Raw genomic sequence first — 44,821 nt, forward strand, 5'->3', positions numbered from 1 at the left:
CTATTCAGAGCGAAGTCTGAAGCCGCATCCCGCTGCCCTGAACTCGTATATGCATAGACATAATCATCACTACTATCAACCACATAGAATCGGTTGTTCGCATACGTGATACCACGCGGAGTACTGTTTTGACTATTCAGAGCGAAGCCTGAATCTAAAACAACATAGGGACCAGAACTCGTGTACGCATAGACATAATCATCTGTACTATCAACCACATAGAATCGGTTGTCCGCATACACGATACCAGCCGGAGAACTGTTGTTGCCATCCAGAGCAAAGGGTCTATCGATAGGTGTACTTGCCGGTGGCGTCTCACCACCACTGTCACCACCGCCAGAGGGCGGCACCTAGCTGCCGTAGTTGTTGACAAAAATCAGAAAATCGGAAATTCCTATCGTATCATTGCTATCCAGATCGTACTTCGCGTCATAGCCCGCCTCGCCACTGCTTGTCCCGTAATGATTTACAAACAGCAAAAAATCGTCAAGGTCAACCGTTCCATTGCCATCAAAGTCCGGTGAAGGCGTAGAAACTTGCAAATCAACGCGAGCCGTCAGCGTCACGCTCTCAGATTGACCACCCCGACTGAGCTGACCCTGAACCAGCGAAATCGAAGTGCTCGAAAATGTGGCTGTCGTGCGAAAGCGTATTGTGCCCACCAGACCATTATCAACCGTGGCCGACTGCCCTAAAGACGCAAAGCCAATTTTGACAGAGGTCGGATTCGTACCGTGTTCTGGCGGCAAGACATTGGGTGTACCGGGCAACACACTGCCCGCATCAAACCCTTGATACGTCACCTGAGCGGCGTCGTATTCAAAGCGAAGACCAAAGGCAGTCGCATTCTGAATCGTACTGCCAAAGACTTGAATGGAAACATCTTGATCCGCAGACGTATTGACAGACGTCACCGCCTGGTCCCCTGCGGCACTGTCGGCGTCCAGCGACAAAGAAAACGTGTTCTGTGAGGATAGAGACAGCGGATATAGCAACAGCGCGAATGTTGCAGTAAAAACAAATGTAGCAATCTGTTTATGCATAGTTCACCTCCATAAATTTGATGAAAAAATCAGGATGCACATACCAGCGTATAGTCCATATCTGAGTGCATATATGCACAAGCAGGCGTAAGCAGGTAATATCTTGTTCATTGCTATCCCTCTCTTTCTAATGCGAATAATAGGAATAGCACTTGTCATTATGAATGTGGTATTTCTCAACCTGCGGTAGCAAGGTTTAAGTCTTCTCCTCAAAAAAATTTGATCACTGTATTTTGAAGCCGACTGTGACTACCAGATCCGCTCCCTCGAGGTTCCACCGAGCCTCAGCAAGTAGTGATTCGCTGATATCTATTCCGGCACCTATGTTAATTTCTAATTGAGTAGAAGATACCTGTCCAAACAGCCCCGCTGACACCCACAATCTTACCAATCCCATACCACCAAAAAAGTACCATGCTGAAGGCTTATATAACATCAGGGCACTGACGCCTATAGTCCCAACTGTTGGGTCAAAATTGAATATTCCCAACGAGCTTTCTGCCATTACTAAGAGGCTCTCATTATCAAACCTATGCACAGGGACTCCAACATTAACAGATGGCCCGATGGTGTCTCCGATTTGGTCCACATCGAGAATGCCAATCCCACCACCGATCTTCACTTTACTAATACCTATGTCAGCGGAAACTTGCGAAGGTACGACAAAAGCCATCAGGCAGGTGCATACGACCAGAATAAAGCGCAACATATTTTCTCCTTTCACCAATATGGTGTGAAATTTTGTGAAAAAATAATGAACTTCTAATTGCAGCAAAAACAACACCCTTCATTCTTCCTCATCAGGCAGAAATTTTATCCCTACTTTCAAAAGTAATTTTTCGACCTGCAAAAGCCTGTCTCCGCAGAGCACGGGCAGGCGTGATAAGTTTTAAGTCTCGTCCTTCCTTTCTCGTTACATCCCTCAAATGGAAATCCAACTTGATTTTTCAGTCGTGGCTTTTTACATTGTGAAACAGAGCGGGTTACGGCTGCCAAACCGTTCCCTTCTCTGTATGTATTTTGCGGCGGGAGGGCCACAGGTCTGCTAACCAATATAGGCCCTCCGCCGCTCACACAGACGCAATCAATAGACGCCTGCGTTTATTCTTGTTATTAAGTGAGATATAGCTTCGACAGACTCACTCACTGTCGAAGCGGTTTATTTCCCACCGCCTATCTCCCTTATCAGGCTGAATCTATTCAGGCTTACCCCAAATCTTTCGCGATGTCAAGAGATATTAAAACATCGTGCAATTTAATATTGATGTTACGCGATACTCAAGTGCTGATACATACGTTTGTGTCAACTTACAAAAAATTTCTCCTTGTAAAGTCATTTCTGCACGACCGCGTAACATCAGTTTAATCTTAAAAAACATGATAATTTCATTTTGGATAAAGTCAATAATTTTTTACCTATCGGTTAAATATGTCCATAGCTAAACGCATCGCATTATTACGTGGGCAAAAAACCCTTACGCAATTTGCAAGAGAACACCAGACACCCCCGCAAAATATCCATCGATATGAAAAAAGGCGAACTCCTTCTGCTAATTTTTTGACCTCTCTGGCATCTAAAGGAATCAATATCAACTGGGTATTGACCGGTGAAGGAGCCATTTACGTCAAAAAACAGAAGATCAGTAGTATCGCTCTCCTGGCGTCAGAATTGGAGCACTTGCCAGAAGAATTTAGAGAAGCACTGCGGGTAACCGTTCGGGAAGCAGGACAGCCGCCCCCTCCAGGCCGCAAACTACATCTGACTGTTTGGTGTCACAAGGTATTGCGAAAAGCCCAGGATGAAATTGACCGTTTGTTTGGTACGTGAAAGTTGTAATCAAGCAGGACAGCGGAGAGGGCTACAGGCTCGTCAACCGTGAAGGCCCTCGCCTTCCCACAGACAGAACAGATACCTGCGGGTATGAGAAGTATCCTGACTAAAAGAGTATATCGAGCATCAACCACACATTCAATTGGCTCTCTGTTTCTTTCTTTTTCACCTCATAGGGGATATTCAGGCGTGACAACAGGTATGGGATGTGGTCTTTCTTCGACCTCGTTTTTTTCAAAACCCCACTGGTGTCAGCATTGCCAAATGCAGGTGGCGTGGGCTGTGGCTCTCTAAACGCGATTGATTGCATCATCCACACGGGAACGGCTTTGCCCTTGTGCTTCGCTGGCTCGAACCGCCATTGGGATAGCGCGTCTATCGCGGGCTGGCGAAAGATATTCACGCCTCTCAAAACGCTCACATTACTCACCGAGCCATCCACATTGACCATGAATTTCAAAAAGACTCTGTTATTGAGACCCGCATTTTTGGCTATCTCGGGATATACAGGATCAACATCGTGCAGGACTTCGGGCATTGTCTCAACCATATAAAAATCGAGAACCTCACTCGCATCAGCAGATATAGACAGTGAATCTACCATAGCCGTCTGAAGCATCTCCGTGTCCTTCTCACGACTGTCATCAGGACCAGATGTGGGAGACGAAGGCTGTTGTTTCGGTATGCGTTCGAATATTTCTTTTTTCAAAAGGGGATCGGGCATTTTTTTCGCTTTTTGTTCCCCCTCGTCCGCTTTTGCCCATACATCCTGATCTCCGATATCCTCCTCTGGAAACACAGGTATAACATCATCTACAGGAATGGCCTCTCGCCAAATTGCGGGCTTTTCCCCAAACTCATCCAATTCCATAACCTCAACACTATCCACAGACGCAGGCGTCGGTTCCCCTTTTGAGACTATTGGGGGAGGGAGCGTATAGGCTTCTCGGATCGAAAAGGGCACAATCGCCAGACCTATGAAAATGGAAATTGCCAACTGCGATTTGGACCGTTTTACATTGCCCTCCTTGAAATTAAGGACATGCTCCAGGCGTTTCTTGAGCGCAGTTCCTCGCTCGTTGAAATACAGCGCACTCGGCGCAGGGCGTCTATCGACAAAACCGAACAACAGCCGCCCGTATTCAGCAGGCGTCAGATTCGTCTCGCGCAACACCGCCTCGTCACAGCGCAACTCTCGCAAAAAATTCAGCCTTCGGTTCAGCAGCCAGACCAGCGGATTTATGCAAAACAGCATCATTGCAATCGCCTGGAAAATCAGCACCCAGATATCGCGATTATCGCGATGCGCCAACTCGTGTGCAACAACGCCGCGTAACTCCTCGGGCGACCAGGACGACCAATGCGATGGCAAATACAATCTCGGTTTTACAATACCGACCAAAAGCGGAGAACGCAGACTGGCTTTGGCATAAACCTTCACATCCTGCGCCTCGTCCAGCGATTCCACCTCCCTCGCCAGATCAACCGGCACTGCCACACTGAGCGCGCGGTGAAACGCCGCATTCTTCCACAACGTCACACCCGCCCATACCGCAACCGAAACACCCCACAGGCAAAATAGATAAAACGCCAGTGGGAGCGGTGCAACCTGCACGGGTGCAACAACCTCATATCCAGAAACCACCTCAACATAAACCGGTCCAATCGGCACATCATTGGATACTGTCAAAAACTCGGGCAGCGGAATCGCGTAAAAAGGCGGTACAAACACCTTTGCTAATGCCAGCAAATAGAGGACATACCGCAACCGCGTATCCAGCGACATCCAGCGATCCACTGCCCATACCAGCAAAATGAATAGCGACACTTCGACAAAATGCACCGCATAGAGCGGCCACCACGCCTCGGCCAAACGGATCAACGCATCCATTACGCGCCTCCCTTCTCCTTCGCCTCAATCAGCGCACGCAACTCATCCAGTTCCTTTCGCGAAAGCTCCCCCGAATCCACGAGATATGTTGCCAGTGCCCCAAAAGAACCCTCGAACATGCGCGACACCAGCGTGCGCGTCTCGTCCTGCGCCACATCTTCCCGGGATAGAGCCGGCGTGTACACATTCACCGGACCGATCTTCTGCCGATTGAGCACACCTTTTTTAAATAGAATATTCATAATCGTCTGCACCGTCGTATAAGCCTTCTCACCATTGGAATAAAGGTAATCGACAACATCGCGCACCGTAACCTGACGGCCGAGATGCCACACGCCATCCATCACTTCCCACTCGGCCTCAGCCAGCCGTTTCTTCGCAGCCATAAAACCCTCCTTGAAAAATACACCTCAATACTAATTACTTAGTAATATACCTAATAGGTTAGTAACAGTCAAGCAAAAATCTCATTTTTATAAAAAAAAAGAGCGGCAGGTTGCAAAAACCCACCGCTCTTTCGAGTGTTCAACACCATCCCTATCTGTACGCTTCTGACTTCTCACCGCCTTTCAAAAGCTTCTGGATTGCGGCTCAAAATCATGCCGCAATGACGGGTGCTATCATTCCAATCTTCTCACTTCACACTTCAACCGGTAACCCGACAAATAACCGACTATACTCATCCGTCAACGGATCGCGCTCGCCCTTTTGCGCTGCGCGGGCAAATACCACACCCGGCTTTTCCGACCTGCGCGCCCGCGCCAAAACGCCATACCCACCGGGCGCACTTTGCGTTTCCAGATCGCTCTGAATCGCCAGCATCTCCGCCAGCGCATTGGCCAACCCCCAGCGCGCACCAATCGCCCGCGCAAAAAGCTCCTCTGGCGTCAGCCCCTCCCTGAAACCGTGCTTCAGGGGCGTAAACCCACCCTGATCATTCCGCGTCACGCCCTGGGGAGCCACATAAAGTCTAACCTGTTGCCAATTGGCACGCGCACCACATTCCACCAGAAGCGCGGGAATCCCGAGATCATCGTCGTCATATTCGCGAAGCTGTGCCAACACAGCCGACACCTCATCGGGATAATCGCGCCAGACATCTGGGTCATCGCCCTCTGGCGGATCGGGACAGTCGAGCGACGAACCGATAAACGCACTCATCGACGCACCTGTCTTACGCGCGGCATCAAACCCTCTATCCCACAATCGCGCTGCCAGATCCAATGCAGCCTTTGCGCCATCGCGCGCCATTGCATCTGCCATCCAGTCCATCACCTGATGCTTATCGACAAATAACCCCTTGCGCTCAACCTCATCACCGACAATCTCCGCAATCTCCTGCAACCCCTCGTCCGTCATACTCATATACGCCAGACCAAACAGCGCGTCGTGCATCGGGTGTACCTTCTCGCGTGCAATTAGTCCCGGATCCCGATTCAGATGCGCTACTGCCGACAGATGCTCTTCAGCCGACCGCTGTCCCTCTTCAGTCACCGGCACAAAAATCGCCACCTGATCGCCGTCAAAATCCATATTCATCATCTTGCAAATCGCCACACTCACGCGCACCGCATCATCTGCCACGCGCACCGGACGACACGCCACAAAAGCCATTGGCGAAAACGCGGGATTGCGAAGCACCACAGTCCATAACTTAGCCATAGCCGCATCCAGAGCTTTCTCTGCTTTTCTCGACCGCCTATCCACTTCTTCAGCCCCCACCTCTCGCGCGGCAAACGGCCCAAACAACGTCCACGCCATTTCTTCCGGCACACCGACCTGATCGTATCCCAATTCGGGTGCGGGCACAGTCACCGAACGCCCGCTGAACAACGCGCGCGCCTGAAATTGCAAACGCGACAACTCGCAAAATGCGCGAACCCGCTCAGACAGCGTCTCAACCGCGCGGTCCACCAGCACATCTGGCGCACCATTGGCAATCATCTCACTCAAGCGGTCATTAGCCTCTCGCAATGCGCGGGGCACATCTCTTCCGCTCACATGTGTCAATGAATGCCCCGGCAACCACGGATGCGGAACCGGACGCGCAAGCGCGACATCCCCCTCGCGTTTCAACGAAAACTCAACGCCGCGTTCATCCAACGCAACAGCCACCCCACCTTTCGACAAATGCCCAATTAGCGCATCAAACTGAGGGGACGGCGTAGTGGGAGCAACGGGTCCCGCCACGACGCGATCAGATAGAGTATCGGCATCATCTCGATCCACTGCGCACGTATTGAACAAATCGTCAATCACTCCAAAAGCACCCGCTTCTCGCAACGCCAAAAACTCAGTCTCACCCAACCCTTGATCGCGTTGACCCGGCTTTACACCCATGTGAATTTTATCTGCAGCCAGATGCAACGTGCGCCCCCAATACACCCACCCTACAGTGGTGCGGCGCGGCAGTGTTTCTCCATTCAGCGTCAGCTTCTCCATACCATCTTCTACCAACCCATTAGCACTCAAACGAGCGCGTATCTCATCGTCTTTAGGTGCATTGAGCGCGGGAATAATAACCGGCTCTCCTTCGGCCTTTGCAATGCGTCCGGCCACAGCTTCGCGCAACTGTCCAATATTCAACCGAGACGGCAAACCACACACACTCACAATAAGCTCCACAGACGTACCATCCGACAGTTTGGGCATCTGTTCATCTCGCAAAATGCGCGACACCACCCCCTTAAAACCGTGTCGATTGCTCAATTTATCGCCCGGCACAACGCGATTGGGTAGCATCATCCGGTTCGCGGCCGATTCGCTCATCACAACCGCATCTTCGTGTGTATCACCATTCCACGCCATAAAGGCGGTCAGCAAATTGTACCCCGTCCAAAAATGCGGATCGCGCGGTTCACACCCCGTTTGCACCAGCGCGGGTTCCGACTCCAGTGTTTTGCCGTCATATTGCGCGTGATACGCGTGCCACAAACCCTGCTCATCGCGCTGCATATCGGGGCTTGGCGCACCAATCCACTGCCGCATCATATTCACACCCATCAAAACGCGATTGGTATCATTGTGTTCCAAAAACGGAACCACCGAAGCACCTATGCCCAGCCGTTTTTCAGGCGCATCGTCTTCAATCACCAGCTTGCCATCGCGAATCGTCGCCCCCTGAGCCACCTCTAAAATCCGCGCGAGATTCGGTCCCTCGGGCGTGCAATAAGGACACACGCGCCCATCGTGTGACGGATGATAGCAATTCTCTATCCCCTCATCGGCCTCACCGATAATTGGGATCAACGTCACCCGCCGCAAATGAACGCACATATCCTGCAAATTGGTCGCTTGCAAAGACTGTGATGTGGGTTCTTCCATAAAAAATGTGTGAATCCAATCTCCCAACGGCAACCACGTTTCAACGGCATCTCCCAGCATCTCTGGCATATTTTCCAACCGCTCGGCAATATAATCGCGCAATTGCTCCCCTACACACCGAATCTCAGCCCGCGCCAAATCCACATCAGTCGGCGCGGGAACCACCGTTAGAAAAAAGCCATCTACCTTAAACCGTCCCCAATCGTCGGACTGAGGGATATCTTTGTACACAACCTCTTGTCCCCCCTGAATCGCGAGATGCAATTCACAGGTATATTCATCCACTGACACCACCCGATACCCCGCCAGCGACACCCGATTTGCCAACAATTCGGGCAACCCCTTTTGCACAAACGCATCCCACGAAATTTTATGCCACGGCGCCTTTACTGAAAGACTCATCAAATTCCTCCTATTTTATTGAAGGGAAGGATAAATACAATTCGACCTCTCCCGTATTTCAAAGAACCTCTCATCATACTGGGCTTTATACATTTCAGAGAACAGCCCACGTTGATCAATGAGTTGTGAAACCGTACCCTCCTCTACAAGCTCACCATTCTTTCCAACCACCAGGATTCGATCAGCATCGAGTATTGTTGATAAGCGGTGTGCGATAACCAGCGTGGTCTTCCCCTTTCTCAACTGCTCCAATGCTGTTTTTACACTTGCTTCTGTAAGGGCATCCAAAGATGCTGTCCCTTCATCTATCAACAGCACATTGGGCCTTCGGACAAATGCACGCGCAATCGCGATTCTTTGCCGCTCGCCGCCCGACAGAGATTGCCCATTTTCCCCAACAATTGTCTCGTATTGATCCGGGAATTCCAAAATATCACGATGTATTTGCGCCTGCCCTGAAGCCTTCGTCATTACATCATAAGTCGCACCATTGAGTTCCATTGGGTATAGAATATTTCTTCCAATAGTTGTATTCCAGAGAAACGGATCTTGCGGGATAAGACATAGATGGTCCCGCACGTACTCAAGAGGCAGCTTAGAAATCTCAAGTTCACCAAGCATGATCTTTCCTGAATCAGGTTCGTAGAACCGCAGAAGCAAATCAAAAATTGTGCTCTTTCCTCCCCCGCTGGGACCGACGATGCCAATGAATTCTCCCTCCTTTATTTCAAAAGTCATATTCTTGATTGCGAATCCGCGATTGTATCCAAATGAGACATTCCTGAAAGCAATATGCACCCCCCCACCGGCGTCAAGTACCGCACCAGAGCGATCAGCAATTGTCTCCTCCCTTCTCATCTTCAGCACATCATTGAGCTTGTCAAAAGAAATCTTGACTCTATGTAGATCTACATAGACAGAGAAAGCACCTTTCAGAGCGGCATACGCTCTGGGAACGTACGCCATAAATGCAACCAATGTCCCTATCGACATACTGCCATTCATGATTCCGAATGCCCCAAAACCGAAAAGAATCCCGATAACGACGCTATTTATAACCTCATTGGGAAAGGCAACAACAATGTGATGAAAAGCAATCGTTTTGAGCTTCAGGGTCTTGTGCTGTCGCAGCCAATCTTGCCAGAAGCGTCTTTCTCGAGATTCGCCGGAAAGAGATCGCACTGTCTTGATGCCAGCAAATGTCTCCTGGAGAAATCTGTTTCCCCTCTCTACGTGATCTGAAAAAGGTCTATCCAAAGATTCGGACTTTCTGGTAAGCTTCCGGGTGATTGCAAATGTAACCGGAACTGCAACCATTGCGACAGCGGTCAGCCTGTAATCCATCCAGAGCATCATTCCCAAAATACCTAGCAGATTTATCCCGCTATGTGCGAGTGGCAAGACACGTTGAGAAATAAACATCTCACCTATTTTCGCTGACTCAATATTTATCCGATAACTGAGGTCAGCGGTCGGTATCTCCTGCAGATCTTCAACTCTTGCACGGATAACGTGCTCAAAAGCAGACTTCCTTAATCCTCTTGATACCTGTTCCCCAATCCAGACACGGAGATACTCATGCCCATAAGTTATTGCCAAGCCCAAAAGTGGGATCAGCACGACCCCCAAAATGCAATAGACACTGAGTTGCATATCTCTATCTGGAATCGCTTGATCAATCAGGATCCTATAGATGACGGGAACAAACAGAGCGGGCACCACAGCGATTAGCATTGTTAAGAGGGTCAAAACTACGCGCCACTTTTTTTCTAAGAGCTTCGCCAGAACAATCTTCCCTGTGTCTGTAGCTAAGTAATATGAGAGTCCTGTTAGCATAATCTCCCCTTTTATCTCTGTTCCTCGGTGTGAAACGCTCAAATGAACTGCTACTGCTGTTTACCCCCTCCCATACCTCCGCCCCCATGCCTCTGCGAGTTGCTTGCGCGCGTGGAACAGCCGCGATTTCACCGTACCTTCTGGAATCGCCAGCCGTTCAGCAACCTCTCGAAGCGCCACATCTTCTTCGTACACCATCTGAAATATCTCGCGTTTTTCCTCTGGCAACGCATCGATCAAAGCCTGCAAAATGCGCCGTTGTTCAGTGCGTTCTAATTGCACATCGGGTCCCAGTGCAGCCCGATCGATCATCCACCCCGGAACGGGTTGCTCTTCATCCTCCTCATCGTAAAGCGAAGGCATTTCAAGAGGCTGTTCGCGGCGGCGACTTTGGCTTCGCAATTGATTCAGCGACAGATTTCTCGCAATCCGAAACAGCCACCCCCTAAAAGACCCTTGCCCCGACCATTGATCGGCCCGATTCCAAACTCTGAGAAAAACCTCCTGTGTCAAATCATCTGCTGCGATTGGATCGCGCGTCACCCAACGCAGATTCTCGGTCACCTGTGCCTGATAGCGCGCAAACAGAATTGCAAAAGCTTCTTGATCCCGCGCCACAATTCGCTGCATCAAAATCGCGTCCGATGGTGTCAAAAAATATCCTCCTGTGGGAATCGACACCGCCCAATGCCCGAAGGTTCAAAAAAAAGCGCAGCCCTTCAGGACTGCGCTTCTATTACAGATATGCCTTGTGCCTCTCACTCCTCGTCTTCAGGCTGATCTGGCAACAAAAAGACCCCTGTGAAAGGGCTGAAAGACACCTCCTCTAAAAATTCAATTTCCGCCTCAAAATCGCGTCGAATCGCCAGGCGATCTTCCGTATCTTCAACACTGGTCTCGAGCTGTCGATCCATCAACTCAAAAACCTTACTTCGCACCTCCTCCCTCATCTTCCCTTCTTCAAAACATCTCTGGCGAAATGCCTCAATCTGCACATCCGATGGCAAAAGCGATTCCATATCTAATGCCAGTGCCAGAATGAGATTGCGCAGCAATCCGTCATACGTGCGTGCTTCAACAGCCATTTCTACCTCGGTCAGCGCAGCTTTGGGAATAGACCGCAAAAACGCAAGCCGCCTGAGCGCATCCTGATAAGCCGCGTAATCGCGCTTTGGATCGACCAACTGGGATTCATCTTCCTCGTCATCCTGGGGACGCATCCACGTCTCTGGCACCGCGGTTGCCCAGCGGGCTATCGCGCGATATTCGGACTGCAAAAATTTCACTTCGGGCCGCAGCAACAGCGCCCGACACATCTGTGCCATTTCTTGCAAACGAAAAAATGCGATCTCATACCCGCGTTTTCGACACGCCTCAAACTCTCCTTGCGCGATAATATCCACAGCCTGGTTTAAATCACTCTCTGCACGCGCCTCCAAACCGAGATCCATAGAAATTAGCGCCTGCCGCACCCCGTGTTCCAAATTCTCACGCCTGATTGCAATCCCTGACCGGTAGCGCTTGCCATAGTGCAAACCCTGCAAGCGCAAAAAGCCCAAAAGCGCGTCCCCAATATTGGGTGGCAACTTTTCAAAGCGCGTCCCCAATTCAATGACCTGCCCCACAAAACTCTCGGAATCAATGCGAAACCGACTCAAATCCAGCGTGGCAAGCGGATTTTGCACAGAACGCTGTTCACTGTTCATCGTGCCTCCTCTCCCACGCCCCGCGAATGACGGACCGCATCAAATCGGCATCCGCATCGAAAAGTGCATCCAGAACACCTCCGACAACGGGATCCTCTATTATCGTACTCGGCATTTCACCCACAGCAGCGCCTTCGGAAAAGAGTTGGTGCCGGTAAACCTGCGCACCCGCAGCCCCCACGACCTCATTCATGCGCATATCCTTTACGTATGGAATCAGGGCTTCTTCGAGCAACCCGGGATCCACACTGTTCAGCAATTCAGCGCATTTATTGGCGTCCCCCAGCATAGATAGTGCCCGAAGCCATTCAAACGATACCTTTGACCGGACCTCGGCACTGTCCATAGGCTCTAACGTATCTTCCACAGCGCGCTGAAAAGTACCCGGTGTCATAGCGCGTATCAAATGCGTATTAAACCCCTGCCGCTCCGGGTCATAATCAATCAGCCCCGTCAACATCTCTGTAGGCAGATGCGCCACCACATCTGTCGAATAGCCCGGATTGCCATCTTCATCCATACCCGTTATCGACAGCATATTCTCTGGATCTTCATCCAGAACAACGAGCGCGGCCTGCGCTTCAACCGTCAAAGTCTGCACCAGTGCCCTGGCATCTTCTTTTTTTCCCTCGCGAAGCAGCTCGCGTATCCGGCCACTCTGCTCTGCCAATTCCATAAATCCAGTTGACCATTTACCGACGACCAATCGGTCTTCCTGAACCTCAATGGGTTTCACTTCGGGTTCTTCTTCATGAATCTCAGTACCCGTCAAATGAGATTTGAGACGAATCTTCCCCCTTTCTACTTTGTCCTTACACGTCACGCACAGGCGCGTGTAGGGAACGGCCTTGAGGCGTTCTTCTGAAATAACCGCCTCGCAAATGACACACCTCACCCCCGTCCCGCCATCGAGCGGCTGTTGTGTCATATTGCCCTCCATTGGCGTTTGAGAACCCTCCGCACACATTGCGGAGACGACAGAATCACAGCGGAGATAAATGTAATCGAATAAACTCGGAATGTCAATCTTTAACTTACTGTTTATCAAAGATTTACAAACTTGACAAACAAGGCTAAATTTGTTATATTAATACCGTTGCCGAAGAGATCACATCCGATCCCTTCGGCATTTTTATTGCGTCGCAATAAACAAAGGCCCGATTCAAAAATCCCGATCGAGTTTTGTTATTTTTTAACGAACACAGCATCCCGTTTCCTATCGGAACAACATACTGATATCCAGTGCCTTAACCGAATGTGTAAGCGCACCCACTGAAATAAGATCCACGCCTGTTTCTGCAATTGCCCGCACGCTATCTAAGGACACATTGCCCGAGGCTTCCAACTCAGGTCTTTTGCCTTTTAATTTTCGCACCTTTTCCACAGATTCACACATTTCATCCAGGCTCATATTGTCTAACATCACGCGATCTGCCCCTAAAACGAGAACCTCATCGAGTTCCGAAAGCGTTTCCACCTCCACCTCCACGGGCACTTCTCGGCCTTCAAAATCCATCCCCTTCCACACCGAAAGCAGTGCCGGTCCAATGCCATCCGCCGCCTCAATGTGATTCTCCTTCATCAGCACCATATCGAACAACCCCACCCGATGATTCACACCACCGCCTGTAGAGACAGCATATTTGTCTAATAATCGCAATCCCGGCGCGGTCTTGCGCGTATCCAGAATCCGCGTCTGTGTCCCTTTTATGGCATCTACAAATTGTGCCGTCATGGTAGCAATCCCCGACATGCGCTGCAAAAAATTCAACGCGACGCGCTCGCCTGTCAACAGCCCACGCGCAGGACCAGAAACCTCAGCCAAAATATCGCCATCCGCAACGCGCTCGCCATCTTCGACATATGCCTCAAATACAATCGCTTCTTCTACGGCTTCAAATACCCATCGCGCCACATCCAATCCCGCAATCACGCCATCTGCCCTCGCAATAATTTTCGCCTTCGCCTGCTTTGTCAATGGCACGGTCCATTTTGTCGTAATATCCCCATCCCCCACATCTTCTATCAGTGCCCGCTCGATCACTGGCATAATATCTTCGCGCTTTAACATGTCAAGATCCCCTACGCCACCTCTGCCTTTAACCTTGCAATCTCATCGCGATATTGTGCTGCCTTCTCAAACTCCAAATTCTCAGCCGCTTCGCCCATCTTGCGCGTCAATTCTTCAATTATATCCAGCCGATTGGCTCCGTCCATATACTCTGGCGATTCTTCGGCAACCAATGGCAACTCATCTGCCTTCTCATCTGCCACAGCCGTCGTCTGGAGAATCTCTTCTCTGGTCTTGTAAAGCGTCTCAGGCGTAATGCCGTGTATAAGATTATACTCCTCCTGCAATGCCCGGCGGCGATTCGTCTCATCGATGGCGCGCTGCATCGAATCCGTCACCTTATCCGCATACATAATAACCGTACCTCTGGCATTCCGCGCGGCTCGTCCAGCCGTCTGAATCAACGACCGCTCCGACCGCAAAAATCCTTCCTTATCCGCATCCAGAATAGCGACCAGCGACACCTCTGGCAGATCCAGCCCCTCGCGCAACAAATTCACCCCCACGAGCACATCGAACTCACCCAAACGCAAATCCCTGATAATTGCCACGCGCTCGAGCGAATCGACATCTGAGTGCATATAGCGTGCCTTGATACCCAACTCGCGCATATACTCCGACAAATCCTCTGCCATGCGCTTGGTCAGCGTCGTCACCAGCACGCGATCGCCGCGTTCTACCCGCACCCGCGATTCTTCAATAAGATCATCAACCTGTCCGCGCACAGGTCTCACCACCATCTCGGGATCGAGCAATCCCGTCGGACGAATCACCTGCTCCACCACCACGCCCTGACACTGTTCCAACTCGTAATCCGCAGGCGTGGCCGACATAAAAACAACCTGCGTTGCCTTCTGTTCAAACTCCTCAAAATACAACGGGCGATTATCCAATGCCGCGGGCAACCTGAACCCGTGCTCTATCAACACCTCTTTGCGAGACCGGTCCCCATTCCACATCCCGCGCAACTGCGGAATCGTCACATGGGATTCATCCAGCACAATCAGAAAATCATCCGAAAAATAATCCAGCAACACATAAGGTGCTTCCCCGGGTTTTCGCCCATCGATATACCGCGAATAATTTTCAATACCCTGACAAAAACCAATCTCGCGCATCATCTCGATATCGTAGCGCGTGCGCATCTCCAATCGCTGTGCCTCTAACAACTTGCCCTGATCATTAAACGCCTCCAGTTGTTTGGCGAGATCCACCTCAATCTGGACAATGGCTTTCTCAATGCGGTTGCCACTGGTCACAAAGTGTTTGGCCGGATAAATAACAATGCGGTCGCGTTCCGCAAGCACCTCGCCCGTCACGGGATGCACCTCACTCAACGCGTCGATCTCATCGCCAAAAAACTCCACGCGCACCGGATGCTCGCGCTCGGGCGGATAAATTTCGACCACATCGCCGCGCACCCGAAACGCGGCAGGCTCAAAAGCCACATCATTGCGCGTAAAATGGATATCCACCAGCTTGCGCAACATAGCATCGCGATCCATCTCTGCACCGCGATCCAGAATCACCAGATGATCTTCGTATTCATCCGGATTGCCAATACCGTAAATACACGACACACTCGCCACAATGATCACATCTCGCCGCTCCATCAAAGCACTTGTCGCGCGCAGGCGCAAGCGATTGATCTCATCGTTAATATCCGCTTCTTTTTCAATAAACGTATCCGTCACTGGCTTATAGGCTTCGGGCTGGTAATAATCGTAATAGGAAATAAAATACTCCACGGCATTATTCGGGAAAAAACTCCGAAACTCGCCGTAGAGTTGTGCCGCCAGAGTTTTGTTGTGGGAAATTACGAGCGTGGGCTTTTGAACAGATTCAATCACCTTGGACATTGAAAACGTCTTACCCGTACCCGTTGCCCCCATCAAAGTCTGGTATGACTCGCCATCTCGAATCCCCTGGGCGAGTTCTTCAATCGCCTGAGGCTGATCGCCCGCAGGCTCAAAAGGCGATATCACTTCAAATCGCGGCATAACGATTTCCCCTAAAAAAATCAGTTGTCGGTTCGCGCCTTGACTCACACCTCATAACTACTTTAATTTAGACAGAGAACTACTGAAACGCAAGGTCAACCCCTCTGTTTACCTGCGAGAGAACACACAGGAGCTACCCGTGAAAATTTTTCTCAAAAGCACAATTCTATTCGCGCTTTTTTGCCTGATGACCTGTGGAGGAAAGAGCAATGATACACTGGGACCAGGGGACTCGGGCAATCCTCCTGCTGCCTCTGGCGACACGACATCCGGCAATACGCAAACCTCTGGTTCGATCAATCGCGAACCGCAAGCAGGCGGCAATTTTCTAAGCGACTTCCCCAAAGACAGAATTCTATCGGGCGGCGTACCTCCCGACGGCATTCCAGCACTCACCGACCCCCAATTTGTCGAACTCACATCCAGCGAAGCCGCTTATCTCAGCGATGAAGATCTCGTACTCGGCGTGGTCCTCAATGGCGAAGCCAAAGCCTATCCCCACAACATGGGATGGTGGCACGAAATCATCAACGACGTGGTTGGAGAACACCCCATTGTCGTGAGCTTTTGCCCACTGACGGGAACGGGACTCATATTTAGCGGACAGAGCAATGACCAATCGCGCATCCATTGTGGGGTCTCCGGTTTGCTATTCAACAACAACCTGATTATGTACGACCGTCGTCAACAGGGAATCCTGTATCCCCAGATGATCCACATCCCGGTTGAAGGTGGAACCGACGAATTGCAACTCCTGCCCGTAATCGAAACCACCTGGCGCTACTGGAAACAACTCTATCCCGATTCCAAAGTCATCAGTGCCAATACAGGTATTTACTCGCCCAGCAGATATCAGAGCTATCCCTATGGCGACTATCGGGATCCGAATACCGCGCCGCTTTTCCCCTCCTTCCCCAGTTTGGAAGACAATCCGACCGCAAAGCTATTCCCGCCCAAAACCCTCACACTGGGTATCCGTTTTGGAGAAACAGCCAAAGCCTATCCCTTTCCCACCATGGGGACAGAAGCCGTCATCAACGACATAGTCGCGGATAATGCCATTCTCGTCGTCTATTACCACCAGGAACAATACGCAATACCCTTTAATCGGGTGGTCGATGGACAGACCCTCACATTTGAGAAAGCACTTCCCCGCGATACTGTCTATCCCTTTCTCCTGCGCGACCAAGAAACGGGCAGCACCTGGAACCTCAAAGGCGAAGCCATTGCCGGGCCACTCCAAAATAAGACCTTAGAACAACTACCTTCTCACAATGCCTTCTGGTTTGCATGGGCAACCTTCTGGCAGAATACTGGAATTTATTAGACGGACATGTCCTTCTATGCACTGCTTTTATTGGCTCGCCCTTTTTATTTTTTTACCCCATACCGCTTATGCAGGTGCCTGGACACTCGCAAAAGGCCATCTCTGGGGCAAAATCACAGGTATGGCGCAATCGACAAATGAAGAATACGTGGCCGTTGGGGGCGCAGGTCGCGAACCCGACCTCAACCGCCTCTATGAACCCGGAGACCGCGCGCACTATCGCGAAAATGGGCACTACAATTCACAGGCACTCTTTATCGACCTGTTTTACAGCTTGAGCGATCGCATCGACTTCGGCATACAAATCCCCTACTATCGTCGGGAATTTGAAAACGTCGGCTTCCGGCCAGCGAACATCGCATCGGGTTTTGGCGACATGCGAGGGATTGCCAAAATCAACATTGCACAAAATCCTGTTGTGGGCACAATAAAATTGGGAACCAAAGCCCCCACAGGCAAGTTTCAAAACCAGGATGGAATTATTTCCGCAGGTGAAGGCCAGTGGGATTTTGAATTCATTGCACAAATTGGCCGATCTTTTTGGCCCTTTCCAATGTACTCCAACATCGATATGGGGTATCGCGTCCGCCTGCAAAACAATACCACCAATTACGACCCTGGCGACGAGTGGTTTTTGAACTCAGAAATAGGTTATACTCCCATTAAAAAACTCCTCCTCATCCTCAAATTAGAGGGCATCAAAGGCAGGCCATCTCGCGTATTGGGCCTCAAACTATCCAGCGATGTAAGACGCATTACCTATTTCGCGCCCACGCTCCTCATAGGCCCCTTTCAAAACCTGAGCTTCGAAACCTCGGTGCGCATAACCGCTGGTGGACGCAATTTCCCCGCCGGTCATATATGGACCGCGGGGATTTCATACTCAGGTCTCATGGGCAAAATGTGACGCTACCCCGCGCTCGGATTTATGCATCTATCCACAATGTTCTCGTTTACTTCAACTCCAAACATTTGCAAAATAGCCATCTTTTATTTATTTTCGCACCTGAGTAGTTTGAACAGCGGACTACCGCTGGGCTACTTATGGTAAAACACTTCATTAGAAAGGAGCAACATGACCTCTTTCACGCCACATTCTACCTCGTATATAAAGTTCCTTCTCGCCATCGCCCTCTGTGTCCTTTTACCGCATACTGCTTATGCAGGTGCCTGGACACTGCAAAAGGGCCATTTTTGGGGCAAAATTACAACCTTAATTACATCGACCTCAGAAAGATATGACGCGGCAGGAAATACAGGTGGATTTGGACCAGCCGCTGCAGCAGCTGTATATAATTCACGGTCAGTATATCTCGACTTTTTTTACGGCATAAACGACCGCGTTGACATCGGCTTACAAATCCCCTTTATCAGCAATAAATATGATCACGACAATTTTAATTTTCCAGGTTTTATTGCTCTGGACGCATCGGGTATTGGAGACGTTCGCGGATTTGCCAAAATCAACCTCGTGCAACAAGATGTTGTGGCAACCCTCAAATTGGGCTTCAAAGCCCCAACAGGCGCTTATGACGATGGGCAAGACCCCGCAGGCGCGTATAAAAATGAGGGCATGTCCGTGGGATCGGGCCAATCAGATATTGACTTGATTCTGCAATTGGGCCGGTCTTTCTATCCCGCTCCCGTTTACGCCAATCTCGATCTGGGATATCGTTTCCGCATGGAAAACAGTACCAGCGGATTTAACCCTGGTGAAGAGATAATTTACAATGCCGAAGTCGGTGTCAATCCCACCGACATACTCCTCCTCGCGCTCAAATTAGAAGGCATCGCTGGCGCAGAAGGTAGCAGGGGGAATGACGATATAGGCATCACGTATCTTGCCCCCACAGTGTTCATTAATGTGCATCAAAATCTGAGTATTGAAGCCTCGGTGCGCATCCCTGTTGCCGGACGCAATTTCTTCGGTGGCCGCTTGTGGGGCATAGGGCTTTATTTTGAAAAGTAATCTGTAAATGCACAGCGAGTAAATTTGAGCGGACGGATATTTCGTCCGCTCTTCTTTGTTTATAAAATTACATGCTCGCCGCCCGTACTCAAACGCCCGTGATCCCAGGGCGTAATCCAATCTTCGGCAATATCCATTCCAAATCCCGGCGCATCCGAAGGCACCAGATAGCCATCTTTTGGTACGGGCACGCCCGGCATCCGCGCGACCTCTTCCAGAGGCACACCCACGGGTGTACTCAAATGAAACTCACACAGAGTACACTCGGGCATCGCATAGCAAAAATGCTGTCCATAAGCCGAATTACACCCCCCGTGCGGACTGCTCTTAATACCGGCGGCTTCGGCAATGTGATGAATCTTCACGGCTTCGGTCATCCCTCCGCACCAGTGCAAATCGGGTTGCACGACATCCACACAGCGATTTTCCACGAGCTGGCGAAACGGAATCCGCGTGTGGTGATCCTCACCCGTTGCAATGGGAATCCAGGTCATGGCTTTTTTCAATTGAATATGCCCTTCGAGGTCTTCTGGAAACAGCGGCTCTTCCATCCACTTCAATTCGTAGGGTCTGAGCCTTTCCCCAAGACGAATCGCAAATTCCACATCGTAAGCCATCACGGGATTGATCATCAACTCGGCATTTACGCCCACAGTTTCTCGCGCCAGAGCGACCTTTTCCTCCATAATATTTATACCCGTGATACCCTGCTCGTAATGCACGGGATTCGTAATTTTAAACGCCTCAAACCCAAGCTCAATCGACCAATCGAGATCATCGCCTGTACAATAACACCGAATTTTCTCGCGGGATGGTCCCCCAAGCAATCTGTAAACAGGCTGATCGAGCAACTTCCCCTTCAAATCCCACAGAGCCAGATCAATCGCACTCTGCGCACACGCAGACAACCCCAGCGACCCATGCCTCTTGGAAGCCCGCCACATCATATCGTTGAGATGCTCTGTCGCAAAACAATCTCGTCCCTCCAATAGTGGCGCGTAAAAAGCATCGATCAATGCGGCAACCGGTTCGCCAAATCCCGTTCTGCCCAGGCCCCATGTGCCATCCTCAGCAGTTATTTTAACCCATACGCCCCGCCCGCCAATACCCGGCGACTTGCTCGGCACATCTGGCGGAAACTCCGGATATTTATTCATCGGCAGGCCAATCGGTGACGAATGCCGCCAACTCGAACGGCGGGCGGGCGTTATCGGTTTCTGTTGTGGAATGGAAACATTCACAGCTTCAATGGACTTGATCTTCATAATTCCTCCAATTCATGTATTGAGCATATAGCCAAAAATGAGAAACGCAACCCCGGCCCCCACAACACTACCCACCAAAACCTGAGATACAGAATGAGCCTGTAATACGAACCGTGCCCACGAAACCAGTCCTGCGGGAACAACAGCCCACCAGCTACCATAGAGCGCGACTACCACACCACAGGCAGCCCAAAGTCCCATGGCGTGTAAGCTAATTTTCCACTGCACCGTTATCAAAAACGCGACAGTGCCCAGAACAGCGACACAGACCATCAGCGCATATATCACAGGCGGCGAGTGTATGAGATAAAGAATACCAACACCCACCCAGGAACTCGCGCAATAAAATAAAAGCGGTCGCAGTCGGTCGCGGCGTTCTGGAATAAACAACTCGCTAATCTCACCTCGACGACGCATGTACAATACCACACCCCAGGGCGCGAAAACACTAAAAAACAGCGCGACCAAAACACACAAAACAATCCAGGTACCCGAACCAGACGCCTCAAGGGACACCAGCACAATCACAACCCCCAGCACAAACACGGGATTTAAAACCCGAGAAACGCACATGGCAAATTTCTCTTTATCAATCATGAGTCTTCCCATCATTTTCAGACAAAATAACGAACCCCGTCCAGAAAATCAAAACTCAAGTTTTTGCTCTCGGATACGATACCTTGACAACACCTTTGCATTAAACTATTTTGCTGACATTATCCACTGATTTGGCAAAGGGTTAGAAAAGAGGAGCATAACATGATACCTGAAACAGCCCTGAAAACGCGGGAAAACATGCTCAGCGATGGGTACTGCGTCATAGACGATATTTTGACCGACGAGTTCCTCGAAGAACTGCGCGAAGAATCCGAGCGGTTAATTGCCAATCACATTGAGCATGAGGAATTTAGATATCAGGGTCAACACGTGAATGTGCGTGGTGAAGACAATCCGATCATCCAAAAACTGCTGGAATGGGAACCATCGCGGCGGGCACTCGAACAACTGGGCTTCGGAGATTTCCAAACCGGTGGCGGCATCATCATCCTCACCAAAGAGCCCAAAGGTCCACCGCTCTACTGGCACCAGGACTGGATGCAATGGAACGATCCCATCAGTTGCTCACCCTGGCCGCAGATCATATTTCTGAACTACTATCTAACCGATACCGCAGTAGAAAACGGCTGTTTGAAAGTCATCCCCGGCACCCATCTCAAGCGCATACCACTCCACGACCAACTGGTGCCAGCGCACGAACAGGGCGCCCGATTTATAGAAGAAACCCATCCCATCATGTTCAGCGACCACCCGGATGAGGTCAACGTACCCGTCTCTGCACGCTCGCTGGTTCTGGGCGATGCCCGCATCCTGCACTCTGCCGGAAGAAATTACACAGATGAGCGCAGAACCCTGATTCTCGCCTGGCACAGACGCCCCACGATTGACGTACCAGACTACTGGGAAGGGGATATCCCCGAAGTCATAGCCAACCGCGACCCCGATCAAAAGTACGAGGGATCTCGCCTCCCCGGCAAATACCTCAAACCGTAAAAGAAAAGGCTAAAACATGCAAGCCACAGCACTCATCACCCATGAGGGGCCCACCTTTGCCTGCGAAAACATCGTCCTTCCCGATCCACGCCCCGATCAAATCGCAGTACAAACCCGGTATTCCGGCGTCAGTATCGGCACTGAATTTGCCGCCATCACCCGCAAGCTCGACTACGGTCCCTATCCCCTGTGTACGGGGTATCAGGCCGTCGGCACCGTCGAACACGTCGGCAAAGACGCAACCAGTTTCGCTGTTGGCGACCGCGTCTATTACCGCTGGAACCGCGTCTTCTCCCTCGCTACATCAGGTCAGAAAGTCTCTGCCAGCCAGGGCGCGCATACCTCTGCCGCAGTCCTGGACACGCAGGGACCGCGAGCCTTTGTCGCCCACTTGCCCGCTGACGTTGATGAAGCCGCCGCCAGCTTATTTGTCATGCCCGCCGTAGGCCTCAACGGCGTGGATATGGCCAACCCCCGAATGGGCGACCGCGTTGTCGTGTACGGCTGTGGCCTCGTCGGACTGGGCGTCGTCGCTGCATGCAGCCACCGGGGCTGTGAAGTCATTGCCATAGACCTGGAGGCTAACCGCCTCGACATCGCGCAAAAACTCGGTGCCGATCACCTCATCCAGGACGCTGAAGCTATCCGCGACATCGCCCCCGACGGTGCCGACGTCGTCTTCGAATGCACGGGCATACCCGCCTGCATTGACCCGGCCATCGCCCTTTGCCGCACCCATGGAACCTTCATTCTTCAGGGCAACTACGGCCGCCACCCCATCTCTTACAACTTTTTACCGCCCCACGGAAAACGCCTCACCATGTACTATCCCTGCAACGATGGCGAAGCCCCCTGTCGCCGCGCCGTCATCAAAAACATGGGCACTGGCGTTCTCCCCTGGCATCATACCATCACCCATGAAGTCGCATCTTCAGACGCGCCGGGACTTTATCGCGATATCCTCAACGGCGAAGACAAAAACATTATCGGTGCTGTTATTCGGTGGTTCTAAAAAAGGAGCAATCACAATGGACAACTTAAAAGTCGGAATTATCGGCCTGGGCGGCATTGCCCGATCTCACTGCGATGCCATTGAAACCCTGAACAACGTCGAAATAGTCGCCGTTGCCGACCTCATTGAGGAAAAGCGCCGCGAATACATGGGCAAATACGATATTCCCAAAAGCTATCCCTCCCACACCGACCTCTTGAAAGACCCCGAAATCGACGCTGTCGCCATCACCCTGGGCCACCAACTCCACCAGCGCCTCACCGTTGACGCCTGCAATGCAGGCAAACACGTTCTGGTAGAAAAACCCATGGCCATCAGCCTGGAACAATGCGACAACATGGTCACAGCCGCAGCCGATAATGGAGTCAAACTAATGGTCGGCTTGACGCAACACTACTACGGCACCAGCATCAAAGCAAAAGAAATACTGGACTCTGGCGCACTGGGACCCATCATCACCGCCGTGTGTTACATGTCCAAAAACTGGAGCTACGCCGGTCGCCGCCCGCAGTACCGCAGCCGCTACCACGGCGGGGGCATGTGGTTGACCAATGGCGTACACGTAGTAGATCGGCTCACCTGGATGATCGGCTCACAGGCCGTATCCGTCTCCGCCGCCATTGGAACCCGCGCCCACTACCAGGCCGCAGATGACTCTGCCACGGCCTTCGTCCGCTATAAAAACGGCCTGGCAGGCATTGCCGTAGCCGTTGGATTTGCAGATGGTGCGCCCGACCACGAATGTCAGGTCATCTGTGCAAATGGCACACTGCGCTTTTCCGAACACGGTGGAAAATATGTCAAAGTCGGCAAAAACGATCAGTGGGAAAACGTCCCCTTCGATGAGCCGCCCTCGACCATGCACAACGAGTGGAAAGCCTTTGCCGAAGCCATCGCCCTGGACATTGAACCTCCCACCCACGGGGAATGGGCGCGTCACATTATGGAAATTTTATTCGCCGCCGAACAATCTGCCATCACCGGTCGAGAAGTCGCATTGGAAAGCGGACCGGGCTGGTTCAACCAGCGCTCTGGCTCGCCTGTGACAACGCAACACGGCTGGATATGAAAATTTTATTTGTCGCGCAGTATGGCCCCTTAGCAGCCAGCAGTCGCACGCGGGTTTTCGATTATCTGCCCCTGTTGCGTAGAGCGGGCATCACCTGTGATGTCAAAGTCGTAACCCCCGATGACCTGATCAAACGCAATACCAGAGGGATTTTTTCGCGTCTCCTGTACTATGTTCTATCCTATTTTCGCGCCTGGTGGACAGGATGGACTTGTGTTTTTATAGCCTCACAATACGACGCTATACTGATTCAAAAAACGCTGTTTTCTTTTCCCATACCACATCTGTTGCGCCGATACAGACACAAAATATTTTTCGATTTTGACGATGCTATCTTCACACTCGAAAACCCCAACGCGGGATGGATCAATCGGTTGCGAACCCGACGGCGCGCAATGGGCGTACCCGCAATGCTGCAAACAGCACACTGCGCGATTGTCGAAAATGCCTACACCGCTGAATTTGCAGCCCGTTATTGCCCTTATATTTCACAAATCACGGGACCCATTGATACCGCGCGTTATGTCCCCTCAAAAAAAATAACGGGCGAAAAGATCGTATTGGGATGGATTGGAAGCCAGTGGACAACGCGGTATCTGGACATGATTCGAGACCCACTGGCCGTTCTCTCGCGGCGATATCCCAATTTGGAATTGCGTTTGATTGGCGCAGATGAGTTTGACGTTCCCGATTTGCAAATTGTGCACATGGACTGGGCGTTAGAAACCGAAGTTGATCATTTACAGACATTTGACATTGGCTTGATGCCGCTACCCGACGATCCTTTTACGCGGGGCAAAGGGGGATACAAACTACTGCAATACATGGCCTGCGGATTGCCCGTGGTGGCGAGTCCAGTCGAAATCAACCGCGAAATCGTCACCCATGGAAAAACCGGATTTTGGGCTGAGACAGACATCGAGTGGATCGAATTTTTGGGTACATTAATCGAAAATAAAACCCTGCGCAATCGCCTGGGGATTGCCGGTCGCGCCCGTGTGATCGCGCATTATGCACTCGAAAAAAGTAGCGAACAATTGCTGGCTCTTCTGCAGCGGAGCACACACCAATGCGACACGCTTTCACAGTAGATGTCGAAGATTGGTACCAGGGCATACCGATCACCAATCAGATGTCCGCGCAAAGCGAGCCACGCCTTGAGAGAAGTTGCCATCACTTACTCGATATAATGGCAGAATACAATGTTCTCGGCACATTCTTTATCCTGGGACCAGTAGCACAGCACTATCCCGACTTAATACGCCGCATAGCCCGCGAAGGTCACGAACTGGGATGCCATGGATGGTCTCACGATCTGGTCTATGAAATGCCCCCCAAGCGATTTCGAGAAGAAACGCAACGGGCATCTGCTGCAATATCCGATGTAACCGCGCAACCCGTAACCGCCTATCGCGCAGCTTACTTCTCCATTACAGCGCGATCATTGTGGGCCCTGGATATTTTGGCAGAACTCGGTTTTCAGTGCGATTCGAGTATTTTTCCAGTGCATAACTGGCGATATGGGATTCCCGATTTTGAGTTGTCATCGCGTATTGTAAAAACTGCTTCTGGGCCAATTTGCGAAATTCCAATATCTGTTCGCGAAGTGGGAAAAATGCGATTGCCCGTAACCGGAGGCGCCTATTTCAGGCTATATCCCTATTTTGTGAGCCGCGCAAATATGCGGGCCGTGAGCAAACAACAGCGGGCTGTGGTCTTTTATCTGCACCCTTGGGAACTCGACCCCGATCATCCACGGGTCGCATTTTACTGGAAGGCGCGTCTGACGCACTACGCCAATTTGAAAGCAACAGAGCCTCGATTGAGACGATTATTGACCGACTTCTCTTTTTGTCCGCTACGCGAAATAGCAATGCAAATAAGAAAAGATAAATGAGGTCATCAGAACCCATCTGTGGAAGATGCGTTTCACCTAAGGTTTCTAATTGCCTTTAATCATTCGAGACCTTATATTTAGATGTTTTTGGGTGGGATACTGTGTCCTGGGATGTATAAAGAGCGGGGATTGTATTTGTCGGAAGATATGTCCTGCTCGGCAATGGGAAAGGAATAAATACATGAGGTTTTTGGTTACGGGCGGTGCGGGTTTTATTGGCTCACATCTGGCCGAACGGCTTTTGAAACAAGACCACGAAGTTTTTGTTTTAGACGATCTTTCAACTGGAGATCTGGACAATGTGCGGCACCTCGAAGGGAATCCGCGGTTTCAAATGAAAGTGGGCACAGTGCTCGATCCAGAGACACTCAGACCCTTAGTCGAGTGGAGTGATGTCATTTATCATCTCGCGGCAGCTGTGGGTGTTAATTATGTCATCAACCACCCATTGCAGTCTTTGACCACGAATATCCGGGGCACTGAACTCCTGTTGGAATTGGCGAACAAAACGAAGAAACGAGTACTTTTGGCTTCGACCTCAGAGGTTGCGGGAAAGAAAAACGGCAAAGCGACATTTAGTGAAGACGATGATCGCCTGTTGGGACCAACAACTGTTGCGCGATGGAATTATTCAACTTCTAAAGCCGTTGGTGAAATGCTGGGCTTGGCTTATTGGAGAGAAAAAAAATTGCCCGTGATCATGGTGCGCTTCTTCAATGTAATTGGTCCCCGGCAAAGTCCAGAATACGGCATGGTGGTGCCCCGATTCATCAAGCAGGCATTGTTGGGACATCCCATTACGGTATATAACGACGGCGAACAAAGGCGGTGTTTTACCGATATAGAAGATGCCTTAGATGGATTGACAGCACTGATGGAACACGACCAAACGCCGGGCGAAATTTTCAATTTGGGAGGCAATCACGAGACCAATGAGATTTGTATCAAGGGCCTCGCTGAAAAAATCAAAGTGCTGACTGAAAGCGACTCACCCATTGAATTTGTGCCTTATGATAAGGCATTTGCAAAGGGTTCTTACGAAGACCTCAATTATCGCGTTCCCGATTTGACCAAGATCAAAAAATTAACGGGTTATAATCCCAAAATCAGTTTGGATACCACATTGCGGCGCATTATTGAATACTACGAATCGTGATGCCCGCTTTACTCTTTTTTACAAACGGCGTTTGCATTGCCCATTGGGAAGTGTAAACGCCAATTTTTGTTATGCATCGACGTCCCAAAATACTCCATACCATGACCTGGCTTGCGCCCGGTGGTGGTGCAGACCGAAATGTGTATCTTTCGATGAAGGACATGCGAAAGGATTACGAGATACACCTCGCCGTTGGACGGCAAATAGAGCGGGACGATTTGTTAAAATTACACGGGGTTGCCGCACATATATGCCCATATTTAGACCGGAAAATCAGACCCTGGCGCGATTTTCGCGCGCTGCTGTGGTTCATGCGATTGATTCGCCGAGAGCGATTTGATCTGGTTCACACCCATGAAAGCAAAGCGAGTTTGCTCGGGCGCCTCGCAGCGCGATTGGTCGGCTGCAAGCATATCATCTACGGACTTCACGGTGTTGTTTTTAACGATCCTGTCAACCGCATCAAACGACAATTCTACATCGCGCTCGAAAAAATGACGATATGGGCTTGCGATTTGATCATAGCTGTTGGTCGGGACACAATTCGGCACTATCATCGAGAGAATATAGGCCGCAGCATTCCCCATCAGGTCGTTTATAGCGGCATCGATGTTACAGAATTTGAACGGCGTCTGAACAACGTAAAAAAAGACGCATTTCGGTGCGACACAGGCATACCTGACGACGCGCCCGTCCTGGTCAATATCGGCCGTTTTTCATCCGCCAAAGCACAACATTATACCATTGAGGCATTTGCCAGATTGCAATGTCCCGGAGCCAGATTATTATTGGTAGGGGAAGGCCCCGAGCGCGTAGCTTGCGAGCGGCTTTGCGCCGAGTTAGGCATCGTGGATCGGGTTATTTTCGCGGGATTTCTCCAGGATATTACACCTGCGTATGCGATTGCCTCTGTGCATGTCCTATCCTCTTTACGCGAGGGCTTGTCCGGCGTTGCTGTAGAAGCATCCCTCGCGCGGGTGCCCACAGTATCGTTCGAAGTCGAAGGCATACGAGAGATTGTAACACATGGACACTCAGGCTTTGTCGTGCCACAAGGCGATATCGAGGCGATGGTGAGATATTTGGAAAAACTGATCGGAGATTCTCAAATGTGTCACACATTTGGAGAACGCGCATCCCAGCACGCGATTGCGCGATGGGATCACCGCGTTATGGTGCAAAAATTGGATACGATTTATCGACAAAGGCTCAAAATATGAAACCGCGCAAAATGGGATACGGCTGTACCAGCAGTACATCAACGCGGGCTGTCGGGCAGTTTTTTGATATTTATGCCAAAAATTTTGATGCGATCTACGGACATACAGGACGTCGAAGCGCGCTCGGCAGATGGGTAGATCGCACATTTCGGCAGGTGATGATGCGGCGTTTTGAGGAAACGCTTCGGCAAACAAAAAAACAAGAGATTCATTCTGTCTTAGACATCGGGTGTGGCCCGGGGCGATACACAGCTGCGTTTGCACTTCAGGGAAAAGAAGTCGTGGGAGTAGATATTGCCGAAGAAATGCTAAAAATTGCACAGGACAATATCGACGCGCTCAATGTAAGTGCAGACCTCGTTCTGGACGATTATCTGTCTGTTCATTTTGACCGGATATTTGACGCGGCGTGTTTGATGGGATTTTTTGATTATATTGAAGATCCCGTACCGATTTTAAAAAAATTAGCAATAGAAGTAATGGGCGAATTTTATGCGAGCTTTCCAAAATCGGGCGGTTTTTTGGCGTGGCAGCGCCACATCCGATACCGCCTGCGAAGGTGTCCGCTGTGGTTATACAGCAAACGAGATGTTGAAGACGCACTGATTGCAAGCGGCTTTGTCGGATGCTACGAAATTCGAGATTTTGGACGCGATTGGTATGTGGTCGTCCAAATGCAGGACACAAGGTGAACCACCATCTCCGAAAAACCAGAGCTATTTTTTTAGCACCTATGTCAAAAGGTCTCACATTTTTAAAATTATGCACCGCCGCGGCCTTTGCAATACTGGCGTGGATCGCTTCGGGCATATCATTATTAGACGATGATTGGGGCCATCTCAAATTGGCATCCAAAGGCTTTGCCTTCGCTTTGACAACCGGATGGGAGGGCCTGATTGGTCAAGGGGGATATTATCGTCCGGTAGTTGTTTCATCGTTTTATCTCGACTATTTAATCGGTGGGTACGCGCCCGCTATTTATCACATCCACAATATTTTGATTCACGCGGGATGCGCGTATCTCGTTTTTTTATTTGCGCGATGCCTCTCCACAGACCGCGCGGTAGCCTGGGGCGCCGCGCTTTTGTTTTTTCTACTCCCCATTCACACCGATTCTATCTTCTGGATTGTTGGACGCACAGATCTTTTGTGTACTCTGTTCTATCTAAGCGCGCTGATTTTATTTTTTAAATACATGCAGCGCGGTTCTAACGGCGCGTTATTGGGACTTGCCGTTTGTAGTGCGCTCGCTTTTTTGTCCAAAGAAATGGCAGTGTCCCTACCCATCGCACTCGCGGCACTGGTCGCGTATCGCAAAGCGTGGAACACAGCACCAGCGCGGTGCGGATTGGCTGTTGTCTGTATCGTATTACTCGCGTATTTTGGCGTTCGGTGGCTCGTACTGGGCAGCGTATTGGGAGGGACACCCCGCGTATCAATTATAGATTGGGCGCGCGACAGCGTGAAAGCAGTGGCAAAATTTGGGATGAGTGACATCTGGTGGCTGGGCATTGCATTGGTGATCGGAAGTGCTGGAATTTTTATTTATCAACACGGTCGCAACATCTTGAACAAAAACGCGGGGTTCTGTCGCCCATTTGCCCTGCTCTTGATCTTCCTCCTCGGCGCGAGCCTCGCCCCGGCATTGGGGCATTTACACAACTGGTATTTGTATTTGCCCTCCGCCTTCTTTTGTCTGGGTATCTCTATGATTTGGCTAAATAAAAAGCAGCCAATTCTCTGCTCTCTCTTTGCCGTTCTAATCCTTTACTACGGAGTGGTGATCGGACGCGAGGGCTTTCTCTGGCGCGAAGCTTCGCAAATGAGCGAAAATGCGATTGCCAATTTGATGCCCCATGCGCAGGCAACCACCGGCACGTTATTCGTCTGCAACGTGCCCTCGGCCTGGACACCTTCCGGTGCATTCAGTGGCAAACCGCTATTTGCTTATGCACTCAAAAATGCACTTGCCATGCGGTCGTCTCAACCGTTACAAGCTAAAATTGCAATGGTGAACCACGTCTGGTTGACTGATGATTTTGCGTATCGCATTCACAGAACAAATACGGGTTTTGATCTGGCGATTGCAAAAGGCGGCTTCTTTTCGTTTCACAGCAAGGGACAGGGACAAACACCGCCATTTGAAATTGTCCAAATGTGGGGGCGTGTGGCGGTACACGCAACCGATTCTCTCTCAATCGCGCTGAATATGCAACCTGAGGATCGCGTGATAATCTACAACAAAGGTGAATTTGAGAAATTGTGGCCATAAAAAGATACGATCATGAAAACTTTCTCGCATTTGATTCCCGCAATCACTTTACTAATCGCGACGAGCATCGCACACGCGGGAAACGTGCGCGTGGTGGCAACGGGTGAAAACTGGGTAGAAGTTGTGGTGGATGCGTCCGATTTAGTCATCACCTCAGAATCATCTTATGATCGCATAGACGTGCCGGGATGGATGTGGTTACACCAGCCGGGAGCACCTGCTGTACCTGTGCGCGGTGCAACACTGGGCATGCCTTATGGCTCTCGTGCGGTCGTTCAAGTGCTCAATGCAAACTATGAGGAAATCGACGGACTGAATCTAATGCCAGTGCCCCAAACGCAGTTGTTGGGATCTGAACAACATCCGTTTTCGAGATCAATTTACCTGAAAGACGAGACAATTTACGACACGCCGGGGTTTTATCCTGGTGCAGAAGCCGTTGTGGCACACACGGGCGTCTTGCGCGATCAACAAGTCGCGATTCTGTCATTGCGTCCCGTGCAGTACGACCCCGTTCAGCGCAGACTTCGGATTGCGCGACAATTGCGGGTGCGCATATTATTTATCGCGGATGAAACGCGGCCCCCTATTCGGATTTTGAGAGCTACAGACGGTTTTGAGCCCATCTATCAAAAGGGATTGCTCAACCCCGAACAGGCGCGCTTTTGGCGTGGGCGACGCATTCGCGCGACAAAGCGCATACAGGATTGGTACGACCCCCTGGCCACGTATTACAAAATCAGAATTTTTGAAGATGGTCTCTACCGATTGGATGCGAACTGGTTTTCCGAATCCGGCATTGTGTTGGCACCGGGAGATTTGGATCGGTTGCAGGTATTTTTAGACGGAAAAGAAATCCCGCTACTCATTGACGATGGCGGAGACGGCGTATTAGATACGGGCGATGGGGTGCTGTTTTGGGGCGCATATCGACGCGCGCCAGACCGAGACTTCGAAAATGAATACGGCGCAGAGCGCGTCTATTTCCTGCGTATTGGTCGAGAATCTGGCCTGCGATATAAACCAGCAGAAGACGCGTCTGCCGCCGACGCAGTCTCCACGCATTTTTTGTCGCGCAAACACGTTGAAATCGATTCTACTTATGAAGCGATGGGACATGCCCGAAATGCCGACCGCGATCACTGGTTCTGGCGGCGCACTGCATCTCCGTCGCGCCCAGGCGATATGCCCACAGACGTCGTAATGCCCGTACCTTTGCCGGGGCTGGCGCGCGAAGCAGGTAGCAACGCGCAAATTCGCCTGGGCATGCATTCCTTGACCTTGAACCAGAATATAAACCCCGATCACTACGCTGTCGTACAAATTCAGGATGGTCCGCTCATCGCAGAAGCGCGCTGGGATGGACAGGATGCTCATATAGCGACGGGCATAGTACCTGTATCGGCATTGTCGGATACGACGTACGTGGTATTGCGAACACCCGGCGATCCCTCGTTTCCAATCGAGCCGATTCCCTATGTCGATCACGTGTATTTCAACTGGGTAGAGATCACCTATCCGCGGCACTTTGAGGCCATAGATGGTATGCTGCATTTTAATCCGGGTATTGTGCTTTCGCCGCGCGCGGTCTCAATTCCCAATCTTGAACACGAACGGGTTAGAGTCTTGAATTTGGACAAGAACAAGATCATTAGCACGGTGCGAGATGGCGAGGGAATTCGGTTTGAGATTGCTGAAGGCGGCAATTTTGTCGCGGCGGATGAAACAGCGATAAAAACACCCGAACTTGCAGAACGCGATACACCTCATGATTTGCGCGGCTTCTCCGGCGCGGATTATGTGATTATCGCAGGTGCGGATTTTATGGATGCAGCCGAGCGTTTGGCCGCACATCGGCAAGGGCAGGGGTTATCCACGCTGGTGGTCAATGTAGCCGATGTATATGACGAGTTTTCCTTTGGACAAGTCGATGCCGAGGCCATTCGCCGTTTTGTACAATACGGATTTCACACCTGGGCACAACGCCCCGTGTATGTATTGTTATTCGGGGAATTCAGCTTTGATTATCGCAATTTATTTGGGCAAACCCGGATTGCGCGTCACAATCTCGTACCAGGTATGCCCTTTCAATCTCCCAACCGAGGTCTGGCATTTACCGATGAATTTTTTGGGCGGGTGGATGATGGTTTATTTATGGATGTATTTGTGGGGCGGTTTTCCGTGCGACGCGCATCGCAGGCCAATACAGTTGTGCAAAAAGTAATCGCTTATGACGAAACACCGTCGGCGCAATGGCGCAATCGCATTTTGCTAATGGCAAATTGGGATCCACAGGGAGGGACGTACAAATTTATTGCGCCGAGTGATACGCTGGCAACAATTACGCACGCTATCGGGCTGGAGAATTTCAAGGTATATCACGACGCAGATACACCGCCCGAACCCAATGCCTCATCCCGCGAAGTTATTCGGCAGATCAATGAGGGGCGTCTGATTGTAAATTTTATGGGACATGGCAGTGCCTCATCGATGTCCAAATTTATTGCCGGAACATTTCAGCGAGGGGCGTTCGATTACATGAGCCAGATACGAAACCGCGAACGCCTACCCCTATTTATCGGAATGTCGTGTCTAAATGGTTTGTACTGGGACCCGCGCATCATAAGTTTAGCCGAAGAAATGACCAACAAACCCAATGGCGGCGCAATAGCGTATATCTCCGCGTCTTCCCTCTCTTTTATTCGCATTAACAACCAGCTCAACACCGCGCTATTCCGACATATATTTGAAAATGGCGTACGGGCTTTCGGGCACAGTCTCGCTCTGGGCAAAATGACCGAACTCGCCGCTCTCCCTTCGAGTGAACTGGGATTGGTGGGGATGAACCTGATCGGCGATCCCGCACAACAAATCGCAGTACCACAAAGCCCGGATTTTGTACTTGGCGATGCTGCGTTGCAGTTAGACCAGCAAGGCGAACTGACTACGGCGGACTCGGTTCGGGTGACACTCCGCGTAGATAATTGGGGTATTCTGCCCAAACGCAGCGTGGATATCGTCCTGATTGATCGCAACCTGGATTCCGCCGTGGTCGATACCCTATTCAGGGCGGCTTTATCGCCTTTTGGAATACGCGATAGTGTGACGGTGTTCTGGCGTCTCAAAAATCGTGCCGGACGCCATGTCTTAGAAGCGATAGCCGACCCCGACAATGCAATTGTAGAAGGCGATGAAACAAATAATCGGACAGCAGTAGAAATTGATGTCTTAGGCGCATTATCGACTATACAGCTCTTGCCATTGCCCAGTCAGACTGTAGCAAATGCCCAGACAGTATTGGGTGTGCGGTCTGGGGAAAACCAGTTCCATCTAACAGGCGAATTTGAGCTGAATGCATCTGGCGATTTTCAAGATACCGCGACAATGCGCTCGGGCAGCGTAGCCGCCGCCGAGGGCATCATTTTATGGCGTCCAACGGGTTTGCGCGCGGGGGCTTATTTTTGGCGCGCCCGATTATCCGATGGACAGACAACGGGACCCTGGTCCGATGTGCGACATTTTGTGGTGACATCCTCTGTACCTGAACGACAGGTAGTATGGCAGCAAGACGGTGCTATTGCACTATCGCGCGGCACAGGCGAAGATGTCGTGCTATCTGATGACGGTACCGTGGGACGCACCATGTCTCCACCTCCAATCCGATTCAATGCTGCCGAAGCTTCTTTTTTGAGCGAAGGTGTGGCGGGCACAGCCGTTTTGTGTACAGATGGAACATATCTGTATGTAAAGCGATTCTATACACCGCAAGGCCAGAAACAGTATCCCGGCAGCGATCTATTCGCGCGTATTGGCACGGGATTCAATGGCACAATAGCAGGTCAGAATTACGGAGTCGTGACCGAAACACCTATCCAGGGCATTTCTGCGACATTTCACAGTGATGGGTTTATCTATGCCGAACACCAAACAGCGCGCTCTGTGCTGCGTATTTCTCCCGTCACTGGACAAATCGATACCGTTGAAGTACCCGGCCGCTTGCTGGATTTGTACCGCGGATTGCCCTTTGATGCCCATGCATTGATTACCTCTGACGGCGAGTTTATTTATAACGTATCTGCAGGCGTCAATGGTGTGCGGCGCAGCGGATGGAGCGTGCGGATATTTGACCCGGCCAATGCCTGGCGCATCGTGCGACAATTTGCCGTACCGCCAACCGATACGGGATTTGGCTATCGGCACACAAATAGCGCGATTTCCGATGGACAGTTTATCTACTTAATCGAATATAGTACGGGATTGACGCACCGCGTGCGCGTGGTAGATGCACATACCGGGGCATTCGTCGAAGAATTTGAAAGCGATCAGGCGCAGACAGATATTCTGGGCGGGCAATTTGATTGGGTGAACAATGCGGTGTGGTTGGGACAATTGGAGGGAGGCATGGTATATCGATACCTGGGTCAGCGTTTGCCCGAATTTGGCACCTTAACATCTGAACCGATTGGACCAGCAGGTGCGTGGCATACAGTAACAACAGCTTTATCGGGCACGGGCAAAGCCGAAGTGAATTTACTCGGCGAGATCGATAACAATACGTTTGCACCATTGGCACAATGGCAAAATTTATCACCCGGAGCGATTGATTTGCGCGGCATAGCCGTTCCGCGACTCAAAATTCAGATCAAATTGTACGGAGAGGGATTAAATCCATCCCCCGGTCTGCAAACCTGGACCACGACATATCAGCCACTTTCAGATATTGGTCTGAGCAACTTGCGGGCAGAACCCTTTGAAGTAACGGAATTGCAACCCGTTTATCTCCATCTCGACGTACAAAATTGGGGTCCATTAGACCTTGCTCTGGGCGCATCTGTTGCCTTTTATAGCGGCTCTCCCGCGCTGGGGCGTCTGATAGGGCGCATGGCTGTGCCCGAAAATAGTCCGCTCGGACAAATCGTTCCCCTGCGTCTGGCGTGGCAAACCGCGCAATGGGCCGGACAACACATGGTAACGGCTCGTTTGGAAAATCTTCAAGGACAGTCGATTTTTCCCGGCCGCGAGGTAGTACTTACTGAGCCAGTGCATATTGCCCCGAGTTCTGACCGCGACGTGCCAACAATTGAAATCGCGGCGCTGGATGCTCTTGGAGAAGTTCGACCAGAAGATTATCTGCCCTCCCAACCGACATTTCGAATTTCCATGCGCGATACAGCGGGTATTGATTTGTCCAGCATTCGCCTATCGCTTTTGGGAACAGACGAGGCACAAGAGAGCGATTATGAGTCGGGAAAAATAAAAGACCGCGCAGTTACCCCCATGACACTGTCATTTGTCTATACCCCAAACGCGCTTGTCGATGGGCGTTATACACTCAATGTCGAAGCCTCTGACAGGCTGGGAAATGGTCCTGCAAAAATTGCAATATCGTTCCAGGTCTCTTCAATATTGGCGATAGAGAACGCACTGGTCGCGCCCAATCCCGTATCTGATACGGGACATTTTACATTCATCTTATCGCGTCCTTCAGAAATCACCGTGCAAATTTACACCCTTGCCGGACGGCTCGTTCAGAGAATTGAAGAGCCATTTGCACGCGCGGGATACAACCAGATTTTTTGGGATGGGCGAGACGCCGACGGCCATGTGCTGAGCAACAATACGTACTTATATATTTTGACCGCAGACAATGGCGAATCGCAGGCGCGGGTTAAAGACAAATTGATTGTATATCGATAAAGTGAAAAGAATCATGAAAGTACTCGTCATAGGTCTGGATTGCGCGTCGCCCGAACTGATCTTTCAGCGATTTCGAGATGACCTGTCCACCATCAACAACCTGATCCAGACCGGAATTTACGGCAACCTCAAAAGCACCATCCCGCCCATAACCATTCCCGCCTGGATGAGCATGGTAACGGGCAAAGACCCCGGCACGCTGGGATTTTACGGACTGCGCAACCGCGCCGATTACTCCTACAACCGTCTATCTATCGCCAACTCAACGCTCGTGCACGACGATACGGTTTGGGACATCATTTCTGCTGTGGGCAAAAAAGTAATTCTCGTAGGCGTGCCCCAAACCTATCCCCCCCAGCCAGTCAACGGCTGTCTGATCGCCTCTTTTCTCACGCCGAGCAACGACAGTTCCTATACCTATCCCGACAGTCTGAAAGCCGAAATCGAGCGCGTATCCGATGGCTATATCATCGATGTGCGCGATTTTCGCACAGATGACAAAGCGCGCTTGCTCCGCGAAATCTACACCATGACCGAAAAGCGATTTCGCGTGACGCGGCATCTCCTGCAAACCCGCGAATGGGATTTTTGCATGCATGTGGAAATGGGCACAGATCGCATCCACCACGGATTCTGGCGCTTTCTCGATCAAACCCACCGAAAACACGATCCCAATTCTGAATATGTGAACGCCATCCGCGACTATTACCGGTATCTCGATGGTGAAATCGCATCCCTGATTGATTTGGCGGGTAAAGACACTGCCATTCTCCTCGTCTCAGACCACGGCGCCAAGCGCATAGATGGCGGTATCTGCATCAACGAATGGTTGATCCGCGAAGGGTATTTGACACTAAAAAAATATCCCCAGGAGCCTATGGCTTATGAGGATCTCGAAATCGACTGGGCAAAAACCACAGCCTGGGGTGAGGGTGGCTATTACGCGCGCATCTTTCTCAACATTGCTGGACGCGAACCAAAAGGCATTGTGCCCCCCGAACAATACAATGTCTTACGCGACGAACTTTCAAAAAAAATCGTGAACATCCCCGACGACAAGGGCAATCCCCTGCCGACGAGGGTCTTCAAACCAGAAGATATTTACAGCACCATTAACAATATCCCACCCGATCTGATCGCCTATTTCGGAGACCTGCACTGGCGTTCTGTCGGCACAATAGGCCATCGCGCCATCCACACCCTTGAAAACGACACCGGACCAGACGATGCCAACCACGCCCAACACGGTATCTTTATTCTCAAAGACGGCACGCACACAGGCGAGAGATACAATCTGGAAATACGCGACATCGCACCAACTATCCTGGGCCTCATGGATATCCCCGCTCCCACCGACATGCAAGGCCAGACAATAGTCAACACGCCCTCAACGCCTGCATCACCAGATGCACAACCTTCACACACAGACGACGAAGTCTATACAGAAGACGAAAAAAAAGCACTCGAAGATCGACTCAGAGCGCTGGGATATTTGTGATTGACCGCTAAAAAACCCGAAAATGCGCGGGCAAAGTCGGCATTCCACTATCCTGTGTCGTAACAAAACCGCCAACGGCATTGGCTTGTTCGGCGCATATCTGCATCGGTGCGCCAGCGAGTAAATGCATGACAAATGCCGCCGTAAAAGCATCGCCAGCACCCACCGTATTCACGACCTGCTGTCTTTTCCCCACCGCCTGACAAATCCCACCTTCACTCACAACCCAGCACCCCTGTTCTCCCAGCGTCAAAATCACACATTGCAGGTCAAACCGCGCGCGAATACCTGTCAAAAAAGCATCCACATCTTCTTCCCCACCTACATAATCGCGCAGCAGGACGACTTCCTCGTCATTTAACTTCAGCACATCAGCACGTGTCAGAGATTCCCGCACAATCTCATCAGTGTGATAGTGCTGTCGAAAATTAATATCGAACACGCGCAGGCAATCCGGCGACGCCGCATCCAAAAAATTTATAATTGCCCGACGGCTCTGCGCCTCGCGTTGATCTATCGTCCCAAAACACAAGGCGTGAGCAGATTGCGCTATCGGTGCCAATTCTGAGCACCATGTAATCGCATCCCACGCCACGCCTTCGACAATTTCATAAGTAGGCTGCCCATCTACAAGGGTCACGTTCACGCTACCCGTTGGTCGATAGGCATGCACTTGCATGGCATCTGTAGCCACGCCTCTTCCGCTCAAAATCTCAAGTGCTGTCTTGCCCCGCGCATCGTCTCCCACGCAACTCACCATGGCAGAACGCGCGCCCAAAGCAGCCGCGTGCACGGCAAAATTTGCCGGCGCACCCCCCAATCGCTCGCCATCGGGAAACACATCCCACAACACGGCACCGATAGCGACCACAGAAGGCGGACCACGGCGCATTACCGCGACACCTTCACTGCCTTTTTTGCAGAAGCCGAGCGATAAGCGGCCTCGGACAAGCGAGCGACCTGCAAAGCGAAATCCGGCGGCGAATACCCCACGCCATCGTTGCGGATCAGATCAAAAAATGCCTGATCGGGCGTCATCTCCTGAATATGCGGTGGAATATCGAGTGGTTTGTCATTCAGCAAAACCGACTGTACTCGCCACTGGTGCAAATGGAATACCAGACAGCCCTTGCTTCCGTGAATGGCGATTCGCTCATCGTGATGCGCCGCATTGCCAAAGGTATTCAGCGTTCCCGCCCCGCCACCTTTGAAACGCACATTGACCACCATATTGGTATCCACAGCTTTTCCCGCATTCTCCGCAAAAGCCGAGACCTCCACAGGCTCCAATCCCGTAATCCACAACACAGAGGCGACGAGATGGCTACCCGTATCCATAAACATGCCACCCCCCGACAGCTCGGGATCCAAACGCCAGCCGCGGATACGTCCCCAATTTTGCGTCACATAGGCCACCACGCCGCGCAACTCTCCGAGTTCACCCTGCCGAATCAATTCACGCGCATAAACGTGGGGAGCCATATAATTGCGTTGATAGGCCACCACCAGATACAATTTCAATTTATCCGACAAATTGATCAGCGACTTGGTCTGCCGAGACGCAACAGTAAGGGGCTTCTCAACCAGAACGTGCAAGCCCTTTTGCAAAGACAGGCGGGCGTGCTCATAATGCAGCGCGTGGGGTGAACTGATCAGCATAGCATCGAGAGCCTCATTCCGCACGAGTTGGCGATAATCTTCATAAAACGACGCCTCACTGCCCCACGCCTCCATTAATGCTTCCGCCTGGCTCTCATCGGGATCGGCCACGCCGATAATCTCCACGCCGCCATCTGCTTTCAAACGGGGCAAATGCGCTCGTTGCATGTTGCCGCCACATCCGATCAAACCGAGGCGAATTTTCTCTTTTGACATCGCGCAGAACCTCCCGGTTTATAGTAAGTAATATTTTTTTAAGCCGCCGATTCAGCCACCATCGTTACTTCTTTCCTGCCTTCTAATCCGGAGATTACCGGAAATGTGCGCGATGAATCCCTTCCCCGCGCCATATAACGCACAGTAGGTGGAAAATAGGCGTAGAGTGCCGTATGCCTCGGGCGAGGTGAATTATTGGGACCAGAACCGTGTACACACAAACTGTGAAACAAGAGGGCTGTTCCCGCCTTGAGAGGCACCTCAATAGCCTGTGAGATATCCAAATTTTTTCGATCTGTCAACTTTGCATCTTGAGGCCGCGCAATATCGCCCCATTTCTGCATGCCCCACTTGTGACTCTCGGGAATCACTCGAATGCACCCATTCTCCGAACTGGCATCTGTCAATGCAATACTCACCGTGACAAGCGCGGGCGGCTCCATCGGCCAGTACGCCGAATCTTGATGAAAACCATGCGAAGACCCGTGAAACGCGGGCTTGAGCATAAGCGTACTGCGAAACAACAACAAATCGAGACCAATCAGATTCTGAACCACGGGCACGAGTTTGGAATGTGCAGCCAAATTCTTGAACACATTGGAAAAATCGCGCGTCTGTTCGATCTTTCGCAACACGGGCAAGCCATCTTGCTCTTTGTCCCTTGCATAAGGCTCGCGCTGAAAACTGCCCGAACGCTTATCGCCATTGGCTGCCAAATCTGCTGCCAGCACGTGTAATTTGTGAATTTCTTCTTCACACTCGGCCAACTCTTGGGACGACACCACATCTTCAACCACGAGATAGCCCTGGTCGAAAAAAAATGCTTTCTGTTCTTCGGGTGTCATTTTTATCCTCCTCAAAATTGCTAGATAGATAAATCATAATACTATAAATACTTGTGTCAAGCAAAGAAAAAGGGCGTCAGTCTGTAACCGACGCCCCTGGGGTTATATTTTCTATAAAAACCCGTAAAAATCCGCCTTTATTGCGAAGGGCGGGGCAGCACCTCAAAACCCACCGAATCCACGGACGCCGAGCCAAAAATCCCTATGCCCCCATCAACGTTAAACAGCGGACGCTCGAAATTGTCACCCGCCAGGCCGCCAGGCTGAAACGCATTCCCATCATCATCTTGAAAAAACTCGGGCACAGAGCGAATCAAATCAAACCAGTTCTTGTCAACCGCATAAATGCGAATGACATGAGGCCCGGCATATGCCACCGCAAACCAGGGGAAGCGCACGATGCCATCTGTGGCCTCAAATGCCGGCGAACTGCCATATCGTTCAAAATCCGCCCTCTCATCTTCATCGACCAAATCGGAATAAACCACAAAATCCGATTCTGGATCCAGGCTCTCAATTGCAATATGGTAGCCACTGGCAGGAAGCGGATCAAATCGCATTTCCAGAAGGCCTTCTTGATAGACAACACGATTCTCCTGCACATTGCCATCTTCATATCTATTCAAAGGACGGATGACCTCGAGTGTCTGATCATCTATTAATGCCGCCTCCCGAATATCGAATCTACCCGGTGTGATCGTCTGCGCTGTGGCTTCCCTACCCTGTGATCGCACGCGCAGATTATAAGTTGTATTTGGCAAAACGAGCGGGGCATTGAGCGGGGGACGATAAGACCCAGAGGAAAAACCCGAACTCGGGCGGTACACAAACGTCTGTTCCCCCTGAGTGATCACGACCTCGGCATCGCCTACACCTGCCCAGCGTTCAGAATAACCCACATTTGCTTTTACTGTCTCACTAACCAGCACCTGAGGCAGGGGTTTATCGACAATCAACAGCGCATCCACAACCAGAACACGCGAAGCATCGGGGCCAAAAAGACTCGATGGATCGCGCTCGGCCTCACATCCCACCAGCACGGCCAGGCAGCCCACCATCAAAACGAAATATTTCATCATACTCCTCTTAAAAATTAAAATTGATCCCCAGAGTCGGCACGATCGGCAACATCTTGACCACATCTGGATCGAACTCATCAAAAATGACAAACCACTCATTGCGCCGATTAAATACGTTAAACACCTGAACGTAAAACTCCCCATTCACCTCAAACGCTCGAAACCGCATCTTCACATTTAAATCCAATCTCTGATAGGGCAACAAGCGAGCACTATTGCGGTCTGAGGGAAGCACCAGATTTTCTATTTGACGGTGGGGCACTGCGGGCGAGCGCAATGAATAACGCGCAGATGCAGGTGTAAATGCCTGCCCAGTGCCATAGATATAATTCGCCCCAAGCGACCACCTGCCCAGGCGATAATTGGTCACAAAAGACACATCGTGGCGTCGGTCGTATTTGGGGGGAAACGCCTTACCCTGATTGAGTTCGGAAAAGGTACGCCTCGTCCATCCCAGCGTGTACCCAATCCATCCCGTCAATCGCCCGGTGCGGCGCTGTAAAAAGACTTCGACACCAGTTGCATACCCGGTCCCCCCACTCACAAACGTATCCTCTACGTTTGTCGCATCGATATCTGCGGCGATGCGATTGTCCAGTACAATCAAATTCGCCATATCCGTATAATAGGCTTCCACAGTAGCCTGATAACGCTCGGAAGGTTCCCACTCCACACCCACCACACTCTGCCAGGACCGTCCGGGTTCCACCGACTCATCCAGCGGCACCCAGTAATCACCGCCACTAAACAACTCGGTAGTCACCAATTGCAAATACTGATGAAATGAACCGCCAGCCGCCTTCCAGCGCCAATTGCCCCTGCGGTAGCTCATTGAAAAACGCGGCTCGACATGAAAGCGATCACCAGCGCTAAAATAACTGCTCCGCATGCCCAGGCGAATATCTGTTGCAGAGCCTGGCTGCCAATGATCTTGCACATACGCCGATAACAAATTGGGGGTCAGACGCAGATCGAATTGGCTTGAGCGATTAAATTCCTGATAAAATTCAAAATCGTAGTGCGTCGCCAAAAAGCCCCCGCTGATAGCGTGATCGCGTGCGGCAAACCAATCCACATCGCCTTTGATGGTAAAATCGCTAATACCGTTGGAAAGCAAGATGGGCGTATCGAGAATATTCAGCTCTATCTTACTGGCATAATTACTGCCCGCCACCACAAAATTGCCAAATAGCGCGGGCGAAAACACATGCGTCCACTTGCCCAAAAAAGCCGTATTCCCCCACCGAATGCCGAAATACGAATCCTCATCAACATCAAAAGTCAAATTGTCTCGACCAAAATATCCACTGATCTGCACCTTGTCATTATCCGAAAAATCCTGATTGAGCTTGGCATTTAAGTCGTAAAAATAATACGTGGGAACATCTGTTTCTTCATCCCGGATGAAAGACAATAACGGATCGATATAAGTGCGCCGTCCCGACATCATCCACGAGCCTTTTGGCGTTGGGCCTTCAAGTGTCAAACGCGCGGCAATAAGGCTTATCCCTCCGCTGGCGTCAAATCCCTTGCGATTGCCGTCCTTATTGTGTACGTCGAGCACCGACCCCAAACGACCGCCGTATTTCGCGGGATAAGCCCCTTTGTGTAAACTCATATCCCGAATGGCATCGGGGTTAAAAGTAGAAAAAAAGCCAAACGCGTGCGATGGATTGTAAAGCGGCATCTGGTCCAATAAAATCAAGGTTTGATCCGGGCCGCCACCGCGAATATAAAGCCCCGAACTGATATCTGACGCGGCCTGAATACCCGGCAACAGATGTAGCGAGCGCAAAATATCCGCCTCGCCAATAGCTGGCATCTCGCGGATTTTTGACGTTTCTATCTCCACAAAACCCGGCTGAATGCGCTGCTCTTCCTCTTCCTGCTTGGCCTGCACCACGATCTCCTCCACGACTATTGGCTCGGGTTTGAGTTGCACATCGAGCCGCCTTGTTTCCCCCGCTCGAAAAGTCAGCGTATCCTGAAAACTGATATACCCGATATAAGAAATGGTCAACACATAGGGGATATCCTCAGGAACCCCTTGAATGGCGTAATATCCATTCACATTGCTCAACACACTAATGGGCCTGTCTTGCCCTTTTAGCACCACCGTCGCATAGGGCAGCGACTCGCCATTACTCTGATCCACAATAAACCCACTCAGCGTTGCCGCCTGCACAGACAACGGCAACAACAGCAACAACAGCAACAAATATTTCACCAAATTTATCCCTCCTTGCAGAATGCACGATAACAAAAAGCGCGAATAGACGAATAGACGAACGGCAATACACACTGATACTGACTTACATCATGTCAGCACATGCTTTGGGAGGATGGGCGGGGTTCGTTGATTCGTTGATTCGCTAGCGTGTCACCAGATACCCCTTTTTGTGGCAACAACCCCTTCTTCGCGCTCGGCAATTAACCGGATGCGCTCTTGAATACGCGCGAGAATTAACCGCAACCGATCTCTATCGGCATCTGACAGCCCATCATTGCGCCAGGGATCCTCGCTACTTCTTTTTTGCTTGGTCATCTGCACATTGATCTCTTGAGTAAAAAAATCCATCACAACCGAAATGCGCGTGCGCCTCGAAACATCGAAAAAAGTCTGACTCGCATAACTCGACTCATGTCGCCAGCCCGTCGTTACCACACCGGCCACGGGATCAACCGTTTCTACCGTATAGCCTTCTTCGTGCAAAATAGTCACGGCGGCATTGGCAAATGCCTCGGGTGAAATTTTTTCCACCGACCCTGAGATCGACACGGGATCGACTACATTGCAACCCAGCGAAAACCCCAACAAAAAAAGAATCGTAACGTATTTCATACTGTCCCCCCAGCTAAAAGTTCCAGATTATCCGGAAAACCTGCTCGTGTTGAAGGCAGACACCGCACTGCCCCCTAACTGCAACTTCTGTGCCAGATGGACTCAAACCAAAAGAAAAATTATAACATCATTATTTTTAATAC

Annotated in this window: 35 protein-coding genes; 15 read left to right on the forward strand and 20 right to left on the reverse strand. The window is 50.9% G+C overall.

Annotated elements, in window-relative coordinates:
• From F4Y39_05785 to F4Y39_05795, 3 genes are all read right to left on the reverse strand, one after another.
• Positions 1–350 (reverse strand): hypothetical protein (locus F4Y39_05785; protein MYC13219.1); only part of this gene is annotated, 350 nt, incomplete at its 3' end.
• The gene (locus tag F4Y39_05790; GenBank protein ID MYC13220.1) at positions 351–1,043 is read right to left on the reverse strand and encodes a hypothetical protein; all 693 of its coding nucleotides are present in this window, start codon (positions 1,041–1,043) and stop codon (positions 351–353) included. It abuts the gene before it with no gap.
• A 223-nt stretch (positions 1,044–1,266) separates the two neighbouring features.
• Positions 1,267–1,827, reverse strand: a complete 561-nt coding sequence (locus F4Y39_05795; protein ID MYC13221.1) for a hypothetical protein — start codon at positions 1,825–1,827, stop codon at positions 1,267–1,269.
• 645 nt (positions 1,828–2,472) lie between these two features.
• Here F4Y39_05795 and F4Y39_05800 point away from each other — a divergent pair.
• On the forward strand, positions 2,473–2,871 hold the full coding sequence (locus F4Y39_05800) for a helix-turn-helix transcriptional regulator (protein ID MYC13222.1): 399 nt from the start codon (positions 2,473–2,475) through the stop codon (positions 2,869–2,871).
• A 109-nt stretch (positions 2,872–2,980) separates the two neighbouring features.
• Here F4Y39_05800 and F4Y39_05805 read toward each other — a convergent pair whose 3' ends face one another.
• From F4Y39_05805 to uvrB, 9 genes are all read right to left on the reverse strand, one after another.
• The gene (locus tag F4Y39_05805; protein ID MYC13223.1) at positions 2,981–4,765 is read right to left on the reverse strand and encodes a TonB family protein; all 1,785 of its coding nucleotides are present in this window, start codon (positions 4,763–4,765) and stop codon (positions 2,981–2,983) included.
• A complete protein-coding gene (locus tag F4Y39_05810; GenBank protein ID MYC13224.1) occupies positions 4,765–5,151 on the reverse strand; it encodes a BlaI/MecI/CopY family transcriptional regulator in 387 nt (128 codons plus the stop codon). Before F4Y39_05810 ends, F4Y39_05805 begins: the two co-directional genes overlap by 1 nt.
• 253 nt (positions 5,152–5,404) lie before the next feature.
• On the reverse strand, positions 5,405–8,491 hold the full coding sequence (locus tag F4Y39_05815; GenBank protein ID MYC13225.1) for a hypothetical protein: 3,087 nt from the start codon (positions 8,489–8,491) through the stop codon (positions 5,405–5,407).
• Between the two features lie 15 nt (positions 8,492–8,506).
• Positions 8,507–10,327, reverse strand: coding sequence for an ABC transporter ATP-binding protein (locus F4Y39_05820; protein MYC13226.1), 1,821 nt, complete (start codon positions 10,325–10,327; stop codon positions 8,507–8,509).
• A gap of 60 nt (positions 10,328–10,387) precedes the next feature.
• A complete protein-coding gene (locus F4Y39_05825) occupies positions 10,388–10,981 on the reverse strand; it encodes a sigma-70 family RNA polymerase sigma factor (GenBank protein ID MYC13227.1) in 594 nt (197 codons plus the stop codon).
• A gap of 104 nt (positions 10,982–11,085) precedes the next feature.
• A complete protein-coding gene (locus F4Y39_05830; GenBank protein ID MYC13228.1) occupies positions 11,086–12,033 on the reverse strand; it encodes a hypothetical protein in 948 nt (315 codons plus the stop codon).
• Positions 12,023–13,000 carry a hypothetical protein gene (locus F4Y39_05835; GenBank protein MYC13229.1) on the reverse strand — a complete coding sequence of 326 codons (978 nt, stop codon included), beginning with the start codon at positions 12,998–13,000 and terminating at the stop codon, positions 12,023–12,025. Before F4Y39_05835 ends, F4Y39_05830 begins: the two co-directional genes overlap by 11 nt.
• Before the next feature lie 249 nt (positions 13,001–13,249).
• Positions 13,250–14,083, reverse strand: coding sequence for a carboxylating nicotinate-nucleotide diphosphorylase (gene nadC / locus F4Y39_05840; GenBank protein MYC13230.1), 834 nt, complete (start codon positions 14,081–14,083; stop codon positions 13,250–13,252).
• A gap of 32 nt (positions 14,084–14,115) precedes the next feature.
• Positions 14,116–16,104: an excinuclease ABC subunit UvrB gene (gene uvrB / locus F4Y39_05845; protein MYC13231.1), complete on the reverse strand. Its 1,989-nt coding sequence runs from the start codon at positions 16,102–16,104 to the stop codon at positions 14,116–14,118.
• A 139-nt stretch (positions 16,105–16,243) separates the two neighbouring features.
• Between uvrB and F4Y39_05850 the strand changes: the two genes are divergently transcribed.
• The 3 genes from F4Y39_05850 (at position 16,244) to F4Y39_05860 (ending at position 19,400) form a co-directional block, all read left to right on the forward strand.
• Entirely contained in the window at positions 16,244–17,431 is a 1,188-nt protein-coding gene (locus F4Y39_05850) for a DUF3179 domain-containing protein (protein ID MYC13232.1), read from the forward strand.
• Positions 17,379–18,338 (forward strand): transporter, encoded by a 960-nt coding sequence (locus F4Y39_05855; protein MYC13233.1) that lies wholly within the window; start codon positions 17,379–17,381, stop codon positions 18,336–18,338. Before F4Y39_05850 ends, F4Y39_05855 begins: the two co-directional genes overlap by 53 nt.
• A 168-nt stretch (positions 18,339–18,506) precedes the next feature.
• Positions 18,507–19,400: a hypothetical protein gene (locus F4Y39_05860; protein MYC13234.1), complete on the forward strand. Its 894-nt coding sequence runs from the start codon at positions 18,507–18,509 to the stop codon at positions 19,398–19,400.
• A gap of 59 nt (positions 19,401–19,459) precedes the next feature.
• Here the strand turns inward: F4Y39_05860 and F4Y39_05865 are convergent, their stop codons facing one another.
• Positions 19,460–20,665, reverse strand: a complete 1,206-nt coding sequence (locus F4Y39_05865) for a mandelate racemase/muconate lactonizing enzyme family protein (protein MYC13235.1) — start codon at positions 20,663–20,665, stop codon at positions 19,460–19,462.
• A gap of 12 nt (positions 20,666–20,677) precedes the next feature.
• Positions 20,678–21,262, reverse strand: coding sequence for a hypothetical protein (locus F4Y39_05870; protein MYC13236.1), 585 nt, complete (start codon positions 21,260–21,262; stop codon positions 20,678–20,680).
• A gap of 162 nt (positions 21,263–21,424) precedes the next feature.
• Between F4Y39_05870 and F4Y39_05875 the strand changes: the two genes are divergently transcribed.
• The 11 genes from F4Y39_05875 (at position 21,425) to F4Y39_05925 (ending at position 38,037) form a co-directional block, all read left to right on the forward strand.
• A complete protein-coding gene (locus tag F4Y39_05875; GenBank protein MYC13237.1) occupies positions 21,425–22,216 on the forward strand; it encodes a phytanoyl-CoA dioxygenase family protein in 792 nt (263 codons plus the stop codon).
• A 16-nt stretch (positions 22,217–22,232) separates the two neighbouring features.
• Positions 22,233–23,228, forward strand: a complete 996-nt coding sequence (locus tag F4Y39_05880) for a zinc-binding alcohol dehydrogenase (protein ID MYC13238.1) — start codon at positions 22,233–22,235, stop codon at positions 23,226–23,228.
• Positions 22,954–24,297, forward strand: coding sequence for a Gfo/Idh/MocA family oxidoreductase (locus F4Y39_05885; protein MYC13239.1), 1,344 nt, complete (start codon positions 22,954–22,956; stop codon positions 24,295–24,297). Before F4Y39_05880 ends, F4Y39_05885 begins: the two co-directional genes overlap by 275 nt.
• On the forward strand, positions 24,156–25,388 hold the full coding sequence (locus F4Y39_05890) for a glycosyltransferase family 4 protein (GenBank protein MYC13240.1): 1,233 nt from the start codon (positions 24,156–24,158) through the stop codon (positions 25,386–25,388). The genes F4Y39_05885 and F4Y39_05890 overlap by 142 nt, the downstream gene beginning before the upstream one ends.
• A complete protein-coding gene (locus F4Y39_05895; GenBank protein MYC13241.1) occupies positions 25,367–26,194 on the forward strand; it encodes a DUF3473 domain-containing protein in 828 nt (275 codons plus the stop codon). Before F4Y39_05890 ends, F4Y39_05895 begins: the two co-directional genes overlap by 22 nt.
• Before the next feature lie 181 nt (positions 26,195–26,375).
• A complete protein-coding gene (locus F4Y39_05900; protein MYC13242.1) occupies positions 26,376–27,350 on the forward strand; it encodes an NAD-dependent epimerase/dehydratase family protein in 975 nt (324 codons plus the stop codon).
• Between the two features lie 71 nt (positions 27,351–27,421).
• The gene (locus tag F4Y39_05905) at positions 27,422–28,570 is read left to right on the forward strand and encodes a glycosyltransferase family 4 protein (GenBank protein MYC13243.1); all 1,149 of its coding nucleotides are present in this window, start codon (positions 27,422–27,424) and stop codon (positions 28,568–28,570) included.
• Complete coding sequence (locus tag F4Y39_05910; protein MYC13244.1) at positions 28,507–29,262, forward strand: methyltransferase domain-containing protein; 756 nt, start codon at positions 28,507–28,509, stop codon at positions 29,260–29,262. Before F4Y39_05905 ends, F4Y39_05910 begins: the two co-directional genes overlap by 64 nt.
• On the forward strand, positions 29,196–30,842 hold the full coding sequence (locus F4Y39_05915) for a hypothetical protein (protein ID MYC13245.1): 1,647 nt from the start codon (positions 29,196–29,198) through the stop codon (positions 30,840–30,842). The genes F4Y39_05910 and F4Y39_05915 overlap by 67 nt, the downstream gene beginning before the upstream one ends.
• A gap of 12 nt (positions 30,843–30,854) precedes the next feature.
• Positions 30,855–36,539, forward strand: coding sequence for a hypothetical protein (locus F4Y39_05920; GenBank protein MYC13246.1), 5,685 nt, complete (start codon positions 30,855–30,857; stop codon positions 36,537–36,539).
• Positions 36,540–36,552: 13 nt separating this feature from the next.
• Positions 36,553–38,037: a phosphodiesterase gene (locus F4Y39_05925; protein MYC13247.1), complete on the forward strand. Its 1,485-nt coding sequence runs from the start codon at positions 36,553–36,555 to the stop codon at positions 38,035–38,037.
• Positions 38,038–38,044: 7 nt separating this feature from the next.
• Here F4Y39_05925 and F4Y39_05930 read toward each other — a convergent pair whose 3' ends face one another.
• The 6 genes from F4Y39_05930 to F4Y39_05955 all read right to left on the reverse strand — a co-directional run bounded on the left by F4Y39_05930 (position 38,045) and on the right by F4Y39_05955 (position 44,678).
• Complete coding sequence (locus F4Y39_05930) at positions 38,045–38,929, reverse strand: carbohydrate kinase (GenBank protein ID MYC13248.1); 885 nt, start codon at positions 38,927–38,929, stop codon at positions 38,045–38,047.
• Positions 38,929–39,912, reverse strand: a complete 984-nt coding sequence (locus F4Y39_05935; GenBank protein MYC13249.1) for a Gfo/Idh/MocA family oxidoreductase — start codon at positions 39,910–39,912, stop codon at positions 38,929–38,931. Before F4Y39_05935 ends, F4Y39_05930 begins: the two co-directional genes overlap by 1 nt.
• A 38-nt stretch (positions 39,913–39,950) precedes the next feature.
• The gene (locus F4Y39_05940) at positions 39,951–40,757 is read right to left on the reverse strand and encodes a phytanoyl-CoA dioxygenase family protein (protein ID MYC13250.1); all 807 of its coding nucleotides are present in this window, start codon (positions 40,755–40,757) and stop codon (positions 39,951–39,953) included.
• 137 nt (positions 40,758–40,894) lie between these two features.
• A complete protein-coding gene (locus F4Y39_05945) occupies positions 40,895–41,980 on the reverse strand; it encodes a DUF4249 family protein (protein MYC13251.1) in 1,086 nt (361 codons plus the stop codon).
• Positions 41,844–44,138: a TonB-dependent receptor gene (locus tag F4Y39_05950; protein MYC13252.1), complete on the reverse strand. Its 2,295-nt coding sequence runs from the start codon at positions 44,136–44,138 to the stop codon at positions 41,844–41,846. Before F4Y39_05950 ends, F4Y39_05945 begins: the two co-directional genes overlap by 137 nt.
• Before the next feature lie 78 nt (positions 44,139–44,216).
• Positions 44,217–44,678: a hypothetical protein gene (locus F4Y39_05955; protein MYC13253.1), complete on the reverse strand. Its 462-nt coding sequence runs from the start codon at positions 44,676–44,678 to the stop codon at positions 44,217–44,219.
• Positions 44,679–44,821: the final 143 nt, after the last annotated feature.

It is taken from the genome of Gemmatimonadota bacterium, from assembly GCA_009838845.1.
Taxonomy (GTDB): Bacteria; Latescibacterota; UBA2968; order UBA2968; family UBA2968; genus VXRD01.

Excerpts from the sequence above, each read along its gene's own strand:
- F4Y39_05790 (MYC13220.1), bottom strand. The coding sequence starts at position 1,043 with ATGCATAAACAGATTGCTACATTTGTTTTTACTGCAACATTCGCGCTG.
- F4Y39_05800 (MYC13222.1), top strand. The coding sequence starts at position 2,473 with ATGTCCATAGCTAAACGCATCGCATTATTACGTGGGCAAAAAACCCTT.
- F4Y39_05805 (MYC13223.1), bottom strand. The coding sequence starts at position 4,765 with ATGGATGCGTTGATCCGTTTGGCCGAGGCGTGGTGGCCGCTCTATGCG.
- F4Y39_05810 (MYC13224.1), bottom strand. The coding sequence starts at position 5,151 with ATGGCTGCGAAGAAACGGCTGGCTGAGGCCGAGTGGGAAGTGATGGAT.
- F4Y39_05815 (MYC13225.1), bottom strand. The coding sequence starts at position 8,491 with ATGAGTCTTTCAGTAAAGGCGCCGTGGCATAAAATTTCGTGGGATGCG.
- F4Y39_05820 (MYC13226.1), bottom strand. The coding sequence starts at position 10,327 with ATGCTAACAGGACTCTCATATTACTTAGCTACAGACACAGGGAAGATT.
- F4Y39_05830 (MYC13228.1), bottom strand. The coding sequence starts at position 12,033 with ATGAACAGTGAACAGCGTTCTGTGCAAAATCCGCTTGCCACGCTGGAT.
- F4Y39_05835 (MYC13229.1), bottom strand. The coding sequence starts at position 13,000 with ATGTGTGCGGAGGGTTCTCAAACGCCAATGGAGGGCAATATGACACAA.
- nadC (MYC13230.1), bottom strand. The coding sequence starts at position 14,083 with ATGCCAGTGATCGAGCGGGCACTGATAGAAGATGTGGGGGATGGGGAT.
- uvrB (MYC13231.1), bottom strand. The coding sequence starts at position 16,104 with ATGCCGCGATTTGAAGTGATATCGCCTTTTGAGCCTGCGGGCGATCAG.
- F4Y39_05855 (MYC13233.1), top strand. The coding sequence starts at position 17,379 with ATGCCTTCTGGTTTGCATGGGCAACCTTCTGGCAGAATACTGGAATTT.
- F4Y39_05860 (MYC13234.1), top strand. The coding sequence starts at position 18,507 with ATGACCTCTTTCACGCCACATTCTACCTCGTATATAAAGTTCCTTCTC.
- F4Y39_05865 (MYC13235.1), bottom strand. The coding sequence starts at position 20,665 with ATGAAGATCAAGTCCATTGAAGCTGTGAATGTTTCCATTCCACAACAG.
- F4Y39_05870 (MYC13236.1), bottom strand. The coding sequence starts at position 21,262 with ATGATTGATAAAGAGAAATTTGCCATGTGCGTTTCTCGGGTTTTAAAT.
- F4Y39_05875 (MYC13237.1), top strand. The coding sequence starts at position 21,425 with ATGATACCTGAAACAGCCCTGAAAACGCGGGAAAACATGCTCAGCGAT.
- F4Y39_05880 (MYC13238.1), top strand. The coding sequence starts at position 22,233 with ATGCAAGCCACAGCACTCATCACCCATGAGGGGCCCACCTTTGCCTGC.
- F4Y39_05885 (MYC13239.1), top strand. The coding sequence starts at position 22,954 with ATGGAACCTTCATTCTTCAGGGCAACTACGGCCGCCACCCCATCTCTT.
- F4Y39_05890 (MYC13240.1), top strand. The coding sequence starts at position 24,156 with ATGGGCGCGTCACATTATGGAAATTTTATTCGCCGCCGAACAATCTGC.
- F4Y39_05895 (MYC13241.1), top strand. The coding sequence starts at position 25,367 with ATGCGACACGCTTTCACAGTAGATGTCGAAGATTGGTACCAGGGCATA.
- F4Y39_05900 (MYC13242.1), top strand. The coding sequence starts at position 26,376 with ATGAGGTTTTTGGTTACGGGCGGTGCGGGTTTTATTGGCTCACATCTG.
- F4Y39_05905 (MYC13243.1), top strand. The coding sequence starts at position 27,422 with ATGCATCGACGTCCCAAAATACTCCATACCATGACCTGGCTTGCGCCC.
- F4Y39_05910 (MYC13244.1), top strand. The coding sequence starts at position 28,507 with ATGGGATCACCGCGTTATGGTGCAAAAATTGGATACGATTTATCGACA.
- F4Y39_05915 (MYC13245.1), top strand. The coding sequence starts at position 29,196 with ATGCTACGAAATTCGAGATTTTGGACGCGATTGGTATGTGGTCGTCCA.
- F4Y39_05920 (MYC13246.1), top strand. The coding sequence starts at position 30,855 with ATGAAAACTTTCTCGCATTTGATTCCCGCAATCACTTTACTAATCGCG.
- F4Y39_05925 (MYC13247.1), top strand. The coding sequence starts at position 36,553 with ATGAAAGTACTCGTCATAGGTCTGGATTGCGCGTCGCCCGAACTGATC.
- F4Y39_05930 (MYC13248.1), bottom strand. The coding sequence starts at position 38,929 with ATGCGCCGTGGTCCGCCTTCTGTGGTCGCTATCGGTGCCGTGTTGTGG.
- F4Y39_05935 (MYC13249.1), bottom strand. The coding sequence starts at position 39,912 with ATGTCAAAAGAGAAAATTCGCCTCGGTTTGATCGGATGTGGCGGCAAC.
- F4Y39_05940 (MYC13250.1), bottom strand. The coding sequence starts at position 40,757 with ATGACACCCGAAGAACAGAAAGCATTTTTTTTCGACCAGGGCTATCTC.
- F4Y39_05945 (MYC13251.1), bottom strand. The coding sequence starts at position 41,980 with ATGGGGAGTTTTACGTTCAGGTGTTTAACGTATTTAATCGGCGCAATG.
- F4Y39_05955 (MYC13253.1), bottom strand. The coding sequence starts at position 44,678 with ATGAAATACGTTACGATTCTTTTTTTGTTGGGGTTTTCGCTGGGTTGC.